Origin of the sequence: Blautia sp. AF19-13LB (assembly GCF_003479105.1) — a bacterium.
Taxonomy (GTDB): domain Bacteria; phylum Bacillota; class Clostridia; order Lachnospirales; family Lachnospiraceae; genus Fusicatenibacter; species Fusicatenibacter saccharivorans.
Genome location: NZ_QUGO01000001.1, coordinates 243,526 through 301,196, shown reverse-complemented (window position 1 = coordinate 301,196; position 57,671 = coordinate 243,526). Strand labels below are relative to the sequence as shown.

Genomic DNA, 57,671 nt, shown 5'->3' with positions numbered 1-57,671 from the left:
GATACAACTTCTCCGATTCCGGCTTTCGAAAGAGAAGGAAGACTCGTAAGACTCGAAGCCAGAACATCTTCCCGAAAACAAAATCCCAACAACAGCAGAATTCCTGCGAGAAACCAGAAGCTTTTCTTTGCTCTTTTCATTCTTTCCTCCTTTCAGACCGGCCCGCGGCAAGAAACAGGAAGGCTCCTGTCACGGCAATTCCAATGGGGACCGCTGCTGACGGATCGCGCAGACCTGTTTTTGGCGCGCTGTGCCAGATAGAGGGGCCTTCTTCCTGCGGCAGATCTTCTCCTTCGACAGAAAAAATCCATTTTACCCCGCTTTTCCGAAGTGCCCATTCATTTCCAAGTTCTGACGGCACACGGATTGAAAAACAGATTTCTTTCCGTTCATCTGGACTGCATATTCCAAGACTTTTTGCTGCCCATAGTCCCTCACTCTCTAAATCACCTTCATAAATCACGCTGTCTCCCTCTCGTATTTCCAGTTTCACCTTGGAAAGCAGTTCTTTTTCTGCTTCACTGAGTTCTTCCGGAAGTTCCGTCCGCAGAAAAAATTCTGCACGGCTTGCTGTCGTGTTCACCAGTGTGAACGTATCTTCCCATTCATCTCCCGGCATCAGCACTGGAAAGTTCCGAAAGAAATTGTCGGGTGCCAAGATCAGATTCCGCGCTGCTCCTTCGTACGAAACGGTGAGGAAGCTCTGCTGCGAAACCTCCGAAACGGTATTATCCGCCTCGTGGACACACTGTTCTATTTCCAGTTCTTCTCCCCACGGAGCTTCTGCCGTAAAATCCGGCGTCACATTCGCTGCCTGTACGGCCTCCGCCTGGATTTCAACGGACAGCACCTGTCCCTCCGCCTCACTGGTCCACGCAGATGGAATGGTGATTGTACGGAAAAAATCGACAGATTCCTGCTTTCCCAGCACTTTTGGATAATAATAATACTCTCCTGCTTTCAGCCAGACGTCCTCGATTCCCCCAAGGTCCTCTTCCCCCAGACGGTAATCCTGCGTTTCTTCCTCATCAAACACAGGCTTTACCCGGACATAGCATGGTTCAGCATAATTGGTGATCCGCGGAATTTTTGAAATCACCTGGGAAGGCAGTACAATGCCGTTTTCCGGTCCCTCATACTTCTTTTCTCCATCCCCGTCTTCCTCATATTCCCAGATTCCAATATTTACATCTCCGACAGCTATTTTGTTAATGGTCTCAACACTGCTCCGGTAATATGCATACGTTCCGCTGATTCCCATCAGAAGACTTGCCGCCGCACATCCGATCCTGACGCGTTTTCCTTTCATGTCTGACCACCTCTCTCATAAGCATCCCATGCCTCCCGATAGCCGTGAAATACCATATTCCCCTTCTGGATCTGCACCGATTCCTCATAGACCGAAACCTCAAGTTCTTTCTGTTCCATTTCTTTTGCAACGCGGATTCCGGTAAACAATTCCGTCGTGCTTTCGCCTTCTGAAACCGGTTTTTTGTAATAATAGTAGTCATCTTCTCCTTTTACCCAGTTTTCCGTATCAAGTCCCTCAATCGCTTCAATTGGTTCACTGAATATAAGTGCCGCTCGAATATAGCAGGCAACGGAACCTTCATTTCTGATTTTTACTCTCTTTACCACACTTTTCCCTGGCGGTACGGGCGTCGGTGTCGGAAATTCTTCATCGATAGTACTTGTATTATGTCCGAACACCATACGATTCCAGACACTCTCGTGATCTGTAAAATACGCCGAAGTTCCCGGCAGCAGCCAAATGGCTGCCGCCATCGTACACCCGGCCGCACCCGCAAGGAAAAACAGCCGTTTCGTCTTTTTCTTCATCTTTTGTCCCCCAGAAAACTGCTTAAATTCCAGGTGCTTCTGTCTGTTCCGGCTCCGACTGCGGTGCCGTTACCTGCCCCTTCTGCCCATTATTCTGATTTACATACTTCTCCCAGGCCTTTGCTGCCCGCTCGGCAGCCGTACTTCCCTCACCGGTATTCAGCGCCTGGATTGCATAATAATTGATCGGAATATCGACCTCTTTTTCATCCAGCTGCCCTTCCACGATATTAGCTGCTGTCACGCTCGTAAATAAAGGATCCGTCGCTTTGCCAGCTGCGAGCACTTCATTGTAGAGATATGTATATACCATCGAATTGTTCTGTTTTTTCTTGTACATCAGCACCCATTTTTTCGAAAGCTGATTCATCGAAAACAGTTCCGTATCGACGGCTGCCCCGCCGTTTAAACGGTTTCCGGATGTATCTGCAACGATCACTTTTGCGATTGGTATGGAAACATCCATATAAACGTAAGAATCATTTTTACCTTTATTTTTGATACGCGGGTCCTTCGGAATCACCTGGGTCGGCACGATATGATTGGTCTTTCCGTCCGGATCTGGTGCGTACGATGGTTCATTTCCTTCGATATCTACTTTTCCCACAACAAACTGGTTCGTCACAGAATCCTTATCCGTCAGATACGCCAGTGTTCCGCCCGCTGCCAGGGCTCCTGTCAGAAGCAGTGATGCTGCCCAGAATACGATTTTCCGCTGTTTTTTCATAGATCAATTCCTCCTGTTTTCCTAAATAATTTTGCTAATTCTTTTTATAACTTGTTTTCCTGCATGATTTTTCTACCGTGCCAAAGCTGCCGGATTGTAAAAAGCATCACCGCTCCCACGGCCAGAAAAAAGAGTGTTCCTCTCTGCCGGAGCCAGACGATACCAAAGCCAAGCCAGGGAAGAGCTACGATCACATTCCCGATCACCTGTTTTTCCAAAACGATGCCTGCATCTTCCTCCGCGTTGGCATCCCCCTTAGTACAGTATCCTTCCTCGCTCTTTTCCACGATCCGGTGTGTCACCACCATATTTCCTCTCCGGTAGGTAATCACATCCCCCGGATTCCATTCCTTCTTCCGTCCATCCACAACCACAACAGATCCCGTCGGGATCTCCGGTTCCATGGACCCGGACAGTACGACATAGGCGCAGAAATACTGCATCAGATACCATCCCGCCGCCAGAAAAAGGAAGGAAAGAAAGCCCTGCAGCCCCAGTTTTCCTTTTGCTTTCATTTGCTCCCTTCCGTCGATGCGGACATCCAGACTGTCATTTTTGCACGCAAAAAACAGAGGATAGCATTTACCCTCTGTCTCAGAATATCCCTGTTTCATTTTCTCTAAAGTTCTTGTAAAAGTGATTTAAACTTACCATAGTCCGGGCGAAAGCGCAAGCATTGTCTGCCCGTTTAATTCTAAATTTTTTCTAAAGCCTGAAACGCAGAAAATTTTCAGAACTTTTCCCGGATCTTTTTTTCTCCAAACGCAAGCCGCTTTTCCAGCTCCTGCCCATTTTCTGCCCCAAGGATTTTTCGCATTACACTCTCTTCTTCCCGGATTCCTTTTCCGTGAAGTACGCCGTATGCGCCGGCATCACTTCCCGCCGCAAGCACAACGTCCTTTTCAAATGCGAGCTGCAGACCTTTTTTCTGCGTCTCAAAAATCCACGCCAGCGTTTCAGCCGGATATCTGCCGTTCTCCAGAAGATTCGAAACCGTCACAATTGTCGGCACCCAGATTGTTGCATGCTCTGCCATACAGCAGATGCTCTCTTCATTCTGAAAGTTCCCGTGCTCAACCGAGTCCACGCCTGCCTCTGCCGCATCCATCACAGCCTGTGCGCCGTTCACATGCGCCATCACAGAAAGCCCCGCATCATGCGCCGCAGCTGTCATTGCAAAAACCTCTTCCCTGGAAAGCGGCTCACTGGTCACATGCCCCTTTGTCGCGAAATCCAGGATTCCCGTCGTCATGATCTTGATAAAATCTCCGCCCGCACGGCGTACTTCACGCACAAGCGCGCAATACTCTTTCCCGTCTGAAAATGCGCGTCCGACAATTTTTCCATAACGGCCCGCCCTGTGAATCGCAAAAACCGGTGTGCGGTATGTGATCCCGTACTCCGGCGCAAGGCTCCGTGCAAGAACACCCGCCCCGTACGGATCTCCGCCGTCACGCACATAGGAAATCCCTGCCTTCTGATACGCCGCCAGATGTTCCCGGATCAGATCCTCCCGCGGGCCGTTTTCATGCGCTGCCGCCGCCTTTTTGTAATCCACACCGTCCATAAAAATATGGGCATGGCATTCTGCTGTCACCATTTTTGTTTACCGCCTTATCTCCGATTCCACCACAGCTTCTCTGCGGCCCATTTTCCAGTTCTGCTCCGAGAGATACAGATGATATCCACAGCCGTTTTCTACTCGCCAGTCATAGTAACTCTTCTGTGGCACGCCGTACTGCTCAAGGATACTCATGATCGTGCCTCCGTGCACCACCATCGCCACGTTGCGGTAATGGCGGCGGATACACGTATCCACCATCTTGTCAAAGCCGGCGATGCAGCGGTCCTTGAACTGCTGCGGGCTCTCACCGCCCGGAAAGGCAAGCGTCGCCATGGAATCAATCCACTCCTGGTATTTCGGATTATCTTTTAATTCCTGATAATTTTTGTTCTCAAACTCACCAAAATTGCACTCTGCAAATTCCGGGATTTTGACCTGTTTGGCATACGGATACAGAATGTCTGCCGTTTCCAGACACCGTTTCAGCGGGCTGACGAACAGAAGCTCAACGGTATCCATCGTCCGCTGTTCCAGCTCTTTTTTCCCTTCCTCACACAGTGGTTCATCCGTCACGCCGATATACCGTCCTAATGTATTGCCATAGGTTTTTCCATGGCGGATCATTGCAATTTTAATCATGTTTTTCCTCACCTTTCAGCAGGATTCCGATTCCGCACACCACACGGGTTACCGAATCAGCCTTTGCTGCCAGCTCCGTACAGATGCGCCCCGTCTTTTCCCGCCATTTCCGGTCGAAGGGTTCGATCGGAACCACTCCGTAACCGAGTTCATTCGTAACAATGCAGATTTCCGGATTTTTCTGCAGCAGTTCTTCCAGTTCTGCTTCCGGTGCAGTCCCGGTCTCCTCTTCCAGAAGGAGCCATCTGCGGACCAGTTCCTGAAAATCATATACGCCGGAACATGCCGACAGCTCCTCTTTCGAAACTGCTGCCCCATCGGCCCATCCTGTTTCTTTTCCGGTCATCTTCTTTGCAAAGTCAAGCTTTCCCTGAAAAGCCCCTCCAATTACTAATTTCATTTCCAGTTCTCCATTCCAAGAGAAAGTACCACAAGAGACAGGAGCTGTGCCAGCTCACAGAGCGAAAGGAAATAGCCTGCGAGATCTCCTGTAATTCCTCCAAAATACTTACTGCTTTTCCATTTATAATAACAGAATACCAGTGCCGATACAACCAGTACATCCAGTGCCGCCCAGACGCAGAACGAAGCTGAGAGCGCCGTCACGGCAAAAATCGTCACAACAAGCACCGCCGCCGTTCTTTTTTTCTCTGCGCTCATGCCAAACGCTGCCGCTGTTCCTTTCGGATTGGCATTTGGAAAAAACGCGATCGAAAGACCGCTGAACGATCTCGAAACTGCGAAGCCAAATGCATACGCCGGAAAAATCTTCCAGACAAGTTCTCCGGCTGCGCCCGCGTACAGTACAAAATACAGACATCCCATAATAATCGCAAATGCTCCGGCGTGCGGGTCTTTTAAGATTTCCAGTCGGCGCTGTTTTTCTCTCCAGGAACTTAACGCATCCATCGTATCCAGATAGCCGTCGAGGTGAATGCCGCCCGTCACCAGAACCGGAACTGCCGTCAGCACTGCAGCCCGCAGCATGCTTCCCGCGCCAATCTGCTGCAGCAGCCAGAAAAGCACCGCCGAAACTGCACCGACAGCCAGTCCGACCCACGGAAAGAAACACAACGCATATTTCATGTTCTCTTTTTCCCAGTCTGCCGGCGGCATCGGGATTTTCGAGTACATGGCAAACGCCACTTTAAAATTATTCCATATCGTTTTCATCTTATTCTTTTTTTATTCTGACGGGAATCCCATACACAACCTCGGTCACACAGTCCGCCATCTCTGCCAGACGTACATTAATGTTTCCCAGGATCCGCTGGTATTCCATCGTCTCCTCCTCATATCGGTATCCGTCCGAAAAAATTTCATTCGTCACCAGAACCAGATTCCGCGCCTGATTGGCCAGACGGGAAACGCCCGCAAGAATTTCCTCCTCCGTCCGCGCTTTTCCCGCCCCGGATGGATCAAATATTTCATTTGCCGTGAGATTCGACATACATTCGAGCAGCACATCGCTTCCCGGTTCCAGCTCCACTTCTTTTAAATTCGTATAACACTCAATCGTCGAAAACTTCTTTGCCGCGCGCATCTTCCGGTGGCGTGCAATACGCGCCTGCCCTTCCGCACCGAACGGCTGCATCGTTGCGATATAAACCCTCCGTGTTCCGCCAAAATCCAGAATACACTGCTCCGCATACGCCGATTTTCCGCTGCCGCTGCCGCCTGTAACCAGATGTATCATCGTTTCACCTGCCTTTTTTAAGTCAGCGGCACATACGTTTCGATCTGTGCCTCGTCAAATGTCGCCATGCCGCGGTATACGGCATTTGCCTGATCCAGAATCGGGAAAAGCATGATGGCGCCCGTTCCCTCGCCCAGACACATATCGCAGTGCAGGAAGGCTTCTTTTCCAAGCTCTGCAAGCAGCAGATGCGCCGCCGGCTCCTTCGATACGTGCGAAGCGATCATATAGTCCTTTGCGAACGGTGCAATCCGTGCAGCAAGAAGCGCTGCCACACAGGAAATAAAGCCGTCCATCACAACCGGAACGCCATGTGCAGCCCCTGCAAGAAAGACACCCGCCATGCCGGCAATGTCAAAACCGCCGACCTTTGCCAGCACATCGATGGGATCGGACGGATCCGGCTGATTGATGGCAATTGCTTTTTCAATCGCTGCAATTTTCCGCGCAAGACCTTCACTCGAAAGCCCGGCGCCCCGTCCCGTCAGTTCCGGAACCGGCTGATTCAGGAAAACGGCTGCCATTGCACTGCTCGTCGTCGTATTTCCAATGCCCATCTCACCGGTTGCCATCAGCTGATAGCCCGCCGCAATTTTTTCTTCCGCCACGGCGATTCCTGTTTCAAGCGCACGAACGGCCTCTTCCCTTGTCATCGCCGGACCTTTTGCCATATTTTTTGTTCCATACGCAACTTTATACCGCGGAACCTTCGTATCGCGCGCCATTCCGATATCAATCGGAAACAGATCCGCATGCGCACCGCGGCAGAGAATGGCTGCTGTCGCCTTCTCCTGCAGAAAATTTTCCGCAACTGTCGCTGTCACTTCCTGACCGCTCTGCGTCACGTTTTCTTCCACAACGCCATTGTCCGCACAGAACGTCAGAAGTGCTCTTTTTTCAATCGAAATCTTCTCTTTTCCGGTGATTCCGGCAATCTGGATGAGCACGTCCTCCAGCTTTCCGAGGCTGTGGAGCGGCTTTGCAATGCCGTCCCAGTGAGCCTTGGCACGATCCATCGCCTCTTTCGAAAGCGGATGGATCTGTCCGATTGTTTCCTGTAATGTCATCTTTTGTTCGCCCCTTCTTTCGATATGACGTCCGATCAGCTCTGTTTTTTCACCCAGTTCACAAAGAAAATATGGGAATCTTCCCGCGCTGTTCCGCTGGAAGTTGTCCATTTATAGGTGTATGTATATGTCACACATTTTTCTTTATCCATATTCAGATTTTCAAATGCTTTCGGAGTCATGAAATATAGATAATCAAAATCATCTCTCGTATCGCCAAAGCCCGGGATCACACGTTTTGTGCCGTTCTTCAGATATGCATCCATGATCGACCGGGATTCATCCACTGCACCGTAGGCTCCATTATTTTTCAGCTGATTGATGATCGAACTGCTCTGCTCCGCAATTCCCGTCAGATAGTTTGTCAGACTTCCGTTCCGCGCCGGTTCAAACTGCTGCTGTTTATAAATCGCTGTGCGGAGCGAAATATTCTGTGCCGCCATCCGGTTCCGGATGACCATCGCAACTGCCGTCATACCGGTTTTTCTCTGGACACCCGCCTCCGCACTGCAGATAGCCGCAAAGAAATCACGGTCACTCACAGACGGATCCGTGTAATACTGATGCTCCATCGTATAATATTTTCCGCTTACGCTGTCCTTTGCACGCACATACTGGCTCGAGCCGAGAATGCACACTCCGTTTTCGTCAAAGCTGTAGTACCAGTTGCTGCTGTTCTTTTTCAGCAGAGCGTAATACGATTTTACCATCTTTCCGTCGCTTCCAAAGTAATACCAGCCCGTCTGCGGATCACCGCTTACCATCCGTTTCTGTGCATTGAGCCACTGGTTCTTTGCCATGCCTCCCCAGTCTTTAAAGTAATAGGAAGCGCCGTTAATAGTCCGCTCTCCCGTCACCATCACGCCGTTGGCATCGGCATAGTAACTGTTGTTTAAATGCGTAAAGAAGGTATTGCGGTACATCGCACCATTTTCCCGGAAGTAATACCACTGGTTCTCTTTCGAAAGCCAGCCCGTCACCATCTTTCCATCCGCATCGGCATAATACGTTTCACCGCCAAGCTGGAAAAAGGTACTACGGTACATGCCGCCCCAGCCCCGGAAATAATAATACGTACCATTGATTTTCTGCCAGCCGGTTACCATCTTTCCATCTGCATTCACACGATATGTATTGTTGTCATATTCAAAAAAGCGGTCAAAATACTGCTCTCCGGTTTCATCAAAATAGTAATATGTACTGCCCTGCTGCAGCCAGCCGACGGTCAGTTTTCCATCTGCAGCCGCATGGCAGACACTCGTTCCGTTTTTGATGAATGCATTCTGATACATGCCGCCCCAGTCCTTGAAATAGTACCAGTCACCGTCGATCTGTTTTTTTCCGACAGCCATCTTTCCGTTCTCATCGGCATAGTAAAGTGCACTTCCTGTCGGTGCTTTGAAAAAGGTGCTGCGGTACATGCCGCCCCAGCTTCGGAAATAATACCAGGTTCCATCCTGCAGCAGCCAGCCGGTCGTCATCTTTCCATCCGTATCAACATGATAAATATTATTTTTATGCGTCAGAAAGGTATTTCGTGCCATGCCGCCCCAGCTTCGGAAGTAATACCAGATCCCGTCAATCTGTTCGAACCCGGATGCCATTTTTCCATCCGCATCAACATAATACGTATTCTTGTCATACTCAAAAAAATGATTCCGGTACATCGCGCCCTGATCATCAAAATAATAATACACATCATCGATCAGTTTCCATCCGGTCGCCATTTTTCCGTCCGCATCAGAATAATACGGTACATTTTTCACGGTGTAAAAGGCATCCCGGTAAACACCGCCCCAGCTTTGGAAATAATACCAGGATCCATCAAGTTTTTTCCAGCCGACCGCCATTTTTCCGTCATTATTCAGGTAGTAACGGTTCTTGTCGTACTCTCTCCAGGCTCCTTTGACAATGGTACCATCCGGATCCTTAAAATACCAGATCCCGTTCTCATTCACCCATGGGTAATAGCTTCCAGCCTGCACGGATACCGCCGTCTCTTCGGGCTTTCCGCTCTGTACTTCTGCCGCCGGAAGATCCGAGGCGGCATTTTCCGCTGTCGAATCCGGCGTCTCCGTTTCTGTCATCTCCGGCGTATTTTCGTCTGTGGTTTCCGCCTCCGATGTTTCTTCTGTTTCTTCCTTTGTAACAGCAGAAGCCTCATTTACCAGACTCTGCTCTGTGCCTGCTCCAAATACGTTCGCAGCACTGACAGCGGTTGTCACGCAAGCTGCCGCCAGTACTCCCCTGATTACTTTATTTTTCATTATTTATTCTTCTCTCCCTGCAAAAACAGGCAAAGCCTGCTGTGTGCTCTGCCTGTTTTTAAATTCTGTTCCTGCTTTATCTTATTTCAAAAACGCCCGAACAGTCTCCGGCATCTGATCTACATCACACTCTGTCGTATGAAGCACCGGTGCAGTACGGATTTCTTCGATCGCACGCGGAATCTCGGTATTGGCAAGTGCAGACAGCTTGTCTACCTGCTCCAGTACCGGAAGGGTGTCATACTCCGGTGCAATCGCTGCAAGAACGCTGCTTGTAAATTTATACGGGCTTGCGGTAGATGCGATGACGGTCTTGGTTTCGTCATAGGTTTCCTCGCGGTATTTTCCGTATACAGCCGCTGCAACCGCGGTATGGGTATCAATCACATATCCGGTATCGCTGTACAGTTTTGCAATCGCGTCTGCTGTCTCCTGTTCGGATGCATAATTGCCGTAGAAGTCTGCCAGCTCTTTTTTCATCGCATCGGTGATCTCATATTTTCCGTCCTTTGCAAGATCCTGCATCAGCTCGCGGTCTGCTGCTTCGCTGTTTCCGGCGATGCGGTAGATCAGACGCTCCAGATTGCTCGAGATCAGGATATCCATGGACGGTGATGTTGTCAGAATAAAGTCTCTGTTTCTGTCGTAAACGCCGGTGCGGAAGAAGTCAAACAGAACTTTGTTCTCATTGGAAGCGCAGATCAGTTTTGCGATCGGCAGTCCCATCTGTTTTGCATAGAATGCAGCGAGAATATTTCCGAAGTTTCCGGTCGGAACGGTTACATTGATCTTTTCTCCGTCTGCAATCTCTCCGTTTTTCACCAGGTTTGCGTAAGCATATACGTAGTAGACGACCTGCGGAACGAGTCTTCCGATGTTGATCGAGTTTGCAGAGCTGAACTGGAAGCCTTTATCTGCCAGCTCTTTTCCAAGCTCTTTGTCGTTAAACATTTTCTTCACGCCGGTCTGTGCGTCGTCGAAGTTTCCGTGGATGGCTACAACGTGGGTGTTCTTGCCCTTCTGTGTTACCATCTGTTTTTCCTGAATCGGGCTTACGCCGTTCTTCGGGTAAAATACAATAATTCTGGTACCCGGCACATCTGCAAAGCCTGCCATTGCTGCTTTTCCGGTATCTCCCGATGTAGCAGTTAAGATGACGATCTCATTTTTCACGCCGTTTTTCTTTGCGGCGGTCGTCATCAGATGCGGCAGAATGGAAAGTGCCATGTCCTTGAACGCGATCGTTGCGCCGTGGAACAGCTCCAGATAGTAAACACCGTCTGCTTTTGTCAGCGGTGCAATTTCCTCTGTGTCAAATTTCGCATCGTATGCGTTTGCAATACAGTTTTTCAGTTCATCTTCTGTAAAGTCGGTAAGAAAACGGCTCATTACCTCGTATGCTACTTCCTGATAGCTCATAGCCGCAAGTTTTTCCATGGGAACATCCAGTGCTGGAATGGAGGTCGGTACAAATAATCCGCCGTCGTCGGACAGACCCTTTAAGATTGCCCGGGATGCAGTTACGGTTTCTCCATTGCCTCTGGTACTTTTGTATAATACTTCCATGCTCTTTCTCTCCTTCACTTTGACTCCCGGCAGAGCCTCTCTGACTCCTGGCCGGATACGTTTCAGATTAGTTTTACCTGTACGCTTCCTTTTATTATAATGGATGAAGTATGAAAAAACAACAAAAATATACAAAAAATGACTGTGCACAAAAATGCACAGCCATTTTCCACCATTCTGCCAAAATATTTTTTGTCAGAATGTATGATTTAATTTTCGTCGGACTCCTCCGTTTTTGCTTCGCCGTCTTCTAAAGCCGGAGCTTCCCTTTCTGTCTCCTCGAGTGCGAGTGCCTCTTCCTCTTTTTCCGCATTCTCTGCGATTCTATCTTCCGCCCAGGTCACAAACGCTGCCGCGTCTCCGATTTCAAAGCGTTTCTTATCGAGAAAGGTGCTTCTGCCTCCGATGGTGATGCGGATAAAGTTGTCAAACTCCGTCACCTTTGTCAGCTCTTCGAGCGGAATATCAGTGCTTCTGCCCTCTTTTTCGTATGTCATTGTGAGCACCTGCTCAGTAAAACGAAGGGTACGTTCTCCAAGGAGTCCTCTCTTTTTGCATTTTTTCATCTGTGAACGTGCCATCAGATTCGGCAGAAACGTACACAGAAGTGCCATCAGAATGGAGATTCCAAGATTGAAGAAGTCTCCCGGCATGATAAATCCCCGCGCTGCTGCACCGTAGATCATAAAAGCGATCGCAGCCACAACAGCAATCCCTGTAATGATCCGCAGTACCAGACGTACTTTTTTTATCTCGGTGCCGTAAATCTCCACAAACATTCCTTTGGTGTATTCAATTTTGTTTTTAAACAGCATATGCTCTCTCTTTTCTTATCGGTTGTTGATTGCAGTTACCAGCGCGTCGATGGAAGCGCGGATGATATCCGGATCTACGCCTGCGCCCCAGGAAAGGATTCCGTCCGGCTTTTTGATGCCGACGTAGGCAATTGCCTGTGCACTTGAGCTCTGCTCCAGCGCGTGCTCCGTATAGCTGACCAGATCATACTGCAGATTGTACTGCTGTTTCAGCGCGTTGCTGACAGCATTCAGACGGCCGTTTCCTTCTGCATATACAGTTGCATACTCACCGCCCTCGTAATTGGAGGTAACCTGTGCTTCAATTCTGCCCTCATCGAGCTGTTTAAAGTGAACGCCGTTGATGTTGTACGGTGTCGTTACGTTCTCGAAGGTATCTTTAAAGAGTTCAAAGATCTCATCCGGACGCAGCTCTTTATGCAGATGATCGGAAACGGATTTTGCGGTATAGCTCATAGCCTCGCGCATCTTCGCCGGCAGATTCAGGCCGTATTTCGTCTCCAGAATATAGCCGACACCGCCCTTTCCAGACTGGCTGTTGATGCGGATGACGTCTGCATCGTAGTTTCTTCCGATATCGGTCGGATCGATCGGCAGATACGGAACGGTCCAGGTATCCGGTGCTTTCTCCTCGATCCAGTGCATGCCTTTTGCGATCGCATCCTGATGGGAACCGGAGAAGGCTGCAAATACGAGAGATCCGCAGTACGGGCTTCTCGGGTTGATGCTCATACCGGTGAAGGATTCAAATGCATGGCAGAGTTTCGGCATATCGGAGAAGTCAAGCTCCGGATCGACGCCCTGCATGTACATGTTCATGCCGACCGTGATAATATCCACGTTTCCGGTTCTCTCGCCGTTTCCGAACAGCGTTCCCTCGATACGGTCTGCTCCGGCAAGGATACCCATCTCTGCATCGGAAACGCCGCAGCCGCGGTCATTGTGCGGATGAAGGGAAAGAACGACATTATCGCGGTATTTCAGGTTTTTGCTCATGTATTCCACCTGGCTTGCATAAACGTGCGGCATGGAAAGCTCCACGGTGCTCGGCAGGTTGATGATGGCTTTGCGGTCTGCAGTCGGCTGCCATACGTCGAGAACGGCGTTGCACACCTCAAGCGCATATTCCGGCTCGGTTCCGGTAAAGCTCTCCGGGCTGTACTCGAAGCGGTATTTCTCGCCGGCCTCTTCTGTCAGCTCTTTTAAGAGCTTTGCTCCCTCAACGGCGATTTTCAGGATGTCTTCTTTCGATTTTTTGAAGACCTGCTGACGCTGTGCATAGGAAGTGGAATTGTAAACGTGAACGATGGCATTCTTGCAGCCCTTTAATGCCTCGAAGGTCTTGCGGATGATATGCTCTCTCGCCTGGGTCAGAACCTGAACGGTTACGTCATCCGGGATCAGATCCTGCTCGATCAGGGTGCGGAGAAACTCATATTCGGTCTCGGATGCTGCCGGGAAGCCAACCTCGATCTCTTTGAAACCAACTTCCACAAGAAGTTTGAAGAACTCTACCTTCTGTTCCAGGCTCATCGGAATGACAAGCGCCTGGTTTCCGTCACGCAAGTCAACGCTGCACCATACCGGTGCTTTCTCGATGCTGTCTTTTTTTGCCCAGTCCATGCACGGAACCGGCGGCATATAGTACTGTTTCTGATACTTCTTTACATTCATCATGATTTTCTCCTCTCAGAAAGTGAAATATAATTTATTCTGCCGACATAAATTCGGGATGAAAGCATAAAAAAATCTCTCATCTTCTGTGTCGGCTTCTGACACAAGAGACGAAAGACTTGCTATCTTACGCGGTACCACTCCTGTTTTACAGAGATTTTCTCTGTACACTCTGCGGATACGGATGAAACATCTGCATATCCTGCCCCTCTAACGGTGGGTTTCCGTCTGCACCTACTCTTTTTATTCTAAATTTGGGAGCAGCGGCTCTGAGGTCAGTTCCACGGAATTCGTCTGCTGTTTCGCATCACCCAACAGCTTTCTGGATTCGGAAGCTCCATGTAGTATTCCTCTTCTTTGCCTTTTTCCTAACTTGGCTCTTATGTTACCATTTTTCTCCATCTCTGTCAAGCGCAAAACGCAGGATTCCGTAAAAATACACCCGCCGGAAAGGAGGCTCCGGCGGGTGCTCTAACGCATGATTTCGTTGTTTTATTTGTTGTACTCTTCTAGGTATTTCTGGTAATCCTCTACCTGTTTTCCGTGGTAGTGTTTTTCTACATGGCATTTATGCACGAATTTGAATCATCGCAAAAAGGGAGCCGGAAACGCCCCGGCAGACGGTTTTTCTTCTCGTCCGCCGGGGCGTCCCTGGCTTTCTTTCTTTGTTCACTTTTTCCTGTTTTTTCTATTTCTTTCTATCCCTGGCGCTTGCACGAGGAACGGCGCACCACAACCTCCCCCGAAACGAGAATCCGCTCTTTCGGCGCTTCCGGGTGCTCCTCCCGCCATAAAAATTCATGCACCATACGGCGGCCAAGCCACTTCGTATCGACATGAACGGTTGAGAAGAACGGATACAGCATCCGGTCCTCATCATCATCAAATCCGGTCAGTGCCACATCCTCCGGCACGCGCACGCCGATTTTCCGGAAGGATTCTGTCAGTCTTTTGGCGATCATATCGTTGCCGCAGACAATCGCTTCCGGCAGTGTATCGTAGCTCGCCACAATCTTGTCAAAATTTTCCGGGTAATAAAAATGATCGCTCTCCATATCCGGACGAACAAGATCTGCCTCGATCGGAATGCCCGCCTGCTCCATCGCCGCAAGGAAACCGATATACCGGTCATGCATCGATTCATACGTACTGCTGTGTTCGCTCAGAAAGCCGATACGCGTCATGCCCTGTCCGATCAGATGGGACGTCAGAACACTCACCGGCTGCACACCGTCCACACGCACGATATCGCCCATCGGCCGCTGTTCGATACCGCAGTAATGGTCGAGCTGAAAAATGCGGTACCCCAGATTTACCAGTTTCTGCATATATTCCGGCGGCAGCATTTTAATGCAGAAGATCGCATCGATATTTTCATTCAGGCCGAGCGGCAGAATGCCGTTCGCCTCCTCCCGCTCCGTCACGACCGCAACGCGCGTCTGACAGTTATTGAGGCTCGCCTCCTCGGAGATGCCGCTCACGACACGGTCCCAATAAACAGCGGCATCCCGCGTACGCAGAACCATAATATTGTAATGCTTCTCCTGCGGTGCCCGAACTTCTTCCACATATACATTTTCGCCCAGATAGCCATTTCTTTTCGCCATCCGAAGAACTCTCTCCCGCGTCACCGGAGCAACTTTCGGATCACCTTTCAATGCCATGGCGACCGTATTCCGGGACAGTCCCAGCTCCTTTGCCATGCTCTGTATCGTTACTTTCCCCATAACTTCCTCCCTGTTTTTTCTGCGCAATTCATTTTTCTTCCGCACACGTCTTTGTCCGTAAGAAAAAAAGTGCCGTAAAACGACACTCTTACCGATCGGGGCAACAGGATTTGAACCTGCGACCTCACGGCCCCCAGCCGTGCGCGCTACCAAGCTACGCCATACCCCGTAATCATGTTTTCATTATACCAGCGAACTTCTGAAAAATCAATGTTATTTTTCCCTCTCCCGTTTCATTACATTCATTTCTTTATTTCGTGTCATATTCTCTTTTATTTTACTATATTGTCACTTTTTCTTTCTGAATATGTAATTTTTCGACGTTTTCCACGTATCATAAGTGAAAGGGGAAAATCGTATGCCATACAAACTTTCACCTCTGGCATGCCCGTCTGCAAAGACTATGTAAAAACTGAATAAAAGGAGACATCGTAATGGAAACTGAAATTTACTTTCTACTACACTCTTTAGGAATTGGTGCAAAATACCGCGGATTTCGCTATCTCGCCTATGGTATCGCTTTATGCATGGAAGACGAAGATTATCTCCTTCGGGTCAGCAAAACGCTGTACCCAAAGATCGCGCAAACGTTTCAGGTATCGTCCTCCTGCGTCGAACGAGACATCCGCACCGCTATTTCCGTCTGCTGGACCCGCGGAAACCGTGATCTGCTCTTTTCGCTTTCTGTGCATCCGGTTCTGACAAAACCGACCAATTCCGAATTTTTTGATATTTTAAGTTCTTATATCAAATACTACCGTGCTTTTCCTGCCTGTCGTCAGGAGGCATAAAAAAAACGAATACAGAAAAGATAACACTTCCGCGCCCTATCATATTGGGGGATATGCATGGCGCGGAAGTGTTTTTTCTATGATAAAACGATAGAACGAAAAAAGGAGACTGCCCGCAAAGGCAGCCTCCCGATATGGATCATTTGACAGCAAACCGATTAGTTGTTGATCAGTTTGTCCTCGTTGCTCCAGCTGTACAGTTTTCTGACTTCTTCTCCGACTTTCTCTGACGGATGCTCTGCAGCTTTTCTTCTCATTGCACGGAAGTGAGCCTGTCCGCCTGCTGGGGACATATCCAGAAGGAAGTCTTTTGCGAAAGTACCATCCTGGATATCGGAAAGGATCTTCTTCATGGTCTTCTTGGTTTCTTCTGTGATGATCTTCGGTCCGGTGATGTAATCGCCGTACTCGGCTGTGTTGGAGATGGAGTATCTCATTCCGGAGAATCCCGACTGATAGATCAGGTCTACGATCAGTTTCATCTCATGGATGCACTCGAAGTATGCGTTTCTTGGGTCGTATCCAGCCTCGCACAGAGTCTCAAATCCAGCCTGCATCAGGGCGCATACACCGCCGCAGAGAACTGCCTGCTCACCGAACAGGTCTGTTTCGGTCTCAGTTCTGAAGGTTGTCTCCAGAAGACCAGCTCTTGCTCCGCCGATTCCAAGGCCGTAAGCCAGTGCTCTGTCCAGAGCTTTTCCGGTGTAATCCTGCTCAACAGCAACCAGGCAAGGAGTTCCTTTGCCAGCCTGATACTCGCTTCTTACTGTGTGGCCAGGTGCTTTCGGAGCGATCATAGCTACATCTACGTTCTTCGGAGGTACGATCTGTCCGAAGTGGATAGCGAAACCATGAGCGAACATCAGCATGTTGCCCTCTTCCAGGTTTGGCTCGATATCTTTTTTGTACATTGCAGCCTGTTTCTCATCGTTGATCAGGATCATGATGATATCAGCCTGTTTTGCAGCCTCAGCAGCGGTGTATACTTTGAATCCCTGTGCCTCTGCTTTTGCCCAGGATTTGCTGCCTTCATAAAGTCCAATAATAACATCACAGCCGGAATCTTTCAGGTTCAGTGCATGAGCATGTCCCTGGCTTCCGTAGCCGATAATTGCGATTTTTTTGCCTTCCAGTAAAGAGAGATTACAATCTTCCTGATAAAAAAGTCTTGCTGCCATTTTATTTTCCTCCATAATATATAGAATGTCTTGACCGGCGGCAGGTCGGTCAATTTATACAGCGAAAAGCATTTCTGCCTTTTGCTGTTTGTCAGGGAAATGAACTTTTCTATACAAAAATTTCATTCCTCTAGCAAACGTATGTAATGTGATCTGCGTTAATCGAGGTAACGCACATCGTGGGCTCCTCTGGAGAGTCCTGTCACTCCTGTTCTGGCCAGTTCCAGGATTTCGTATCCCTGTACCAGATTCAGGAACCCTTCGAGCTTTGACTGGTTTCCGGTCAGCTCTACAATCAGGCTTTCCTGTCCCACATCCACGATTCTTCCACGGAAGACATCGGAGATGGCGATGACATTGCGGCGTTCATTTTCATTCACACGGATTTTGACCAGCATCAGCTCTCGTCTGACACTCTCGTCCGGCTTCAGCTCTTTGATATCCCGCACATCGACAAGTTTTGCCAGCTGTTTTTTGATCTGCTCCAGAATCATTTCATCACTGCAGTACAGAACAACAGTCATTCTTGTGTATCGCGGGTCTGCTGTCACACCGGCGGTGATCGTCTCGATATTGTATCCGCGTCGGCTGAAAAGACCAGCTACTCTGCTTAAAAGTCCCGGCGTATTATCCACCAGCAGGGATAATGTTCTTTTCTGTTCCATAAACACCAACTTTCCTCCATCCGCAGGCGCCGCGGATTTTCAGCAATTTCTTACAACTTCCAACGCCTTATCCAATATATTAGCAACTTATCCTCACTTTGTCAACAAAAATTTTACCAAATTATTCTTTTGAGCAAAAATCTTTTGCCTCCTGTGGTTCCCATTTGCATACCTTCCGGTCATACGTAAGGATGCCGTTCGACTCCTCCTCGACATCGGTAAGCTGTGTGTAGACTGCTGCGGCAAGTCCCTGTTCTGTGAGTTCTCTTATCTTTTCTGCCAGTGCATTCATCGCTTTCTGGTACTGTGTCTGGTTCTGGTACGTGCGGTAGCCGAACGATTTTTCGGAGTAGAGATGCTCCTGTACCGGATACGTATAGCCGCCGTATTCAGAAAAAGCAAACGCGCGCTCCTCCGGTTTTACTTTTAACGGACGAAAGTAATTGTGAAGGCTCTTGATGTCCCCCGCTCCCTGATCGTACCAGCCGCTCGCGTGGTCGATCTGCCGCGTCGGATCGAGAGCGCGCACCATTTCTGTCATCTCCCTGGCATCAAACTGTCCCCATCCCTCGTTGAACAGAACCCAGAGCGACACGCACGGTGCATTGTAAAGCTGATGAACCGTCTCGCGGCACTCCCGCTTCCACCACTCTCTTCCCGTTTTTGAGGTCCGCGAAAAGAGCGGATAACAGTTATCCCTGAATTCCGTTGTCACAAACGGCAGTACGGTCGGAAGGTACAAAAGGAACGTCTGAATCGACCGGCCGCCGCCGTTGATCATATCCTGCCACACCAGCATACCGATATGGTCGCAGTGGGAATACCATCTTGCGCACTCAACTTTCAGGTGTTTCCGGATCATATTGAAACCGAGGCGTTTGGCCGTCTTAATGTCATAAACCATCGCCTCATCGGACGGCGGCGTGTAGAAGCTTTCCGGCCAATAACCCTGGTCGAGGACACCGTTCTGGAAATACGGCTTTCCGTTTAAGAGAAGACGCGTGATTCCTTTCTCATCTTTTCCAATGCCGAATTTGCGCATGCCGAAATAACTCTCGATGCGGTCTTCTCCCGCTTCAATGGAAACCCCATAGAGATGCGGATGTTCCGGGCTCCAGCCTGCAAAATTACCGAGAATCAGCTCCGCCTCGTTTTCTCTCGTCTCCCGGACGCAGATCACCTTCGCATCCGGCGCTTCGCTCTCCCGCACCGTAATTTTTTTCGTCAGTCCCGCATCCGGTCCGTTGAGGAAAACCCGTACTTTTACGCTCGCCGTATCATATTCCGGCGTGATCACGATGCGTTCCAGATACGTCTCCGGCACCCATTCCATCCAGACGCTCTGCCAGATGCCGCTCTGCGCGGTGTAAAACATGCCGCCCGGGGTAAGGCTCTGCTTTCCGCGGCCCTTCCAGTCCGTGTCCGTCTCATCGCGCACCTTGACGGCAAGCTCGTTCTCTCCCGTTTTGAGATACGGCGTAAGATCCACTGAAAAAGAAAGATACCCGCCGAGATGGCCTCCGGCACGCTTTCCGTTGCAGTAAATTACCGCATCCTGATCCACGGCGCCGAACTGCAGCAGCAGCCGTTTTCCGGCAGGAATTTTGGGAAGCTGAATCGTGCGGAAGTACCACAGATATTCTTTTGGAAGCAGCTGCCGCTTCACGCCGGACGCATCGCACTCCGGGGAAAACGGAACGAGAATTTTTCCGTCCCGCTGTTTTGGCATTTTCTGCGTTTCCGTGAACGCATACTCCCACCATCCGTTCAGATTTGTCCAGTTTTCCCGGCGCATCTGCGGACGCGGATATTCCGGAAACGGGAGCTCTTCTTCCGGATTTTTCCCAAATTCCGTAGAAAGGCGGAATTTTTTTCCTTCCTTTTTTCCAATCTGTAATGCTTTGACCGCATTTTTGAAGTCCATTCTTTTCCCTCTTTTTCTGATTTTTATGATTGATAAAAGCGTGCCCGGACAAAATCCCGGACACGCTTTTGGTGTACTGAAAATCAAAGCGGATATTCGCAATCCGGTTAGATAAACGCCAGCGTTTTCATCAGATACAGCCAGAACGTCAGCGTAAAGGCACTGCCGCACGTTGTGAGCATAACGGTGTTTGCCGTCAGACTTCCCTCATGACCCATATTTTTCGCCATGATAAAACTGCTCACCGTCGTTGCGGAACCCAGCATCACAAGGATTGCCACCAATTTTTCCTGACGGAAGCCAAGTATCACGGCGATCGGCAGAAAGACAGCTGCAAGACCGACCAGCTTAATCGCAGCTGCAGCAATCGACGGCCGGATATTCTTTGCCGCGCTCTTTGCCTCAAACGACGCACCCATCGCAATCAGGCCGAGCGGCGTTGCAAGTACCGCAATATTCTGCACCGTTTTCTGCAGAATCACCGGCTTTGGAATGCGAAGCACCGACCAGAGAAGTCCTGCAACGATCCCGAGGATAATCGGGTTTGTCACGATATTTTTCGCCGTCTTTTTCACAAAATCTGCCGTGATCTCCTCCCGTTCCGGACCGAATACCGCAAGAACGACAACCGCCATGATATTATACAGCGGCACACTGCTGATGATCATCAGCGGCGCCATGCCGGAATTTCCGTAGATATTCTGGATAAAGGCAATACCAAGGATCGCCGCACTGCTCCGGTACGCCGCCTGGATAAATTCGCCTCTTGCACTTCTCTCTTTTAAGAGATGGGAAAGTCCCCATACCGCAAGAATTGAGAGCAGTGTTGCAAAGAAGCAGAACAGAACGAATTTGATATCCCACACAGCGGAGAAATCAGAATCCGACAGGTCCTGGAACAGCAGCACCGGGAGTGCGATTTTAAACACAAATTTGTTCATTTTGCTTGTGAACGATTCGTCCAGAATACCAACCTTTCGAAAGAAAAGTCCCAAAATCATTGTCAGGAAGATCGGCATCGTCGCGTTCAGGCTGAAGATCAGATTACTCATACCAGTGTTTTTCCTGCCAGTACATTTTTATAATCTTCGTAGTTCTCTTCGAGAAGCTTCGGCGTATTCAGACCGTAGGGACATTTCTTCATGCAGGCGCCGCAGTGGAGACAACCTTCGATTTTCTTCATCATCGCCTGGCCGCGCTCGGTGAGCTGGTTGGCGGACGGGGAACGGCGCAGAAGCAGGCTCATGCGCGCGCAGGTGTTAATCTCAATGCCTGCCGGACATGGCATACAGTAACCGCAGCCGCGGCAGAAGTTGCCGGAGAGCTCTTTCTGGTCTTTCTCGATCATCGTCTTGATTTCATCCGTCATGGCAGGCGGACAGGCAATGTAGCTTAAGAACTCGTCCAGCTCTTTTTCTCTCTGGACGCCCCAGATCGGAAGCACGTTGTCGTACTGGTCTTCAAAAGCATATGCAGCCGCGGAGTTTGTGATCAGCCCGCCCGAAAGCGCTTTCATTGCGATAAAGCCGATATTTTTCTCTTTGCATCCCTGTACCAGTGCTTTCTCACGGTCCGTTGCCAGATAGCAGAACGGGAACTGCAGCGTCTCGTAAAGACCGGACTCGATGATCTCCTCTGCCACGCTCATGCGGTGGTTCGTGATACCGATGTGGCGGATTTTTCCCTGTGCTTTTGCTTCCAGCATCGCCTCATACAGGCCGGTTCCATCTCCCGGCTTAGGACAGAAGGACGGATTGTGGAACTGATAGATATCGATGTAATCCGTCTTCAAAAGGGAAAGGCTTGTCTCCAGATCCTTCCAGAAGCCCTCCACATCCTTTGCCATCGTCTTCGTAGAGATAAAGACCTTCTCACGCATTCCCTCAAACGCTGCGCCTAATTTTTCCTCGCTGTCGCTGTAGGCACGCGCGGTATCAAAAAAGCGGATGCCTCCGTCATACGCTTTGCGCAGCAGATAAACAGCGTCTTCTTTCGTGACACGCTGTACCGGCAGCGCGCCGAAGCCGTTCTTGTTTACACAGATTCCTGTACTTCCCAGTGTTACCATGGACATACTTGTGTTCCTCCTTTTTCGCTTTCATTGTTTCAACTCATAGTCGGTATTTCACGGAGTCTGACATGTCGAAAATAGTTCGACTGTGACTTGCCTCATGTCAGTGGAGAATACCGATTTCTCTCCGCCCGCCACTGCCGTTATGTTTCTTTTAGCAATTCATCCCACCGCTTCAGAAACGGGGGACTTCTTGTCTACTGGTGTTAAAATCCGTTATTTCTATAGTATCACACTTTCTGTCAGACGGCAAACGCGATTTAAAGAGGCAGGCACAAAGGGAAATACTTTCCTTTTATGTCTGCCTCTGAATATCATTTTTTATTTTACTTCTTTATAAAAGTTTACGCAGTCCGACGGATCATAATAGATTTTATTATCCGCAAGCAGCGTGGAAACACCGTTCTGTACTTCGATGATGCTGACCGCACAGTTGTACGGCACGCCGCCGTGCCAGAAGTCGTTCTTGTCTTCATAGACATTGCGTAGCAGCGCACGCATGCAGCAGCCGTGGGTGGCGATCAGGATCGTCTTGTCCTGGAACTCCGGTTTCGCAGTCAGCTCATGATAGAACGCTTCTGCCCGGTCGCAGACCTCCTGGATCGTCTCTCCGTCTCCCGCCGGGCGGAAGTGGAACGGATCTCTGTAAAAATCGTCGAAGTGTTCAGACGGAATCTCAAAATTGTTTGCCCGGCATCCAAGCCCTTCCCAGGAGCCAAAGGAAAGCTCCATCAGGCGGTCGTCGGTCGTAAGCGGCACATTTCTGCCCGCAAGGACGAGCTCTGCCGTGTGCTTTGCGCGGCGCAGTGGACTGGAAATTCCAAGGTCAAACGGGATATTTTTCAGTCCTTCCGCCGTCACTTTCGCCAGACGGACACCGTTCTCATTCAGCTCGGTGTCCGTCTGGCCCTGCAGTCTGCCTTCTACGTTCCACGCGGTTTCACCGTGGCGCATGATATAAAGTTTCATAAAAATCAGCCTCTCAGTTCGATGTTGAACTCATTCTGCAGTTTCTTGCAGATCTTCTCGACAAATTTCTGTACTTTTTCGAAGTCAAATGCTTCTTCCTTCGGTGCAAAGGTGACGGTGAACGCCATGCTCTTCTTGCCTTCCGGAATCTGGCCGCCCTCGTAAACATCGAACAGACGGATCTCTTTTACGTATTTGTTTGCCTCGCGGATACAGTTCTCTACATCGCCGCAGCTGATGTTTTTGTCCATGACAAATGCCAGGTCACGTTTCTCCTCCTGGAATTTGGAGATCGGCTGGAAGGTGCGTTTTTTGCCGTACCATCTGGAGAGCTCTTTTAAGTCAAGCTCCATGATGTAAGCGGAAGCACGCATGCTCAGCTCGTTCTGGATATCATATGCTGCTTTTCCGAAGTATCCGATTTCTGTACCCTCGCAGAGTACTTTCACTGCCTGATACGGATGCAGGAAGGATTTCTGAACCGGCTCGTAGGTGAACTCAATGTCCATGCTCTCGGCGATGGTGTTGGCGATGCCCTTCATAGTGAAGAAGCTCTCGTTGTTTCCGAAGGTTCCGACGCAGAGAACTTTTCTCTCATCCGGGTAGGATGTCAGCGGCAGGGACTCCGGAATGTAGATGCTTGCTACCTCGAACAGTCTTCCTTCAAGGGTGCCCTGTTTCTCATTTCTGGAAATGGCATTCAGCATGGAAGCTGCCAGTGTGGTACGCATCAGGGACAGATCCTGGTTGATCGGGTTGATGATCTCGATGGCATTTCTCTCTTTTGCATCTGCCGGCAGTTTCAAGAGATCCAGATCTGCAGGGGAGAAGAAGGAGTAATGCATGCACTCGTAGATACCCATGGTGCATAAGGTATTCTTCAGTGCCAGCTCGCCTTTCTGCTCTTCATTGTAGCCGCCCATCGTTACCTGTGCAGCGGAAAGGAAGGTATCTGTTACGTGGTCGTAGCCGTACATACGGATGACTTCCTCTGCCACATCCGGGTAACGCTCTACATCGTTTTCGCCCTCCGGCAGCATATCCTCACGGTAAGCCGGTACCTGAATGGTCAGCTCATCGCCGTTGATTTCCGGTGCAAAGTTCAGGTTTTTCATAATGCGGAGAATCTCTGCTTCCGGAACTTCGATACCGAGTACGCCGTTTACTTTGCTGACACTGACGGTCATCGGAGTCGGATCGATGGAGTTTCCGGTGTTCACATCGAAATGGGTACGGGAAACTTTACCGCAGCCAAGCTCTTCCATCAGATGCAGCGCACGTTTCATACCAAGTACGGTTGAATACTCGTCCACGCCTTTCTCATATCTTGCACTGGCATCCGTCGCTTTTCCAAGCGCACGGGCTGTCTTTCTGACGTTGTCGCGTGCGAATTTTGCGGACTCAAACATAACAGCCTCTGTCGTGTCGCGGATCTCGGAGTTTAAGCCTCCCATGACACCGGCAAGTGCAACCGGTTTTACGCCGTCGCAGATCACGAGGTTGTTCTCATTCATTGTGTATTCCTGCTCATCGAGGGTCACAATCTTTTCATTTTCTTTTGCTCTTCTGACACAGATTTCATTGCCTTCCAGATAAGAGCAGTCAAAAGCATGCATCGGCTGGCCGATCTCTTTTAAGACGTAGTTTGTGATATCAACCACGTTGGAGATCGCGGACATGCCGACGAGTGCCAGACGGCGTTTCATCCATGCCGGGGACTCTCCGATTTTTACGTCATATACGTAATGAGCGCTGTAACGCGGGCAGAGTTCCGGAGCTTCCACGCGGACAGAGAAGCCTTCTTTTTCCACATCCGTCTCGGTGTAATCGGTTGCCGGCATTTTTAAAGGTTTTTCCAGCATCGCCGATACTTCTCTTGCGATACCGAGGATACTCTGGCAGTCCGGTCTGTTTGCAGTCAGGGAGATATCAAAGATCCAGTCGTCAAGACCTGTCAGCTCTTTGACATCTGCGCCAAGCTCGGCATCTTCCGGCAGAACAAGCAGTCCGTTGTAGCCTGCGCCCGGGTACAGATCCTCGGTAAGGCCGAGCTCCACGCCGGAGCAGAGCATTCCGCAGGACTCATATCCTCTTAATTTTCCTTTTTTGATGGTCATAACACCCTCGATGGTCTTATGATCTTTTGCTGTTGCATAAACAGAAGCGCCAGGAAGGGCAACCGGGAATTTTCCGCCGGTGTGCACGTTGTCTGCGCCGCAGCAGATCTGCATGGTGCCGTGTTCTCCTGCATTTACCTGGCACACATGAAGATGGGTCTCCGGGATCGGCTCGCAGCCCTCCACCAGACCGACAACAACGTTGCTGATGTCTTTTCCCACCTGATAACGCTCTTCTACTTCAAAACCGCCGTCGAACAGTTTTTTCTCCAGTTCTTCCGGGGTAACATCGATATCTACATATTCTTTCAGCCAACTTAACGGTACTAACATATTAAACCTCCAAATTCAAACTGTTTCGTCTTTATTTCTCGTTAATCTGATTTAAAACCCGCAGATCGGAACCGAATAACAGTTTGATGTTGTTGATTCCGTATTTCAGCATGGCGATACGCTCCAGGCCGATGCCAAAAGCGAAGCCGCTGTACTCTTCTGAATCAATGCCGCAGTTCTCCAGCACGCGTTTGTTTACGATACCTGCTCCAAGGACCTCGATCCAGCCGGTTCCCTTGCAGAGGCTGCATCCTTTTCCGCCGCAGGCGAAGCAGCTGCAGTCTACCTCAACGGACGGCTCCGTGAACGGGAAGTAAGATGGACGAAGACGTGTTGTCGTTCCCTCGCCGTAGATCTTCTGTACGAGTACGTCGAGCATTCCTTTCAGGTCGCAGAGGGTGATGTTTTTGTCGACAACGAGTCCCTCCATCTGATGGAACATCGGAGAATGGGTTGCGTCGTCATCAGACCGAAAAACACGTCCCGGGGAAAGGATCTTGATCGGCGGCTTTTTGTTTTCCATGACATGAATCTGGCCTGCCGATGTCTGGGTACGAAGCAGGAATTCCGGGGAGAGATAGAAGGTATCCTGCATATCTCTTGCCGGGTGATCCTGTGGTGTATTCAGTGCAGTAAAGTTGTAGTAATCGGTCTCGATTTCTCTTCCCTCGTATACCTCAAAGCCCATGCCTGCAAAGATGTCGATGAGCTGTTTGCGGATCAGGGTAACCGGATGAAGGTTTCCGATCGCTGTCTCTTCTGCCGGAAGGGTCAGGTCGATTTTCTCGGACTCATATTTCTTCTGCAGCTCGCGCTCTTTCATCTCCTCTTCCACTTTCTGGAAGCGGCCAAGCGCCCACTCTTTTAACTCATTGACGGATTTACCGTAGTTTGCGCGCTCTTCCGGGGCAATGTTTTTCATTTCTTTCATCAGCCCGCTGATCTTACTTTTCTTTCCTTCCAGATACTCGCTCTTAAATTCATACAGTTCTTTGGAGCTTTTCAGCTCTTCCAGTCCATTTTCAATCTTCTGTTTTAATTCAGACAGATGGCCGGTTAATACACTTTTTTCCTGCATTTGACTCTCCTACTTTCTTTTTCTTGCTTGTTTGATGGTAAATGTGAAAAACAGTCAGATACCCCGCTGCAAACAGCGGAGCATCTGATTTTCGTGGCAGTCGCCAAATATCCATGCAAGCATGGCTGTCTGGCTCGTTGCTCACAAAAAAAGACCCCGCCCCACAAAGGGACGAGATCTGAAATTTCGCGGTACCACCCTGATTTCTGCAGATACTTCCTGCAGACACTCATAACCGGTGCTGTAACGTACACCAAACGTCTGTCCCTACTTGCATTTCCAGTATCCTGCTATACGTTCCGGACATCTGCTCCAATGCGAAATTTGAAATATTCCTGAACCTGAAGGAGCTTGCAGCCGATGACTCCCTCTCTCTGGCGGAAAAAATATTTCTCTGAACATCTTCACAGCATTTTTCCTGTTAGATTATTTATAAAACTTTCATAAACAATATTTATTGTACCGTCTTGACCCCCGGATGTCAAGCCATTATTTTCCCGCTTCTTTATTCGTCTCTTTATTTTCCATAAAATGCTCGATCGCCGCGTTCTGCAGTTTCCGCAGTTTATCCTCAAAATACGCGTTGATCTCCGCGCCGATCAGAAGGATCCACATGCAGAAATACATCCAGATCATGATAAACACGATCATCGTCAGACTGCCGTACATATTGGACGCCGCAAGCGCGATGTCGAGGTACATGGAAAATGCAAGGGAAAAAATAGACCAGGCAAGGGATGAGATCAGTGCGCCCGGGCACTGGCTCTTAAAGCTCGCCTTCCGGTTTGGAATACATTTATACAGTACAAGAAACAGAAGAGCCAGCACGCCTGTCGTGATCAGGGTACGCATTCCCATGATAGAGGATGTCACACGCGCCACCATCGGCAGATGTTCCGTCAGCTTATTCTGAATGCGGGTTCCGAAGACCAGAAGCACCAGACTGGTGAGGAATGCAACGACAAATATCAAGGTATATGCCATGCCCCGCAGCCGGTTGATGATGTAATTACGTGTCTCTGTTACGTGATAAATGCTGTTCAGCCCATTTGTCAGCGCCGCAATGCCCTTTCCCGCCGACCACAGCGTTGTGATGATCGTAATCGGCATATAAGCAACGGACTGATAAAAGATCTCATTTACAATACCGCCCACGTAGCTCTGAAACTCCGTGGGCAGCATATTGATCAGAACGCTGTAAACATCGTCGCGCGTCAGCGGCGTATATTTTACAAGCGTAACAACCAGAAGAACAAACGGAATAAAGGAAAGAAGAATGAAATACGCACTCTGCGCTGCATAAGCACCGACATGGTCCTCATTCAGGCGCTTCATAAAACCGCGGATTGTTTTTATCATCTGGCAAAACCGCCTTTTCTTTGTTTTCGTGAATCTATCCCATTCTTGCACATATATCGTACTTCAGGATAGCCTACAAAGCATATCATACTTTTCTTTCCTTCGCAAGGGATTTAATTCCATTTCCGGTAATACCATGCGTAACCGCGTGCCGGAACCGGAACGCCGCGCAGAACACGTTTCTCGCCGGTAAACAGATCCTTCCAGGTGAACTCACCCATATCGATCCAGGCCGTGCGGTCTTCATTGCTGAAGTTAAAGAGACCCGTTACCATCTCATTGCCGGATTTTCTGCAGACACAGAGAAGCGCCGTATCATACGTTTCCTCGGTCCAGACATCCGCCTCACCCTCAAACGGACGGTATTTGAATTTCAGCTCCTCCATCTTTTTCATCGAAGCAAAAATCTGATTCTGAACCGTTCCTTTTTTCTCCTTCTGGGGCTCCAGATCCCAGCGGAAGTGGCCGCGGTGCAGATAACGGCTGTCGGCTGCGCGGTCAGAATCTTCACTCTCTTTGTAGGAATAATCGTTAACCTGGCCGATCTCATCGCCGCTGTAGATAACCGGAATACCAGACTGGATGAAAAGGTATGCGTTCAGCATCTCAATTCTCTGGATCGCCTGTTCGGTCTTCGCCTCATTCTGCTCAAAGCCTGCCGCCTCAAGTCCACACAGGGAAGCGGTTGTTCCGCAGAGACGCGCATCCTGCAGCACCGGATCGTCGTTATAGAGCTCTCCTCTTGCGTCGCTTCCCTCCACATAACCGCGGAAATAGTCATTCAGATATTTCTTATGCGGTGCCTCGGCGATGCCGAACTGTTTCAGCCATTCGTAATCGAGGCCCCAGCCGATATCATCGTGGCATCTCAGATAGTTCAGGAAGACATAGTCCTTCGGCAGTCTCGTCACAATATCCATCTGATGTTTCAGCAGGCGGGTATCCGCCGTTGCAACCGTGTGCCAGGTGGATGCCATCGTCGTTACGTTGTACAGCATATGGCATTCCGGTTTCTCGAGTGTTCCGAAGTACGGAACAACCTTTTCCGGCTCCATGACAACCTCGCCGAGCAGCAGAACGCCCGGGCAGACGATCTCGGTGATCATACGCATCATGCGGACAATGGTATGTACCTGCGGCAGGTTACGGCAGGTGGTGCCGAGCTGTTTCCAGATGTATGGAACGGCATCAATGCGGACGATATCGATTCCCTGGTTGACGAGATAGAGCATATTGTTTACCATCTCGTTAAAGACAACCGGGTTCGCATAGTTCAGATCCCACTGGTATGGATAGAACGTCGTCATGACAAATTTATGGCAGTCCTCTCTCCAGGTAAAGTTGCCCGGTGCCGTTGTCGGGAATACCTGCGGACAGGTCTTTTCATATTCGGACGGAATATCGTAGTTGTCGAAGAAAAAGTAACGGTCCTGGTACTCTTTTTCACCGGCAAGTGCACGTTTTGCCCATTCATGATCCTCGGAAGTGTGGTTCATAACGAAATCCATACAAAGGCTCATGCCCTGGTCATGGCATTTTTCAGAGAGGGCAGCCAGATCTTCCATCGTTCCAAGGGACGGCTGTACCGTGCGGTAATCGGCAACCGCATAGCCGCCGTCGCTTTTTCCCTTCGGCGTTGCAAGGAACGGCATCAGATGCAGGTAGTTGACGTTGCACTCTTTTAAATAATCCAGTTTTTTCTCAAGGCCGCTGATGTTATCTGCGAATGCGTCGATGTACAGCATCATACCGAGCATTTTCTGGCTCTTGTACCAGTCTTTCTGTTTTTCTCTTTTCCGATCCAGCGCTTTCCATTTTTTATTCCGCTCTTTGTACCACTGCTCCATGGCTGCACAGAGTTCCTCAAAGCGTCCCTGGCCGTTTGGATACAGCTCACAGTAGAGCCATTTCAGCTCGTCGTAGTGTTTTTCGAGTCTTCTCTGATATTCCACTGTCATGTTGTTTATTCTCCTTTATCTTATTCTTTATTTTGTCACATCATTCCGGTAACGGTAATTCTGTGTTACGTTTCTTCTCTTGCAGTATACCGTTGTGTGAATTATATGTCAACCGTTTACATACCATATTTTTCAACAAATTTCCGGCTTCTTCTTTGTCTTTTTTGCTATTTTTCTGTCTATCGTTTACCGCAGGGCAGAAAAAACTCCGCGGTTTCTTTTTTCCGCAGAGTTTTCTTTTCGTTTTTGTTTCACGCCGAATCGCGCACCACAAGGCTCACCGGCATGGTCGTCACATTCGGCACCATCTCTCCCTTTCTTCTCCGGTCGATATACGCAATGGAAAGCTCCGACATTTCCTCAATCGGCTGATGGATCGTCGTGATGGAAGGCGTGGTAATCCCGGCGATCACAGTGTCATCAAACCCGACAACTTTAATATCCTCCGGCACCCGTTTTCCCATGGCGTAAAGGCGCTGGAGTACCTGTGCGGCAATCAGGTCACTGCTTGCAAAAATGCCGTCCGTCTCCGGGTGCTCCAGAAGGCCCTTTTCAATATAGGATTCATAGTGCATGGAGCCGTAGCTTAAGCGGTCACTCAAAAGAACTTCCCCTTCAATCCCCCGCTCCCGGCAGACGCGCAGGAATCCATCCGCACGCCGGTCCGCCGGCATATCTCTTCCGACGATTCCGCCGAAATGAAGCAGATGGCAGCAGCCGCAGTCCGCAAGATGCGATGCTGCAAGCGCTCCTCCCTGCTCGTTGTCACACTGGATTGTAATGGCCTCCGTATTTTCCTCTCGCTCGAAATTGACGATCGGAATTTTCAGATCATGAAACTTTTCAATCTGCACATCGCGGCTTGCCATCACAACGCCGGTTACACGGTTGGAGATGAACATATCGAGATATTCGGTTTCTTTCTCCGGCTGATCTTTCGAGTTGCAGAGCAGAATCTTGTAGCCCCGCTTTGCCGCCGCGCTCTCGAGTGCACTGATCATTTTACTGAAAAACGGGTGCGAGATGTGCGGAACGATAACCCCGATCGTATTGGAATGCGCTTTTGCCAGGGAACGCGCCAGCTCATTCGGCTGGTAATTCATCTCCTGCATCGCCTGCGTTACTTTTTTTCTTGTCTCTTCACTGATGTATCCGCGGTTGTTGATCACGCGGGAAACCGTCGTCGCCGTAACGCCGGCGCGTGCCGCTATGTCCTTGATTGTCGCCATGTTTCTCTCCTCGTCATTTTCTAACTGTTTTTCACTTTCGCCCATTATAGCACAAAAAATCTGTTTTCGGTGATTTTTTTAAAAAAGGGAACGGCAGTCGCCGATTTCGATGTTCTGGTAAAAATAGCGGAGAATCTCCTCATACGATTTTCCCTGCTCTGCCAGATGTTTCGCACCGTTCTGTGACATGCCGACGCCGTGGCCGTAGCCGCCGCCGTAAAATGTAAAGGAGACAGCCGTTTCCCCTTCTTTTTCCGGAACCACGATAAAGCAGGCACTCGGAAGCAGCTCCATCTCACAGCTTACAGTTCCGTCATTTTTCTGAATCGGCCAGCCTTTCGCCGAGAGGAACTTTCGGATCTGATACTCTCCCTCGATTTCCATGGATCCTTTTTCTCCCTCGATACGGACGGTTTCTGCCGCACCTCCCTCTGACCGCCGCCGCACCTCAATCCCCGTGATCTCCCCGATTTTCTGATCCGCTGCCCGTTCTGACAGCACATCCGCCGGAATCGTCACCTGCCAGCGGTACCAGCCGTCCTCCACTTCCAGACTTGTGCTGTCCCTTTTGGTGATAAACGATGCAAACGCCTCCTCCGTCTCCGGTTCCTGCTTCTCCCCGCCTACCGTCACGCTCTTCAGATATTCTGCCGTCTCCGCCGTATTCCACACTTCATCCGTACTCGTCTTCCCGCAGGAGGTTGAGAAAAAATACGCCTGAATTGGTTCCCCGCCGCAGGTAATGATTTTTCCTTCTGTCTCCGCCACCGCAGCGTCTGTCTCCGGCTGCGCTTCCATATTGTGGTAGACCTGGCTTTCCACGCTGTCGTCTACATCCGCGTGGTAGTTCTCCCACGTTTTTTCACGAATCCTGGCACACGCATACGTTCTCGCACAGACCGCCTGTGCTTTTAATGCCTCCTTTTCATAGGAGGACGGCATCTCACTCGGCACGACATACCGAAGATACATTTCCAGATCAAGTTCATTTACAACGAGAAGTCCCTCTTCGCTTTTATAGATGACAAAACTTCCCGGATAAACCGTCTCGTCCTCCGGCTTTCCCGTAAGGGAAACCGCCGTTCCCGCCGTCTCATCGGCCGGCACCACATGCACAACTTCCCCGCATTCCTGTTCCGTCACACAGATCGTCTCCTGCGGGGAAGCTATGTATGCGCCGTCGTTCATGGAAAGGCTTGCGTTTCCACGCAGGGACACCTGTTTCTGTGCGTATCCCAGCTTTCCGCAGTCTGTCAGAAGGACACGGATCTGCACCGGTCCGGCTGCCGTTGTTTCTTTTTGTTCTTCCTTTTTACTGTTCAGAAAAGCCGCGTTTTCCTGTTCCATGTTCTGTATCGTCTCCTCCTGCTTTTTGCCTTCCATCGTCTCCGTCCTGCTTTCTGCTGTCGCTGTCTCTTCCGGCGCATCCAGACGGCGCTTCACAACAAACAATAACAGCAGCAGGAGAATCCCCACTCCTAACAGTATCAATTCCAATTTATCATTTTTTCTCTTCATATCTCATTCTATGCACACGGCTTTTTGTCTGATTCCTTTTCTTTTTGCGATTTTTCCTTGACAAATACCGCCCTATGGTATATAGTACGGTTGTGTATAAATTTCATATCAACATCCAGAGTGCATCAAAAGAAGATCCGTCTTTTGGTGAGAGAGGGAATTCAGGTGAGATTCCTGGGCGATCCGGTCACTGTAATCAGGGAGTGAAGCATAACAAATCCATTGTATGTCCGCAACATATGAGAAGGAATGTGGAACGATGATCTGTAAGTCAGGAAACCTGCTCTGTATGCATAGGGTTGATGCTTCCGATGAAAGCTTCCATTCAAAGACTATTATGGGATATGGAATGTCTGAAAATTTTCGATTAGATTTTTAGAAACCTTCGAGCGAGATTTATGCATTGCATTAAACGGCCGGGTAAACCGTTTCAGATTCTGGTTTCGCCTGTTCTTAGTCAGGCGCCATCCTCCGCTTAAAGGTGTCTGCTATTCCGCTTGCAGGTTGATTCAGATGGCGAAGCGGTTACCCACCTCTGAAAAGAATATGACATAACTGGTAAGATTCTGTTGGATTCGAAAACAGGGTCTTTTCTTTTTCTGTTTTTTCAGAATTCGTTTTCTGCATATTTTCCCATAAAAAGGCTCCCCGCCTGCGCTCCTGTTTTCACAGGACGCTGCAGGAAGGGAGCTTTTTTATGCTGTTTCTATAGCAAGACCCGAAAATAATGCAAAAAAGGCAGTGCTGCAGAGCGCGAATTGCAAGGAACAGATTTGAAGGCGTACCGGGGTACGACGAAAATCTGTGACGCAGTAATTCACGCTCTGCGGTGCTGAATTTTTTGCATTATTTTCGAGGATTGCTATAAAATAGGATCTTAGAAAATGAATTTGTATACGGTTGTGGTGTCGTAAGTATCGCCTGCCTCGAGGATCGGTTTCTCCTCACCCTCCTGGTTGATGGCATTCGGCACATACTGAGATTCCAGGCAGAAGCCGTTGCGTTTGTCATAGAATACCCCATTCTTTCCGGTAACCGGAGCAATGAAATTTCCGGCGTAGAACTGAACGCATGGCAGATCCGTGAAGGCTTCCATGGTGATGCCGCTCTCTTTGCAGGATGCGACTGCCATCAGCTCAATGCTTCCCTCGACAGCCTTGTCCAGGATAAAGTTGTGGTCGTAGCCGCCGGTCAGTTTGAGCTGTTCGAAATCTGCTTCGATCTCTGCTCCGATTGCTTTCTCGCTGGTGAAATCCATCGGGGTTCCCTGTACCGGTGCATGCTCGCCGGTCGGGATGGATGCAGAATCGATCACCGGGCTGAACTGCTCCGCTTTTAAGACAAGTGTCTGGTTCTCAATAGATCCGGCATCGTGGCCTGCCAGGTTGAAGTAGCTGTGGTTTGTCATGTTGACAACGGTATCCTGATCGCAGCTTCCCTCATAGTGGATTTCTACGGCGTTCTCATCGGTCAGGGTATACGTAACGGACACTTCAAAGTTTCCCGGGAATCCCTGGTCTCCGTCCGGGCTCATCAGAACGAAGGTAACGGCGCTGTCATCCGCCTCTTCTACGTTCCAGAGGCGGTAATCGTATCCGTCCGGGCCGCTGTGCAGGTTGTTGTTGTTCTCATTTTTTGCCAGCTGGTATGTTTTTCCGTGCAGTTCAAATGCTGCTCCCGCGATACGGTTTCCGTTTCTTCCGATGGTGGCTCCAAAATGGCTTCCGTCGGTCTCATAGCCGGTTACGGAGTCAAATCCAAGGACAACGTCTCTCTTCTTTCCATCCTTATCCGGAACGAGAACCGATACCAGATGTGCGCCGTAATCGGTTACACTGATTTCCATTCCGTTTTTATTGGAGAGCGTGTAGAGCAATGCTTCTTTTCCGTCTTTTGTTGTTCCAAAACCCTGTTTTTTCATGTTCCTTCTCCTTTTGGTTGTATGTAACGTATAAAAGAGAACCATTTTCATGATTCTCTTTTTTCTCTTTTGTAACCCCGGAATGCCGTTTCCCATACTTTGACTCCTAGCAACGCAAGCTAGGTGGGTAGCCGCAGTCACCATTTCTGCCTTCCACTGACGTCTGTTTCCAGGGTGGCCTGACATCCACATGACAATAATAAGCCTCCCGTTTAAAGTAAATGTAGGTTCAAAATAATGAGATCATCGAACATTCCAGGAAGTTACATTTTTCTTCTTTTCTTTTCACAATTCGGATTATACGCTATTTTGGTTCGCTTTTCAAGTATTATTGCACAATTACTCAAAAATATTCGAACAGCTTTTGTATTAAATGATAATACACACCATTCCGCCCCGGCTGTCGTTGACAATTTTCTGCATGGAATCCTGGAGTTTTGCCTGGCCATCCTCGGTGATCTGGGCGATTTTGCTGCGGATGCCGTCGTCAACGAGCTGCTCGACGGATTTGCCGAAAATGTTGGTATTCCAGATTCCCTCCGGGCTCTTTGCGCTCTCTTTGATATAGGCGATCAGATCCTCCGCCTGCTGCTCACTTCCGACGATCGGCGCAATCTCCGTCTCGATGTTGGCCTTGATCATATGAATCGACGGGCTCACCGATTTAATTTTCACGCCGTATTTGTTTCCCTGATGGATCACGGCTGGCTCCTCCAGCTGAATCTCCTCCCTCCCCGGAATCACGACGCCGTAGCCGCATCCGCGCACCGCATGAATCGCGTCCTCTACCTTGCGGTACTCTTCCCGCTGTGCCGACAGCTCGCGGATCGTCTGCACCAGATCATACTCGCCTTTGATCTCCACGCCGGCAAGTACACTCAGCATTTCATAATAATACTGCTCTTTCACCTCAATCCGCACCTTCACCGTACCGCTCGCAAGATCCATCGACTGCAGCAGTGTCTGGCTGACATACTGACTGGCAATCGCTGTTTTTCCGCCCACTGCATCCTTCAGGCGCGTCTTTTCCCTGCACATCTCACGGATCTTCTGCAGCAGCTCTGCCTTCAGCGGATGGTCATCGGCAAGAAGCTCCACCCATTTTGGAATATAAAATTCCATCTGCTGAAGCGGGAACTCATACAGCACCTTTTCGAGCATATGCAGAATATCTTCTTTGCGGAGCTGGTCGCAGTTCACCGCCATCGCTGCCACGCCGAATTTTGTTTCAAGCTCCTTTACCTGCCGCTGTGTCTCCTCCCGGTACGGTTTTTTCGCATTCACAAGAATCAGGAAGGGCTTTCCCTGCTTTTTGAGCTCCGCAACGGTCCGTTCCTCCGCCTGCAGAAAATTCTCCCGCGGCAGCTCGCCGAACGATCCGTCGCACGTCACCATAAGACCGATCGTGGAATGTTCTGCGATCACCTTCTTCGTACCGATCTCCGCCGCCTCCCGGAACGGAATCGCCTGCTCGGACCACGGTGTTTTCACCATCCGCTCCTTCTCATTTTCCAGATTTCCCGCCGCGTCCGGCACCAGAAAGCCGACGCAGTCGATCAGTCGCAGCCGGATCGGATCGCCCTCCCCAAGCTGCAGCTCCACGGCGTCTTTCGGCACAAATTTCGGCTCCACCGTTGTGATCGTCTTTCCCTCCCCGCTTAAAGGCAGGGCATCCCGTACCTCCGCCTGTTCCTTTTCCGAAAGATACGGCAGTGCCAGCACCTCCAGGAAACGGCGGATCAGGGTGGACTTTCCCGTCCGTACAGGCCCCACCACTCCGATCAGGAACTGGCCCTTCGTTCGTTTCTGAATATCGCGGTATACTGAATATGCATCCATGCGCTATTGTCCCCCTTTTGATCTTTGTTGCTATGTACTGTTATATTCTATGAGCCGGCCCCCTCTCCTATCACCAAAACTGCACTGCCGCGCACGCAAAAAAGGCACCGCCGCCCTTTTTTCGGACGCACAGTGCCTTTTTTCTGTCACTTTCTTATCTTCAGCCTATGATCAGCTGTTTTTTCTCATGGCAGCCTCTACCACATGGCCGACCAGAACAGATGTGGTAACGGATCCTACGCCGCCTGGAACCGGTGTGATTGCCTCAACGATCGGCTCAGCTTTTGCGTATGCAACGTCTCCGCAGAGTTTTCCTTCTTCGTTTACGTTGATTCCGACATCAATAACGGTCTGGCCTGCACACAGGTAAGTATCATCTACAACACCTGCACGGCCTGCTGCTACGATCACGATATCTGCCTCTTTAACTACAGACGGCATGTCTTTCGTTCTGGTATGGCAGATGGTTACGGTTGCGTTTTTCTTTAACAGCATCATGGCTGCCGGTTTTCCTACAACGAGGCTGCGGCCTACGACAACGGCTTTTTTACCGGTGCAGTCGATGCCGTAGTGGTCGAGGATCTCCATGCAGGCCTGCGGAGTACATGGCGGGAAGCCCTGTTTTGTTCCGGCGAATACGCCTACCATGGAACCGTCTGTGATACCGTCTACGTCCTTCTCCGGGGAGAGTGCTTTGATGACTGCTGCCTCATCGAGATGTTTCGGAAGCGGACGGAAAATCAGAACGCCGTGGATGGAATCGTCTTTGTTTACTTTATCGATGGTAGCCATCAGCTCTTCCTGGGTAACGTCTGCCGGGAGAAGGAATTTCTCGTATGCAACGCCTAAGGTCTCACAGCGTTTGGTTGCTCCTCTTTCGTAGGAAAGGTCATCCTCTCTCTCTCCGACACGGATGATTCCGAGAGTCGGTTTTACTCCTTTTGCTTCCAGCTCTGCTACATTTGCTTTGATCTTCTCATTTAATGCTGCTGTTACTTCTTTTCCTAATAACTGTTTTGCCATTTTTTTATCCTCCGCTTTTCTTTTCGGTCAAAGAGAACTCCTTTTGCAACCCGCTTGCTGCCGGGAAGTTTCTCTGGCCGTTTGTTTTCAGGCTTTCAGTCTTCCCAGTACGTTCCGGAAAATCTCGTCTGCTTTTACGGTATAGACCGCAAGCATTTCATCACATTTTCGATTTAGTTCTTCTGCATATTCCCGGTTTTTCATAGATTTCGTGTTGATATATACATTCAGGGAAGCACCCTCTAAGGCTGCTTTGCAGAATGCTGCGCCAACACCTGCGTCACTGATCGCAAGTGCAGAACCTTTTGCTGCAAATTCTACGATCAGGTCGATTGCTTCGCAGCATTTTTCCATAATTTCCATTGGAACAGAGCAGGCATCCTTCAGCACAATCTCCATGACTCTTGCTTTTTCTGCCTTCTCCTCCTCTGTCTCGCGCGGCATGCCGTATGCTTTGGAGAGCGGTTCGAACACTTCTGCATCGCGCTCGATCAGGTGAAGCAGTTCGTCCTGAAGCGTGGTTGCTTTCGCCATCAGCTCTTTCATTTCCTCTTCGACATCCGCATATTTCTTTTTACCTACTGTCAGCGCACCAACCATGTTGCCAAGCGCTGTGCCGACAGCGCCAACCAGTGCAGAAGCTCCGCCGCCGCCCGGAACCGGTGCTTTGGAACCGAGCACGTCTACAAACTCATTGCAAGGTACTGTTGAAAATCCCATGTTATTTTCCTCCGCTTATTTTTTTCGATCCAGAAGCCATCCTGATGGCCTCAAACCATAACTATTTTGCAGCCAGAGCCTTCAGCATATCAATTGTGACATCTCCCACAACCGCCATATCCTCTCCCTGCGTAAATGCAGCCGGGAAATTGTCCGAAAAGAGGATCTGCGCGGACGGCGGAAACTCATCATCTCCTGCCCATAAAATCAGTCGTACAAAAAGCCCTTTCATAAACTCCAGCTCATATCCGACATCACCGGATGAAATCGCCTGAGCGCCGACACGTTCCATGATCTCACGGAATGCATCCAGCTTTCCGCCAAAGCCAAACGCAAGACGGAACAGGCATCTTCCCTGGAACTGTTTAAAATAAACTTCTCCCCACGGAATCTCCCGGTACGTCAAAAATTTTCCGGTAGACGGAGCAGCTCCGCCCTCTGTCAGATAACGCAATACCAAAATTTTTGCATTCGGTTTTTTCTCGAGTGGATACCAGCCAATTATCGGCGAAACGCTTCCATCATCTCCAATATGAAATACGTTGTACTCCGGCCACGAAATCCGGTAGGAAACACCCATCAGGGAAACGGTAAACTCCTGTTTTTCCGCATCATACGGAACGTCGCACCGGCTGGAAATCTCTCTTGGATCTGCATTCTGATACACTTCCAGATAATGCTCATACGGAATACGCTCTTTGCTGTCTTTTTCGTAATTTAAGTCTACTGCCATGTAAATCCAATTCCTCTCAAAAAGGTTCGCCACAATTCAAAGCAAAACCACATGTGTTTCACCTTGAATCGTAACAGAAAGTTCTGCTTCCGTTTTATGCTTCCACAGACGGGAACATCGTCGTGTCTGTGTGCGGCAGGAAGCACGCCGCTACAAATTCATCCATATAGGTTGGTACCGTAGAGAGTTCCAGATATGTCATGTTCCGGGCAACCTCATACGTTTTCTTCTCTGCTGCTGTCGATAAAAGCATTGAATACGCACCGGTCAGGGAAGAGTTACCAATGTAATGGAATTTTTCCAGCGGAATATCCGGGAACATACCGATGGTAACGGCATTTTTCATGTTGATGCCGCTTCCGATACCGCCCGCTACGTAAACCTCCTCGATCATGGAAACATCCATATCCAGATAGTTCAGCATCGTACGGATCGCTGAGAAAATCGCGCCCTTGGCGCGGATAAAGTTGTCGATATCGACCTCGGTAATCTCAACATCGCGGACACTTCCAGCCTCCTCCTCGAACGCAATGACATAGCTTCCCATGCCATATTTGTCGTGGCGGATCCGTTTTCCCTCACGGATAAATTTACCCTTCGGATTGACCATCTTCGCGCGGAACAGCGCCGCAATCACATCGATGATACCGGAACCGCAAAGGCCGATCGGTTTCGTACCCTCATCTCCGATAACATGGTACGAAGGTTCCATCGTCTCCGGATCAATCGTACATTTTTCAATCGCACCGTCGGTCGCACGCATGCCACAGCTGATATCGCCGCCCTCAAAGGCCGGTCCGGCCGAGCAGGCACAGCTTACCATAAAGTCAGAGTTTCCAAATGCAAGCTCGCCATTGGTACCAAGGTCAATAAAAAGACTCATCTCCGGCCGGTTCCAGATCATGCTGACCAACGCGCCGGCAGTAATATCTCCGCCCACATAGCTTCCGATGTTCGGTGCCAGAATGATATGGGCGTCCGGATGAATCGCAAGATTGACATCCGATGCAAACAGTGAGTTTGTCTTAAAGAAGGCCGGAATATACGGCTCCATCCGAAGCGGATCTGCATTGATGCCCATCATCAGATGCTCCATGGTAGTGTTTCCGGCAATCGCCGCACGGTAAATCTGCTGACTGCTGATTTTCGCTGCACGGCACATGTTGGAGATCATCGGGTTTAAGGTTTCTTTGATGATTGCATTCTGCAGTCTTTCATGGCCTCCCGGTTTCTGGGATTCAATGATACGGTTGATAACATCCGCACCATACCGGATCTGTCCGTTTCCGGAAGAGGCTTTTGCCAGGATTTCTCCGCTCAGCATATCCACGATCAGTGCAGAAACTGTCGTTGTTCCAATGTCGACAACGAGACCGCCGACAACTGCTTTTGCTTCCATTGGAAGCATATCGTATAAAAAGACGTCATTTGGCGTAACCCGGACGACACACTGTGCCTGAAAATGGGATTCCCGAAGGACATCCGGCATTTTTTTCAGTACAGAGTACGGAATCCGTACCCGGTCAAGCCCCGTCGCTGCCTGTACAGCCCAGGTTACTCTCTCGTTATCCGGCATCGTATCATCCAGAGTAGGCTCTTCCATTGAGATTGTAATCACCTGCATGCTGTTTTTCAGCTCCAGACCGGCGTCTGTAATTTTCTTTTTCGTATCTTCAAAAATTGCAATTTCACTCGGTGAACTAAGGTCTGCCACTTTCATGCGGCTCCGGTAAGCGGATGCAATGTCCGGCACTTCCACTTCAACATCGCCTTTGACGGTGCTGACGCACGCCAGTCTCCAGCCATTCTGATATTCTTCCTCAGAAATATGGCGGGTTATTTTGGAATCCAGCTCACCGCTCACAAGACGAACGCGGCATTTACCGCACGATGCGTTTCCGGAACACGGTGCATCGATCGGCACATTGCTCTTCTGCGCTACTTCAAGAAGGCGCTCACCCTCGGTTGCGTAGGTGACTACCGGTTCTCCCTCTTCAAATCGAAAGGTTACTTTTGCCATAATCTGTAAATCCCCCAGTCGTATATATTCTCCGCTGTTTTTTTATTTTTCCGCTTTTAGATAGAAAAACCCCTGATGGTGCCTCAGGTTTTCGCAAACGCTACGGCACCATCAGGGGAAAACCTGCGAGATTTAAAGATTAAAGCTCCAGATAAGAATCTGCGTACAGAGTGTTGCCTTTGAATACGTCACAGGATTTAATGGTCTCCATCAGTCTCAGGTCATTCGGGTTAACGATGGCGCTGGTCAGACCCTGCATCATAGCCATAGCTACAAGTGCGGAATCCATGATCGGACGGATGTTTTTCGGCATACCGTTGGAGTTGTTGGAAAGTCCGCCGGTAGAATTCAGTCCCATATCACTGAACATCTTGATGCACTCAAGAACTTCCATCTGTTTGTCCTGCATTCCTTTTACAACCAGAAACAGCGGGTCAAACCACAGATCGGTCGGCTCCATACCATGCTCCATACCTCTTTCCAGAAGGGTCTGGCAGTACATCATACGCTCGTCGTTGTCTTTTGCAATTCCTTCGCCGTTGCAAAGTGCAATAACGATTGCATCGTTTGCAGCCGCAAGGTCAACGTACTCGATTCTTCCTGCAGCATCTGCAGAGTTTACGATCGGTTTTCCTTTGGAACGGTTGTATACAGAGATACCAGCCTCAATTGCTTTTTTGTTGGATGTATCCAGAGCCAGCGGAACATTGTCAAAATTGCTCTGCAGCAGCTCAACAGCCCATTTCATGATGTCTTCTCCATCATTCTCAGCCGGTCCGATGTTTACATCAAGGTAAACGGCACCAGCATCCAGCTGCTGTTTTGCTCTCTTTAAAATTGGCTCTTCATCTCTTGCTGCGAATGCTTTGTTTACAGTAGGAGCTGTAACGGAAAGTCTTTCGCCGATGGTTACAAATTTTGCCATATCTCTTCTCCTTTTCTTTTGGGAATCCCCCATAATTATTTTTTTCACGGAAGGAACTCCGCTTGTCTGGAGTTCCTCCCGGAATTTTTATGTATTACAGTTCTCCGTTTGCCTGCAGATCTTTCATGAATTTCACAAGCTGAACTGCCTCAAGCGGAGCAACGATTACTTCCCATCCAGGAAGTTTGGACTCAATGTCGCCCTTTAATACGGCTACTTTACCAGGAATGATAACTTTTCTGGATTTTACTTTATCTTCTACATTCTCTTTGAAGAATTTGGAGATAGAGTTACCGGAGAATTTACCTGCTGCCCAGGATGTCAGTACAGAAAGTCCGCCGGCGTCGTTGATTACAAGGTTTACCGGAACTCCGGATCTCTCGAGCTCTCCGGATACCAGGAAATAGGTCAGAGCAAAGTCTACTGTGGTCAGGCAGATCGAATTTTCATCTGCGCCGTTCAGCGGGTAGATGCCCGGCTCTACTTTCATCGGTTTCTGCGGATCGGTAAATACGTTCTGGCGAAGTCCGAATACCGGAAGTGCCTCTGCGTATCCCATTTCCTCAAGAACAATAATGGAACCGTATTTCATGGTGAACAGGGAAAGCAGTGCCTGCTGCATATATCTGTCGCCCTGTGCAATTTTTGCCAGATTTACAATAGACGGATAACCAAAGGTACGGTCTGTATCCTTTAAGGATGCACGTCTTACCTGTACGGTAGTAGCAAAGGTCTCTTTGATGGTCGCTTCTGTGGTATCAAGAACAAGGTTCTTGTTGCCGAGTTTCTCGATTGCTTCTACGGTGTCGTGAAGCTCATCAATGTTTGCGCCACTTACGCCGAGAACAACGCCTGCCTCTGTGGCAAGTTTGCTCATCTCTTCATAATTGGATGCATTTGCACCATTCAGGATCGGTTTGCCTGCTTTGCATACTTCCAGAGCAGCTTTTGCAGCTTCTGCGTCCTCACAGCCAAGTACCAGAACTTTTCCGGTTGCTGCTGCTTTCGTTACAAGAGATACGTATTTGTCTACGCCATTTCCGGCATAGTTTACATACAGCATCTCTGCGCACATACGCTCACCGATACGGTCGTAATCAACTTTTTTGTCTTCTTCCAGTTTTGCGTCGATCTCTTCGTCAGACATGCAGCTGCAGAGAGATACTGCATAACGGGTTTTGCTTACAAATGTTTTCTCATGACGATAGAGAACCGTCTCTCCGCCAAGGGTGTACTCACTGTCGCCGGTTCCGACTTTGATGGTCTTCATTGGCGGTGCGGTAGCTTCGGAAAGCTGTGCCATAGCGTCGTCAGACATATATGGGCACGCTGAAATATCCATAGCGCCCTGTGCAACCTTCATGGAGAATGCCATACAGGTCGGACATCCGCACTCTTTACAGTTTTTCTTTGGGGTCATTTTAAAAATCTGAATACCTGATAATGCCATAATTCTTTATCCTCCTAATCTCTTCCTTACGTACTGATTACATCAGTTCCTGAATCATTTTGGAAATGGTTGCAACAGACTGTGGATGTTTGAGGATAACTGCATCAGAACCAGAAGCCAGAGATGCGGCTGCTGTCTGAATCTCCATAGAGATTCCTCGTACTTCCTGATTTCCCCATTCCGGAGATTCCTCTTCTGTTGCCATTGCCTCTTTTACATTCCATGTCTCAGAAGCGATTGGAGTAATAATTGGCATCTGCAGCATTTTATCGTCCTGGGATAATGCTGCTGCTTTGATACGGTCCAGTGTAGATACTACGTACTCATATCCGTATCCGACTGCTGCAGAACCTACGTTCATAACAATGCTGTCCGCGCTGACACCAAGCTGGGTCATAACAACATTCAGCTGTTTTGCAAGGTTGATATCTACAGCGGACTCAGCGCCGACTTTCTGGCTGTATGCCAGACCTGCGGCTGCACCAACTGCCTTGTAATCTTCTTCTCTTGCGGACATAACAAGAACGTTTCTTCCCTGAAGGACCTCTGCTACTTTTGTGAGCAGTTCGGAATCCTTCTCAACGTTTTTACATCCTTCTACAACAAGCGGCACGTCAACGGCATCAGCAACCTCTTTGACTGTCTCAATGAGTTCTTCTACCGATTTGTTCAGACCGTTCGGGTCTCCGCCTGCCAGACGAAGGCAGAGGAAATCTGCACCTTCCATAGCTGCTGCTTTTTTTGCAATCTCGCCCATGGTAGCTGCACCTTCATAGTATGCTTTTACGCTTTCCGGTTCTCCTTCCATACCAAGGTCTGTGATTTCAACGCCGACCTTCGGTCCGTTTTTGATTTCACCGTCGAAAGCATAGAATGGTAATACGTTTTCTCCGCCAAGAGTTACGGTTTTGTCTCCGCTGCCGATTACAACGGATTTAATTGCTGCATTAAACTTTTGTGGTTTGCGATTAAACGGCATAAAAAAAGCCTCCTTAAAAATAAATTCCATACAGGCATATCTCCATGATTCCGCTTCATGGACACACCTGTTATTATTTTAACGTTTTTTCCCGGAGAATGCAAGATTTACCAGGATATTTTCCAAGATTTTCTGACAAAAAGTATCCGTTTTCTCTTCGTCAGCCGTTTTTTTCCAGAAAATCACTTTACAGCTGCCGGCATGTGCCGGAAAGGGCTTCCTCCTCCGCTTTGGAATCCCCTCCCAAGCCATGCCGGTCTGCTTATTCTTTCACAGGATAAGCCTGTAAAATACGAATTACATCATTGGATCCATGCCAAGTGCCGGATGACCTTTCTCGGTCAGGAATGCAACCAGTGTCTCCGGATCTTCTGCGATGGTCTCGTCACCGATCATATCGGTAAAGTTGTCGATACCGTACAGCTCTTTTGCTGTTTCATTCAGTTTCTCTGCAACCTGCTCTTTCAGCTCTTTCGGCATCCATACGATACGGGCAACGCCGCCTTCTGCTTTCATAAATTTCTTGGAAGCGATAAAGTGTTTGCCGTGTCCCATGAATCCAGGAGTCTGAACACCGCCGCCTGTCATGGAAGCCAGCTCGGAGAAGGTCATTCCCAGAGGAGTCATGCCTGCGTACTCACGGTTTGCGATGCAGACACCGTTGGAGAACGGCTCGATACCACAGATACACTCGAAGCATCCGCAGGATGTCATTGGTTTTTCCATGATAGAGTACAAAGATACATCATCAAGAGCGCCCTGGGAAAGTTTACGAACAGCCTCGTTAACATCCTCGTACTCACCGATTCTCTCATCGATTACTTTTTCTTTTGTGATAACCTGGCAAGGTCCGTTCGGATCCAGCTCGTTGGTAGCTTTTGCATCCAGCCATGAAACAGCACCGCAAAGTCCGAGACGCTCTGGTGTAACAACACATACATGGCTCGGGGAGAATGCCTGGCACATGATACAGCTGTAGTATACCGGTACGGATTCATCTGTCATGGTAGACAGACGCTCATCACGTTTGTCGAATACCGGAATTGCAATTTCGTGACGGATCTTGGTACAGTCTTCCGGATTGGTGTAGATCTTAACCTGACATTTGTCAACAACAGCCTCGAACTCGTTCTTCACCTGTGCGTACAGAACTTCTCCGAAGTGTTTTGCACGGAAGCCTGCGTTGAAAGCTTCTTTGCTGACACGGATACGGATCATATCACGCTGTCCGGTATGCATCACACCTTCGATGCAGTTCAGGTAGCTGTGGAATTTACGCTCAAATACAGGCTCGAAATCCGGCTGCATGCTCTTTCCGGCAACCTCAACAACGTATGCAATGCTGTGCTTGGAACCTACCTCGAACTCGTCGATGTCCGGTCCGATCAGCTCGATCTTGTGATCTTCTACTTCGGAAGCATCTTTTGTCTGAACCAGCTCGCAGCAGTCTACACGGGAACCGTCAAACTCAACCTGCATATCACCGCGGCGGATGATTTCGCCCTCAAATGCAGATGCGAATGCAACCGGGATATCGATGTTTGTAATTTTAATCTTGATGTCGCGGGCTTCCAGAGAAGTTGCGTTGAATTTGGAAACGTCCTTCTGGATAATGAGACTCTTTGGAATAGCCGGAACGTCTTTGTCATCGTTTGTGATAACCGGGAAACCAAGTGCAATCGCACCAGCGCCGCATGCAACGATCACATCATCCAGAGGAGCAAAAGCATTTACGAATGCCGGTACACGGTCTTTGGTGTAGGTCATCAGTGCGCCTGCATCGCCTGCAGTTACGTTACCGAAGATCAGGGCTGCACGGATTGCTACGGATACAACGTGGATTACAGATGTTACGTCTTTTCCAAGCGGGATGACACGTACGTTTGCGCCGGTCTTGTATCCTAATTCCTGACACTGATCAATGATTCCGCCAACCAGTGTTACAAGAATACCCTGTGCCTGATAGCTCTTAACCAGATCCACGCCTTCCTGTGCGGTCGGAGCGCTTCCAAGGATAACAGCTACGCCCGGGATATCGCCTGTTACAAGCGGCACACCAAGCTCACGGATGATGGCATCGCTTAAATGGCCGTAGCACGGCTCATCATATGGTTTTGCACCGTCGATGTATTTAATTGCCTCGATGAACTCTGCGCAGAGTGCAGTTGCAACACCGGACATAAATACATCATTCAGCTGATTTTCTCTTGTCATCAGAGATTTTACCACGCCAAGAGCCTCTTTCATCTCTTTTAAGTTGGTAACCTTTACTCCTGTTACAGCATAGTAACACGGAAGTGCGTAAGCAGTGTCCGGGAAGCTGACTGCTTTTTCCTCTCCGTTTGCTGCGATTGCGGCATCAATGGCAGCTTCGGTAAGACCGTATACTGCATCATTTCCGCCAAATACTCTCTCGAATAATGTCATGTGTTTTTCCTCCTATCACACTTTTTCCATGCCAGGCATGTTTGACTTATCGATTTTTGTTTTTATTTTCCGTATCTCTTCTACTGCAGCCGCGCTGTAATCATATGGAGACGAACCTTCCCTGTCCGCTTCCATAATTTCCGGGTTGTAGTGGACCATGCCCAGAAGATCCTCCGGGGGGATACGGTCCTGTATGAATGCCTCATCTTTTTCGTCGCGTACTTTGTTTGCCACGACATGAACCTGATGAACGCCAAGCTCTTCGGCCAGACGTTTGACATTCTTATAGGTCTGAATACTTCTTGCACCCGGCTCGATGACTACGATGAACATATCCATGCCCTCCGTCGTTCCTCTTCCCAGATGCTCAAGGCCTGCTTCCATGTCGAGGATGACAACATCCCCTCTGTGAAGGACCAGGCTGTTGATGATTCTCCGCAGCATCACATGCTCCGGGCAGACACAGCCGCTTCCGGCCGTCTCCACGGTGCCAAGCGTCAGGAGTTTGACTCCATTGTACTCTTTGCTGTATTTATCGGGGATATCACTTACTCTCGGATTTATCTTGTAAAACCGGTTGTCTGCACTTGCCTCGGTGCGCTCTTCGATCAGTTTTCTCATTTTGGTAATCGGAATGATCGAATCGAGGATTTCTTCCGGAAATCCAAGCGCAAGGCCCAGATTGGCATCCGGATCGACATCTGCAGCCAGAACCGGATGGCCTTCTTCTGCATAAAGTCTTGCAAGGGTCGCTGCGATGGTTGTTTTTCCTACGCCACCCTTTCCAGTTACTGCTATTTTCATTTTACACCTTTTCACTTCAAAAAGGGCGGTCTCTTTTTACGTCAGGGACCGCCCTGTCCTTTTTATACGCCGAGTGCGGCACGTTTCTCTTCGATTCGTGCGAGCATTGCATCGCCCAGCTTGTCGATGTCTTTTTCTACTGTGTAAGCTGCCTCAACCCAGTCGCGGACACCGTTGGTCAGAAGTCCTGTTACCTCAGTGGATCCGGATACATACGGCTCTACGCCAAGGTAAGTATCGATACCGGTTGCTACAACATAGTTTCCGATGGAGACTGCTTTCTCAGACATCCACTCCGGAGCACATCCGACAACCGGAAGCTGGGAAATATTGACATTACCGATTTTAGCAAGTTCTGCTACAAGAACCATCATACGGGAGATATCAACGCAGGATCCCATGTGGAGTACCGGCGGGATATCAGCCAGCTCGCAGACACGTTTCAGACCTGCACCGCAGAGATCTTTAGCACGTTTGTCCATCAGACCTGCTCTTGCTGCTGCCTGTGCAGAGCATCCGGAAGCAACGATGATAACGTCGTGCGCGATCAGCTTCTTCATCAGCTCGATGTGAGCGGTGTCCGGACGGACTTTCGGGTTGTTGCATCCTACCATGGCAACTGCACCGCGGATAACGCCGGATGCCACACACTGCCACAGCGGCATCAGAGTTCCGGTCTGGTCAACCTGGGAATTGGTTACTTTATCCAGAGTCTTGATGATGGACTCAAAAGAGTATCCAACGGTTGCTTTCTGCTTCATATGCGGGATATGTACCAGCTCCGGTTTCCGGTTTTTAAAGTTTTCAATTGCCATTTTTACGATGGCTTTTGCATTCTCACCTGCTGTTTTTGCGTTGAAACGAATGTATTCTGCATCCGGCATCTGCGCAATCGGGCTGGTGGTAACGAATTTAGTATGGAAACATTTGCTTAAAGGTCCAAGGGCCGGGAAAATACACTGTACGTCAACAACGATGGCCTCGCAGGCACCGGTCAGTACCACGTTTTCCTGCTGCAGGAAGTTACCTGCCATCGGCACGCCGCGGCGCATTGCTACTTCATTGGAAGTACAGCAGACACCTGCCACGTTGATTCCCTTTGCTCCCATTTCTTTTGCATATGCGATCATCTCCGGATCGTCTGCGTATTCGCAGATCATCTCGGAAAGTGACGGATCATGGCCATGAACGATGATATTTACTTCATCTTCTTTCATAACACCAAGGTTTGCCTCGGTTTCGATCGGCTTTGGAGTTCCGAACAGTACGTCAGAGAACTCGGTACCCATCATGGAGCCGCCCCATCCATCGGAAAGTCCGGAACGAAGGGACTGGCGAACGAGTGCTTCCGGAAGGGAAGAACATCCCATATGAGTCATATGAAGAGAACATGCAACCTCACGGTCAATCGCACGCGGTGCGATTTCTTCTCTCTCCCAGATTTCCTGTGTGTGCTGCGGAGCACGTTTCAGGAATCTCTGTGTTCCAAACGGTTTACCATACTCTAAAAGAGCCAGCTCGGACATCTCATGTGCCAGATCGTAAATATCTTTTCCTTCTGTCTCTACGCCCCACTCTTTTGCGATACGGATCAGTTTCTCCGGATCTTTTACTTTGTAGTTTCCGTTTGGATCAGCCTCATGCAGTGTGTGGCAGATCTCACGGCCATGATCGGAATGTGTTGCGGAACCGCCTGCTGTAAAGCGCAGGAAGTTACGTCCTACAATACCGTGTACATCGCATCCGCAGATTCCTCTCGGTGCCTTTGGTGTAATACGGCAAGGTCCCATCGTACAGATACGGCAGCAGGTTCCCTGCTCACCGAATTTACAGTGCGGGGTCTGGTTTTTTACACGAAACTGCCATGCGTCAGCGCCAACCTTTGCACCATTTTCCAGGAGCTCATTCGTGGCCTGTTCGAATTCTTCTACGCTTGTTAATTTGAATTCGCTCATCTTGTCCTCCTCAAGATTGTATTTTAATATTTTTATGGTAAAAACATCCTCCCATGGGGGATATTTTACTTTTGAAATATCCCTCCGTCTGCAGCGTGTACAAAGCGGAGGGCAGATTCTCTGTTTTTATAAATCAAGGTTTTCTACGATTTTCTTTAATGCCGCGCGTACCGGAGAGTCTTCCGGCAGACGTACGGTTGGTTTTCCGTCACAGTCATATTCATAAACCTGATCATCGTGCGGAACAACGCCAAGGAGAGTTAATCCCTGTTTTTCAATCTCCTCACGGGTTCCCTCATTTAACACGCCATTCGGCGCACGGTTTACGATCAGTCCTACCTGCTTCGGCTTCATATCGCATTCTTTGATCAGCTCCGCGATTCTCGCAGCGGCCTGTACTCCTCTTCTTGAGCAGTCACTGACCAAAATAGCTGTATCCATTCCCGGAAGTATACCACGGCTGATATGCTCCATGCCTGCCTCGTTATCCACAACCATGAAGGGGTAATTCGGATACAGCTTTGCAAGCTGATTCTGCAGAAGTCCATTGACGAAGCAGTAGCAGCCTTTTCCCTGTGTTCTTCCCATCACAAGCAGGTCAAAATCATCTTCTTCAGTCAGAGCGCCTGCAAATTTAAATTCCGCATAATCTGCCTTGCTCATACCTGCCGGAATCGGGTTTTTGGATGCCATCTCTGCACGGGCAATCTCCTCCCGGATATCTCCAAGGGTAGCTTCTACTTCTACACCGAGTACCTCATTCAGGTTTGAGTTTGCGTCCGCATCAACTGCAAGAACAGGACCTTTTCCTGACTCGCAGAGATACTGGATCAGCAAGCCGCATAATGTTGTTTTTCCAACGCCGCCTTTTCCGGCGACAGCTATTACGTGTGCCATAAAAATCGGATGCCTCCCAAATTCAAGTAATTAATTCATTAAACCAGTGTGCAAAGGCCGGATCTGTCGATGATTTCAGATACGTCTTTCCATTTATTCAGTGCATACAGATGAATTCCATTGACACCAAGTGCACGGTATGCATCAATCTGTTTTACGGTATATTCGATACCCTCTTCTTTGAACTCTGCAACTTTCTTGTCGTAGAATACGTCGAACGGTTTGCCCTCTGCATCTTTTGCTGCAAATGGGTTCGGGAACAGCCAGTGTCTGGAGATCATTCTGGAAAGCTCTCTGTCCATAACACAGCCGTTTCTGGAAAGTGCCATGTTGATGGTAGCTGCCTGATCCAGGATCGGCATAACTCCAACGTCTACCGGCATGGTGATTCCTGCTTTACGGATTGCATCGAGCCAGTATTTGAACTGCTCCATATCCCAGCAGAGCTGTGTCATGATGTAGTCAGCTCCGTTGTCCTGTTTCTGTTTCAGAACTGCGATATCAGACTCCAGACTTCTGCAGGAGATGTGGCCTTCCGGTGAACCTGCAACAGCGATTTCAAATTTGTCGCCGTAGGTATCACGTACGAATTTTACAAGATCCGTAGCGTAGTCAAAGTCACCGCAGGTTGTGGTCTCGCCAAGCGGAATATCACCGCGCAGTGCCAGCATGTGGTCTACGCCGTCAGCCAGATACTGATCCAGCTGTTCTTTAATTCCTTCTTTTGTGTTTTTGATAACGGTGAAATGAGTAACCGGTGTAGTTCCGGCATTTTTGATCATCTGACATACTTCACGGTTTGCTCCGACGTTGCCGCCGCCTGCTCCGTATGTACAGGAAATGTAAGACGGGTTATATTTCATCAGGTGGTCGATGGTACCCGGCAGATTCTGCAGTCCCTTCTCTGTCTTTGGCGGGAACAGCTCAAAAGACAGAAGGGTCTTGTTTTTCATCTCTTCTGAAAGTTTCATAATTCAATTTACCTCCGCTTTAATATAATATATTCCTATTCTAAGTCCCGGTTCGCTTGTTCTGTTTGTTCCGATTTGCAGAGCCCGGGGGCCTAAAACCGCTTTTATAGAATAACTGGTTCCGTCAACCAATTATCATTCACAGTCCAGCTCTACGATGCTGTTTGCAAGATCTACCATTTTGATCTTACCCTGCAGTCTGATCTCCTCACCCATGATGTCACGGATCAGAACGTATTCTCCATCGACATCGATGCGGCTCACATTTTTACAGACAACTGTGTTTTCCGGATTTTTGTATACCGTTGCAAGGCACATAGCTTACGCCTCCTCTACTTAACTTCTTTCAAATGCTCTTTTACAAGTGTCAGTGCAAGGGACAGGCGCATATTGCCTTTCTGGAAATCGGATACTCCCTCCCTGATCTGTTTTGCGGCGTCCGCCATTCCGGCTTTTTCCAGTTTGTCGGCCATCTCGTCGAGTTCTGCTGCGTGATGTTCATTGTGCTGCAGCATATAGGTTAAAAGGGCAAGATTCTCGTCCTTGCATTTTTCTTCGGAACCGCATGCATTGCAGGCATGTCCGCAGTCTTCTCCCTCGTGATGATGGTCATGGTGATGATGGTGCTCGTCGTGAGCTCCGTGCGGAATGGGATTTCCATTCTCGTCATATAATAAATGCATAATATGGCCTCCTCTGTCCCCGTTTTTCTGCTCTGCCGTCCGTTTCGTCCGCTTTTGTTTTCCTGAAACGTCCTGCAGATTGTACAGGGAATGATAAATAAATATCAATTCAAATTTATTATACTCTATTTCATGCACAAAATCAATACGGCCTCCACAAAATTTCTGTACAATTCGCCGTACAGGCCGTCCTGGCATCCTTCTTTTTTCTTGCATGGCTTGTTATTTTTTTTCATTTCCCGATTGTGTTAAACTTTTTTAATATATTTGGTCTGATTTCTTTAAATTTTCATGTTATACTAAACATAATTATGAGAGAAATACGGCAAAATCTTTTTTTTGATTCAAGATACGGAGGGTTTTTATGGCACTTTCTATTCCAACCATTACATTGAACGACGGCAGAGCGATGCCGCTTCTGGGGCTTGGCACTTACAAATCGACAGAAAAAGAGGCAGAAAAAGCAATTGTCACCGCGGCAAAATACGGCTACCGTCTGATCGATACCGCCTCCTCCTATAAAAATGAGGACAGCATCGGCCGCGGGATCCGCGCAAGCGGGATTCCGCGGGAAAACTTTTTTATTACCACAAAGGTATGGAATACCGCGCAGCGGGTCGGTGATATCGAAGGTGCCTTCAACCGCAGCCTCGACCGTCTCCGTCTCGACTACGTTGATCTTTACCTGATTCACTGGCCGGTGCCGGGCTGCTACCCGGAGACGTGGCGCGCACTCGAAAAAATCCGCGAATCCGGGCGTGCAAAATCGATCGGCGTCAGCAACTTCGAGGAGCCGCACCTTACCGCCCTCTTTGAATTTTCCGGCGTCATCCCGGCCGTCAACCAGATCGAATGCCATCCGCTCTGGAACCGGAAACCGCTCATCGCTTTCTGCCGTTCACATGGAATCGCCGTTCAAGCGTATGCGCCGCTCGCAAGAGGTCTTTATCTGAACCGTGAGATTATGCAGCAGCTGGCAGAAAAGTATGTACGCACTGAAGCACAGATCGGCCTCCGCTACCTCGTCCAGCAGGGCATCAGTGTCATCCCGAAATCGACACAGCCGGACCGCATTTTTGCCAACGCGGATGTCTTCGACTTCGAACTTTCTGAAGCCGACATGGCGCTCATCGACACGATGGACGAACAGCTCCGCTCTGCTTCCATACCGGATGACCTGCTGTAACTGCGGATTCACAGCAAAAGCAGCACAGAAAATCTGTTTCTTTCCGTTTCAGATTTCTGTGCTGCTTTTTCTGTTTCTCTTTATTTCGAGGATACCATCCAGTCTGCTGCAGGTGCAGATCCAGTCCCCCATTGCTTCGGCTTCTTCTAAATCATGCGTGACCAGAAGCATCGTTTTTTCTTTTCCTTTTCTGCGGATATAGTTCATCGTTTTCTTTTTCGTCCCCGCATCCAGTCCCCGGAACGGCTCATCCAAAAGGAGGAAATCTGCGTCCATGCGCATGGCCCGCAGAACCGCCACCCGCTGGCGCATGCCGCCCGACAGTTCCGATACAGCCTGGTTTTCACAGCCCGAAAGGCCGAGTTCCTCCATCTCCTCCACAAGATGACGGGAGCTTCTTTTTTCTTTTCCAAACATGCGGCGCCTTACCGCGAGCTGGATATTGGCTGCAGCTGTCAGTTCTTCTGCCAGCCGCGGTTCCTGAAAAACCATACTTTTTCTTAAGGCTTCCAGTCCCCCGATTTTTCCGCCGTCCGCCTGCTCCAGGCCTGCCAGAATCCGCAGCAGGGTTGTCTTTCCAGCCCCGGAAGGAGCCATCAGACAGGTCACTGCTCCTTTTTTCAGTTCCATCGTAAGATTCGAAAAAATAACGTGTTCTCCATACGCTTTTTTCAGATGGCAGATTTCAATCGTATCTTCTCTCATTTCATCACCAGCATCCTTTTTTCTGCAAGATCCATTCCTTTTAAAACAGCTTTTTCGAGACAGAAGCTGACGTACACGATCGCTGCCGTCCAGGCAAAGAGTCCCGGTGTGTCGAGATATATTTTTGCCTGATACAGATGCTCTCCGATGGATCGGTTCGGAATGCCGATTACTTCTGCTGCCGTTCCGGCCTTCCAGCAAAGGCCGAGGGAAAGTGAACATCCCGTCCGGATATATGGGTACAGCTGCGGCAGGATCACCCAGCGCAGCCGCACCGGCCGCGGAACCTGAAAAACGTCTGTCATCTCCAAAAGCGCTGTGTCCAGTTCCCGTAGGCCGTTCCGCGTGTTTGTATACAGGATCGGAAATACCATCAGAAACGAAATCACAACCGAAAGATTCTTCGAAGAAACCCAGATCAGGATCAGAATCACAAAAGAAACGACCGGCACTGCTTTCACTGCTGCAACCAGCGGCGTCAGGAGTTCTTCTGCAATGGAAAACCGACCGGCAAGTGCAGCTCCTGCAATTCCCGCCGCCGCACCAAGAAGGAATCCGGCTCCGATGCGTGCTCCGGAAAACAGCAGGGACTGCCAGAAGACCTGTTCTGTTACAAGCGTAAAAAGGCGTTTCAAAACAGCAGCAGGAGATGCCAGAAGGATCTCCTGCCCGACAAAAACGCTTACCGCCTGCCAGATCATAAGCCAGAACACGATCGGCCAGAGCTTCGTTTTTCTCTGTTTCTCTTTTTTGTTTTTATTCGGAATAATAGAAGTCATCTCCTGGAAGTTCTCCTCCGACTGCCTCCGGGTTCTGGTCTTTGAGTACACCGAGATAACCGGAAAGCTTCTCTTTCATCTCATCACCGGTGATGCAGACAATGTTGCATGCCGGAAGCGCTTTCTTTGCGACTGCCTCCGGAACAATGTCATAATCCCCGATCAGTTTTGCCGCCTCATCCGTGTTTTCGGTTACGTAGGATACGGATGCCTGGTAAGCTTCCATGAAGTCTGCAACTGCTTCCGGATGCTCCTTGGCAAAGGCAGTGCGCACAACGGTAACACCTGTCACCAGTGTGCTCGCCGTTCCTTCGGACTCCTGGATTTTGTTCCATTCTTCGGTCAGGTCAAGTGCGGTGCGCAGCGTTTCTTTTTTCGTCTGTGCCGTCGTTACAAACGGCTGCGGCAGCATGGCGATTCCATCGGCATCTTCTGCAAGTGCTGCCACGCACTCGGCGTGTTCGCTCTTCCACTCGATCGTTACGTCCTCACCCGGTACGAGGCCGTTCTTTTCGAGGATATAATTCAAAGCATACTCCGGAGTTGCACCTTTGCCGCCCGCATAAATGGTTCTGCCTTTCAGATCCGCAATGGAATGTACGGTATCGCCGTCCTCGACGATATAAAGGACACCGAGCGTATTGACTGCGAGCACCTGCACGCCGCCGTTTGTCTTGTTGTAGAGTACGCTTGCAAGGTTCGCCGGAACCGCGGCGATATCCACCTCTCCCTGTACCAGTTTTGCGCTGACCTCATCCGGGGCAGCGGCAAGTTCAAACGTGTCCGCAGGTGACTCTTTGCTGTCGTTATCGCTCATCATTTTTACCATTCCCATGCTGGTCGGTCCTTTTAATGCAAGCACATGGACCAGTGTCTCATCTTCTGTTTCCGATGCCGCTGTGCTGCTCTCTGTCTGCGTACTTTCTGATACTGTACTTTCTGATCCTGTGCTTTTTGTCCCGCTGCTCTCCGTCTTTGTCTCTGTCTGGCCGCATCCTGCAAACAAAAGTACCATTGCAAGAATCGCTGCCGCAAAGCCCATCTTTCTTTTCTTTTTCACTTTTTTCTCCACCTTGCTGTTCTTTTTAGTCTACCAGCTTGTCCAGTTCTTTTACATATTCTGTCTGGCTGGAAATCTTGTGTTTTGCCTGCGCCGCATATTTGTTGACTGCCGCCTGTGACTTTTTGATCGACTGCATCGTGCCGGCTCCTGCCACGCATCCGCCCGGACAGGCCATGCCTTCGAGAAGATAACCGTTGTACTTTCCGGCCTTCGCCATTGTCAGCAGTTTCCGGCATTCCTTCAGACCTTCTGCATTTGCCATCTTGATTTCGCGGTCCGGGTATTTTTCACGGATTACATTTTCCACAGATTTTGCAACGCCGCCGGAGACAGCAAAGTTTCTTCCGTCCACCGATGCATCGCTGACGCCGTCCGGATCTTCCTCAAGTGCACTCACATCTACCTGGCGCGCATCGAAAATGCCCGACATCTCTTCAAACGTCAGAACGAAGTCCACCTCACTGCGGACAGACCGGCGCATGGCCTCCAGTTTTTTCGCCGCACACGGTCCGACAAAGACAACCTTCGCATTCGGATTGTGTTTCTTGATCAGACGCGCCGTCAGCGTCATCGGGGTCAGTGCCATCGAGATACAGTTTGCGTAATCCGGGAACAGTTTCTTCGCCATTACAGACCAGGCCGGACAGCAGGATGTCGCCATAAACGGCAGTTTCTCCGGAACTTCGTTCACAAAATCCTCTGCCTCCTGTGCCGCACAGAGATCCGCTCCGATCGCAACTTCAAAGACATCCGCAAAACCGAGCTTTTTCATCGCCGCACGCAGTTTTCCAGGCGTTACTTTCGGTCCGAACTGGCCGACAAACGCCGGTGCCAGCGCTGCATAGACGCGCTCTCCCGACTGGATCGCACGGATTACCTGGAAGATCTGGGATTTGTCCGAAATAGCGCCGAACGGGCAGTTGACGAGACACTGGCCGCAGGATACACATTTCTCGTAATCGATATCTGCTTTTCCGTTCTCATCTGAACCGATGGCATCCATTCCGCAGGCTCTCGCACACGGACGCTCCTGAATGATAATAGCCTGGTATCCGCATACCTTGGCACACTGACCACATTTGACGCATTTATCCTGATCAATATAGGATCGTCCATTGGTGCGGTCCAGCGTAATGGCCTTTTTCGGACAGACTTCCACGCACGGATGTGCAAGACACCCCTGACATCCCTCCGTGATCAGAACCCGTTTTTCATGACAGGCGTTGCATGCAAATTTGATGACATTAATGAGCGGCGGTGTATAATATGTCTCCGCCTGGTCCGCCAGTTTGATATTGTCCGAGATCGGGGCGTGCTCTGCCGCGCTTCTGCACGGAAGTCCCATTGCAAGGCGAAGCCGCTCTCCTACAATCGCCCGCTCCAGAAACACATCATTTCTAAAATTTCCGACCTCACCGGGAATTACACGGTAAGGAATTTCCTCGATCGTCTTTTCCACCGGGGAGTCCACGTCATACGCCATTTTTGCAACTTCCGTAAAAATGGCATGGCGGATTTCCTGAATTCTTGTTTCTACTCCTCTCATTCTTTCTTCCTCCTGCCGTATTTTCCTCCGCATCTTTTCAGTTAAAATTATTCCGCTTTCTATTACTATACTTGATTTCGAAAGTATTGTCATCTTTTTCCCGTATTTTTACCGAAAAAATTTTGGTCTGCACAAAAAAAGAACCTGCCGCCTCTGTATCATTTCACAGAAGTGACAGGTTTCTTATTTTTACCGCTCCCAGAGATCCGGGGCGAGTTCATCTTTTTTCATACGCTGCATCAGTTCATCCACAGCCTGTTTCGGGTTTTTGTTT

At 49.4% G+C, this 57,671-nt stretch carries 51 protein-coding genes, 1 tRNA gene, 1 other RNA gene, 1 riboswitch and 2 other annotated features (2 of these 56 only partly in view); of the genes, 2 read left to right on the top strand and 51 right to left on the bottom strand.

Going from position 1 to position 57,671, the window contains the following annotated elements; translation table 11 throughout:
• The 17 genes from DWX32_RS01495 to DWX32_RS01415 all read right to left on the bottom strand — a co-directional run.
• Positions 1 to 140, bottom strand: partial view of a SpaA isopeptide-forming pilin-related protein gene (locus DWX32_RS01495; protein ID WP_117509023.1) — the beginning only. It extends 2,503 nt beyond the left edge of the window; only the first 140 of its 2,643 coding nucleotides appear in the window; the start codon lies at positions 138 to 140; the stop codon falls past the left edge of the window.
• The gene (locus DWX32_RS01490; RefSeq protein ID WP_117509024.1) at positions 137 to 1,309 is read right to left on the bottom strand and encodes a hypothetical protein; all 1,173 of its coding nucleotides are present in this window, start codon (positions 1,307 to 1,309) and stop codon (positions 137 to 139) included. Before DWX32_RS01490 ends, DWX32_RS01495 begins: the two co-directional genes overlap by 4 nt.
• Complete coding sequence (locus DWX32_RS01485; RefSeq protein WP_022462298.1) at positions 1,306 to 1,839, bottom strand: hypothetical protein; 534 nt, start codon at positions 1,837 to 1,839, stop codon at positions 1,306 to 1,308. The genes DWX32_RS01490 and DWX32_RS01485 overlap by 4 nt, the downstream gene beginning before the upstream one ends.
• Before the next feature lie 22 nt (positions 1,840 to 1,861).
• Positions 1,862 to 2,566, bottom strand: coding sequence for a SipW-dependent-type signal peptide-containing protein (locus tag DWX32_RS01480; RefSeq protein WP_117760344.1), 705 nt, complete (start codon positions 2,564 to 2,566; stop codon positions 1,862 to 1,864).
• Between the two features lie 44 nt (positions 2,567 to 2,610).
• Positions 2,611 to 3,180, bottom strand: a complete 570-nt coding sequence (locus tag DWX32_RS01475; RefSeq protein WP_117760345.1) for a signal peptidase I — start codon at positions 3,178 to 3,180, stop codon at positions 2,611 to 2,613.
• Positions 3,181 to 3,296: 116 nt separating this feature from the next.
• A complete protein-coding gene (locus DWX32_RS01470) occupies positions 3,297 to 4,166 on the bottom strand; it encodes an amidohydrolase family protein (protein ID WP_207741833.1) in 870 nt (289 codons plus the stop codon).
• Positions 4,167 to 4,172: 6 nt separating this feature from the next.
• A complete protein-coding gene (locus DWX32_RS01465) occupies positions 4,173 to 4,769 on the bottom strand; it encodes a histidine phosphatase family protein (protein WP_022462294.1) in 597 nt (198 codons plus the stop codon).
• A complete protein-coding gene (locus DWX32_RS01460) occupies positions 4,762 to 5,169 on the bottom strand; it encodes a bifunctional adenosylcobinamide kinase/adenosylcobinamide-phosphate guanylyltransferase (protein ID WP_022462293.1) in 408 nt (135 codons plus the stop codon). Before DWX32_RS01460 ends, DWX32_RS01465 begins: the two co-directional genes overlap by 8 nt.
• Positions 5,166 to 5,942, bottom strand: coding sequence for an adenosylcobinamide-GDP ribazoletransferase (locus DWX32_RS01455; RefSeq protein WP_055226435.1), 777 nt, complete (start codon positions 5,940 to 5,942; stop codon positions 5,166 to 5,168). The genes DWX32_RS01460 and DWX32_RS01455 overlap by 4 nt, the downstream gene beginning before the upstream one ends.
• A 1-nt stretch (position 5,943) precedes the next feature.
• Positions 5,944 to 6,465 carry a bifunctional adenosylcobinamide kinase/adenosylcobinamide-phosphate guanylyltransferase gene (locus DWX32_RS01450; protein WP_117509027.1) on the bottom strand — a complete coding sequence of 174 codons (522 nt, stop codon included), beginning with the start codon at positions 6,463 to 6,465 and terminating at the stop codon, positions 5,944 to 5,946.
• Between the two features lie 17 nt (positions 6,466 to 6,482).
• Positions 6,483 to 7,532, bottom strand: a complete 1,050-nt coding sequence (gene cobT, locus DWX32_RS01445; RefSeq protein WP_117804056.1) for a nicotinate-nucleotide--dimethylbenzimidazole phosphoribosyltransferase — start codon at positions 7,530 to 7,532, stop codon at positions 6,483 to 6,485.
• Between the two features lie 35 nt (positions 7,533 to 7,567).
• Positions 7,568 to 9,799 carry a cell wall hydrolase gene (locus DWX32_RS01440; RefSeq protein ID WP_117804055.1) on the bottom strand — a complete coding sequence of 744 codons (2,232 nt, stop codon included), beginning with the start codon at positions 9,797 to 9,799 and terminating at the stop codon, positions 7,568 to 7,570.
• Positions 9,800 to 9,880: 81 nt separating this feature from the next.
• Positions 9,881 to 11,365, bottom strand: a complete 1,485-nt coding sequence (gene thrC / locus DWX32_RS01435) for a threonine synthase (protein ID WP_055266623.1) — start codon at positions 11,363 to 11,365, stop codon at positions 9,881 to 9,883.
• A 209-nt stretch (positions 11,366 to 11,574) separates the two neighbouring features.
• Positions 11,575 to 12,180 (bottom strand): hypothetical protein, encoded by a 606-nt coding sequence (locus DWX32_RS01430; protein ID WP_117804054.1) that lies wholly within the window; start codon positions 12,178 to 12,180, stop codon positions 11,575 to 11,577.
• A gap of 15 nt (positions 12,181 to 12,195) precedes the next feature.
• The gene (locus DWX32_RS01425) at positions 12,196 to 13,857 is read right to left on the bottom strand and encodes a 2-isopropylmalate synthase (protein WP_199671261.1); all 1,662 of its coding nucleotides are present in this window, start codon (positions 13,855 to 13,857) and stop codon (positions 12,196 to 12,198) included.
• Between the two features lie 100 nt (positions 13,858 to 13,957).
• Positions 13,958 to 14,221, bottom strand: a binding site (T-box leader).
• A gap of 331 nt (positions 14,222 to 14,552) precedes the next feature.
• Complete coding sequence (locus DWX32_RS01420) at positions 14,553 to 15,581, bottom strand: LacI family DNA-binding transcriptional regulator (RefSeq protein ID WP_118659140.1); 1,029 nt, start codon at positions 15,579 to 15,581, stop codon at positions 14,553 to 14,555.
• A 95-nt stretch (positions 15,582 to 15,676) separates the two neighbouring features.
• Positions 15,677 to 15,750 (bottom strand) — tRNA-Pro (locus DWX32_RS01415).
• A 265-nt stretch (positions 15,751 to 16,015) separates the two neighbouring features.
• Between DWX32_RS01415 and DWX32_RS01410 the strand changes: the two genes are divergently transcribed.
• Positions 16,016 to 16,372, top strand: a complete 357-nt coding sequence (locus DWX32_RS01410; RefSeq protein ID WP_022462283.1) for a sporulation initiation factor Spo0A C-terminal domain-containing protein — start codon at positions 16,016 to 16,018, stop codon at positions 16,370 to 16,372.
• A 158-nt stretch (positions 16,373 to 16,530) separates the two neighbouring features.
• Here DWX32_RS01410 and ilvC read toward each other — a convergent pair whose 3' ends face one another.
• The 29 genes from ilvC to DWX32_RS01260 all read right to left on the bottom strand — a co-directional run bounded on the left by ilvC (position 16,531) and on the right by DWX32_RS01260 (position 52,118).
• Positions 16,531 to 17,550, bottom strand: a complete 1,020-nt coding sequence (ilvC, locus tag DWX32_RS01405) for a ketol-acid reductoisomerase (RefSeq protein WP_022462282.1) — start codon at positions 17,548 to 17,550, stop codon at positions 16,531 to 16,533.
• A gap of 158 nt (positions 17,551 to 17,708) precedes the next feature.
• Positions 17,709 to 18,215, bottom strand: coding sequence for an acetolactate synthase small subunit (gene ilvN / locus DWX32_RS01400; protein WP_022462281.1), 507 nt, complete (start codon positions 18,213 to 18,215; stop codon positions 17,709 to 17,711).
• A 121-nt stretch (positions 18,216 to 18,336) separates the two neighbouring features.
• Complete coding sequence (locus DWX32_RS01395; RefSeq protein WP_117804051.1) at positions 18,337 to 20,139, bottom strand: glycoside hydrolase family 2 protein; 1,803 nt, start codon at positions 20,137 to 20,139, stop codon at positions 18,337 to 18,339.
• 107 nt (positions 20,140 to 20,246) lie between these two features.
• A complete protein-coding gene (locus DWX32_RS01390; RefSeq protein ID WP_117804050.1) occupies positions 20,247 to 21,191 on the bottom strand; it encodes an AEC family transporter in 945 nt (314 codons plus the stop codon).
• Positions 21,188 to 22,213: an aldo/keto reductase gene (locus DWX32_RS01385; protein ID WP_118659139.1), complete on the bottom strand. Its 1,026-nt coding sequence runs from the start codon at positions 22,211 to 22,213 to the stop codon at positions 21,188 to 21,190. The genes DWX32_RS01390 and DWX32_RS01385 overlap by 4 nt, the downstream gene beginning before the upstream one ends.
• A 318-nt stretch (positions 22,214 to 22,531) precedes the next feature.
• A complete protein-coding gene (locus DWX32_RS01380) occupies positions 22,532 to 23,179 on the bottom strand; it encodes a histidine phosphatase family protein (protein ID WP_117509036.1) in 648 nt (215 codons plus the stop codon).
• A 5-nt stretch (positions 23,180 to 23,184) separates the two neighbouring features.
• On the bottom strand, positions 23,185 to 25,629 hold the full coding sequence (gene pheT / locus DWX32_RS01375; protein ID WP_117812880.1) for a phenylalanine--tRNA ligase subunit beta: 2,445 nt from the start codon (positions 25,627 to 25,629) through the stop codon (positions 23,185 to 23,187).
• A gap of 31 nt (positions 25,630 to 25,660) precedes the next feature.
• Entirely contained in the window at positions 25,661 to 26,707 is a 1,047-nt protein-coding gene (gene pheS, locus DWX32_RS01370) for a phenylalanine--tRNA ligase subunit alpha (RefSeq protein ID WP_022461828.1), read from the bottom strand.
• 164 nt (positions 26,708 to 26,871) lie between these two features.
• Positions 26,872 to 27,124 (bottom strand) — a binding site (T-box leader).
• A gap of 72 nt (positions 27,125 to 27,196) precedes the next feature.
• Complete coding sequence (locus tag DWX32_RS01365; protein WP_055226442.1) at positions 27,197 to 28,066, bottom strand: YihY/virulence factor BrkB family protein; 870 nt, start codon at positions 28,064 to 28,066, stop codon at positions 27,197 to 27,199.
• A gap of 113 nt (positions 28,067 to 28,179) precedes the next feature.
• Positions 28,180 to 30,024, bottom strand: coding sequence for an alpha-amylase family protein (locus DWX32_RS01360; RefSeq protein WP_118600604.1), 1,845 nt, complete (start codon positions 30,022 to 30,024; stop codon positions 28,180 to 28,182).
• A 251-nt stretch (positions 30,025 to 30,275) separates the two neighbouring features.
• A complete protein-coding gene (locus tag DWX32_RS01350) occupies positions 30,276 to 31,253 on the bottom strand; it encodes a LacI family DNA-binding transcriptional regulator (protein WP_022461831.1) in 978 nt (325 codons plus the stop codon).
• A 78-nt stretch (positions 31,254 to 31,331) separates the two neighbouring features.
• Positions 31,332 to 32,771, bottom strand: coding sequence for a SpoIID/LytB domain-containing protein (locus DWX32_RS01345; RefSeq protein ID WP_117800944.1), 1,440 nt, complete (start codon positions 32,769 to 32,771; stop codon positions 31,332 to 31,334).
• 101 nt (positions 32,772 to 32,872) lie between these two features.
• Positions 32,873 to 33,073: riboswitch (cobalamin riboswitch) on the top strand.
• Positions 33,074 to 33,648: 575 nt separating this feature from the next.
• The gene (locus DWX32_RS01340; protein ID WP_055218365.1) at positions 33,649 to 34,692 is read right to left on the bottom strand and encodes an aldose epimerase family protein; all 1,044 of its coding nucleotides are present in this window, start codon (positions 34,690 to 34,692) and stop codon (positions 33,649 to 33,651) included.
• 70 nt (positions 34,693 to 34,762) lie between these two features.
• Positions 34,763 to 34,957: non-coding RNA, 6S RNA (gene ssrS / locus DWX32_RS01335), on the bottom strand.
• A 104-nt stretch (positions 34,958 to 35,061) separates the two neighbouring features.
• Positions 35,062 to 36,531, bottom strand: a complete 1,470-nt coding sequence (gene spoIVA, locus DWX32_RS01330; RefSeq protein ID WP_022461834.1) for a stage IV sporulation protein A — start codon at positions 36,529 to 36,531, stop codon at positions 35,062 to 35,064.
• A gap of 171 nt (positions 36,532 to 36,702) precedes the next feature.
• Complete coding sequence (locus DWX32_RS01325) at positions 36,703 to 37,554, bottom strand: bifunctional 5,10-methylenetetrahydrofolate dehydrogenase/5,10-methenyltetrahydrofolate cyclohydrolase (RefSeq protein ID WP_117509041.1); 852 nt, start codon at positions 37,552 to 37,554, stop codon at positions 36,703 to 36,705.
• An 87-nt stretch (positions 37,555 to 37,641) separates the two neighbouring features.
• Positions 37,642 to 38,274, bottom strand: a complete 633-nt coding sequence (locus DWX32_RS01320) for a cyclodeaminase/cyclohydrolase family protein (protein ID WP_117509042.1) — start codon at positions 38,272 to 38,274, stop codon at positions 37,642 to 37,644.
• A gap of 61 nt (positions 38,275 to 38,335) precedes the next feature.
• Complete coding sequence (locus DWX32_RS01315; protein ID WP_117509043.1) at positions 38,336 to 39,007, bottom strand: DUF3786 domain-containing protein; 672 nt, start codon at positions 39,005 to 39,007, stop codon at positions 38,336 to 38,338.
• Positions 39,008 to 39,101: 94 nt separating this feature from the next.
• The gene (gene acsV / locus DWX32_RS01310) at positions 39,102 to 41,027 is read right to left on the bottom strand and encodes a corrinoid activation/regeneration protein AcsV (protein ID WP_117509044.1); all 1,926 of its coding nucleotides are present in this window, start codon (positions 41,025 to 41,027) and stop codon (positions 39,102 to 39,104) included.
• Between the two features lie 139 nt (positions 41,028 to 41,166).
• Complete coding sequence (gene acsE, locus DWX32_RS01305; protein ID WP_022462424.1) at positions 41,167 to 41,952, bottom strand: carbon monoxide dehydrogenase/acetyl-CoA synthase methytransferase subunit; 786 nt, start codon at positions 41,950 to 41,952, stop codon at positions 41,167 to 41,169.
• Between the two features lie 94 nt (positions 41,953 to 42,046).
• Entirely contained in the window at positions 42,047 to 43,402 is a 1,356-nt protein-coding gene (gene acsC, locus DWX32_RS01300; protein WP_117509045.1) for an acetyl-CoA decarbonylase/synthase complex subunit gamma, read from the bottom strand.
• 37 nt (positions 43,403 to 43,439) lie between these two features.
• Complete coding sequence (acsD, locus tag DWX32_RS01295) at positions 43,440 to 44,381, bottom strand: acetyl-CoA decarbonylase/synthase complex subunit delta (protein WP_117509163.1); 942 nt, start codon at positions 44,379 to 44,381, stop codon at positions 43,440 to 43,442.
• Between the two features lie 297 nt (positions 44,382 to 44,678).
• Positions 44,679 to 46,808, bottom strand: coding sequence for an acetyl-CoA decarbonylase/synthase complex subunit alpha/beta (gene acsB / locus DWX32_RS01290; protein ID WP_117509046.1), 2,130 nt, complete (start codon positions 46,806 to 46,808; stop codon positions 44,679 to 44,681).
• 15 nt (positions 46,809 to 46,823) lie between these two features.
• Positions 46,824 to 47,612, bottom strand: a complete 789-nt coding sequence (locus DWX32_RS01285) for an ATP-binding protein (protein WP_117509047.1) — start codon at positions 47,610 to 47,612, stop codon at positions 46,824 to 46,826.
• 62 nt (positions 47,613 to 47,674) lie between these two features.
• Complete coding sequence (gene cooS / locus DWX32_RS01280; RefSeq protein WP_117760360.1) at positions 47,675 to 49,567, bottom strand: anaerobic carbon-monoxide dehydrogenase catalytic subunit; 1,893 nt, start codon at positions 49,565 to 49,567, stop codon at positions 47,675 to 47,677.
• A gap of 126 nt (positions 49,568 to 49,693) precedes the next feature.
• Positions 49,694 to 50,464, bottom strand: coding sequence for an ATP-binding protein (locus DWX32_RS01275; RefSeq protein WP_022462430.1), 771 nt, complete (start codon positions 50,462 to 50,464; stop codon positions 49,694 to 49,696).
• Between the two features lie 38 nt (positions 50,465 to 50,502).
• Positions 50,503 to 51,435, bottom strand: a complete 933-nt coding sequence (locus DWX32_RS01270; protein WP_022462431.1) for a methylenetetrahydrofolate reductase — start codon at positions 51,433 to 51,435, stop codon at positions 50,503 to 50,505.
• Positions 51,436 to 51,570: 135 nt separating this feature from the next.
• Positions 51,571 to 51,753, bottom strand: a complete 183-nt coding sequence (locus tag DWX32_RS01265; protein ID WP_022462432.1) for a CooT family nickel-binding protein — start codon at positions 51,751 to 51,753, stop codon at positions 51,571 to 51,573.
• Positions 51,754 to 51,767: 14 nt separating this feature from the next.
• Positions 51,768 to 52,118, bottom strand: coding sequence for a hypothetical protein (locus DWX32_RS01260; protein ID WP_055218122.1), 351 nt, complete (start codon positions 52,116 to 52,118; stop codon positions 51,768 to 51,770).
• 364 nt (positions 52,119 to 52,482) lie between these two features.
• On the opposite strand from DWX32_RS01260, the gene DWX32_RS01255 reads away from it, so the two are divergent.
• The gene (locus DWX32_RS01255; RefSeq protein WP_117509050.1) at positions 52,483 to 53,304 is read left to right on the top strand and encodes an aldo/keto reductase; all 822 of its coding nucleotides are present in this window, start codon (positions 52,483 to 52,485) and stop codon (positions 53,302 to 53,304) included.
• A 48-nt stretch (positions 53,305 to 53,352) separates the two neighbouring features.
• On the opposite strand, the gene DWX32_RS01250 is transcribed toward DWX32_RS01255, so the two are convergent.
• The 5 genes from DWX32_RS01250 to DWX32_RS01230 all read right to left on the bottom strand — a co-directional run.
• Positions 53,353 to 54,009 (bottom strand): ATP-binding cassette domain-containing protein, encoded by a 657-nt coding sequence (locus DWX32_RS01250; protein ID WP_070100780.1) that lies wholly within the window; start codon positions 54,007 to 54,009, stop codon positions 53,353 to 53,355.
• The gene (locus DWX32_RS01245; RefSeq protein WP_118639896.1) at positions 54,006 to 54,788 is read right to left on the bottom strand and encodes an ABC transporter permease; all 783 of its coding nucleotides are present in this window, start codon (positions 54,786 to 54,788) and stop codon (positions 54,006 to 54,008) included. The genes DWX32_RS01250 and DWX32_RS01245 overlap by 4 nt, the downstream gene beginning before the upstream one ends.
• Positions 54,766 to 55,848 (bottom strand): ABC transporter substrate-binding protein, encoded by a 1,083-nt coding sequence (locus DWX32_RS01240; RefSeq protein WP_242998333.1) that lies wholly within the window; start codon positions 55,846 to 55,848, stop codon positions 54,766 to 54,768. The genes DWX32_RS01245 and DWX32_RS01240 overlap by 23 nt, the downstream gene beginning before the upstream one ends.
• A 25-nt stretch (positions 55,849 to 55,873) precedes the next feature.
• Positions 55,874 to 57,397: a 4Fe-4S dicluster domain-containing protein gene (locus tag DWX32_RS01235; protein ID WP_022461521.1), complete on the bottom strand. Its 1,524-nt coding sequence runs from the start codon at positions 57,395 to 57,397 to the stop codon at positions 55,874 to 55,876.
• A 189-nt stretch (positions 57,398 to 57,586) separates the two neighbouring features.
• On the bottom strand, positions 57,587 to 57,671 hold the end of the coding sequence (locus DWX32_RS01230) for an NAD(P)H-dependent glycerol-3-phosphate dehydrogenase (protein WP_118659137.1). 929 nt of this gene lie beyond the right edge of the window; the window shows 85 of its 1,014 coding nt (coding positions 930-1,014); its start codon lies beyond the right edge, outside the window — the gene reads right to left on this strand; its stop codon occupies positions 57,587 to 57,589.

Coding starts and splice junctions, on each gene's coding strand:
- DWX32_RS01260 (WP_055218122.1), bottom strand. CDS start 52,118: ATGCATTTATTATATGACGAGAATGGAAATCCCATTCCGCACGGAGCT.
- acsV (WP_117509044.1), bottom strand. CDS start 41,027: ATGGCAAAAGTAACCTTTCGATTTGAAGAGGGAGAACCGGTAGTCACC.
- spoIVA (WP_022461834.1), bottom strand. CDS start 36,531: ATGGATGCATATTCAGTATACCGCGATATTCAGAAACGAACGAAGGGC.
- DWX32_RS01340 (WP_055218365.1), bottom strand. CDS start 34,692: ATGAAAAAACAGGGTTTTGGAACAACAAAAGACGGAAAAGAAGCATTG.
- DWX32_RS01485 (WP_022462298.1), bottom strand. CDS start 1,839: ATGAAGAAAAAGACGAAACGGCTGTTTTTCCTTGCGGGTGCGGCCGGG.
- DWX32_RS01385 (WP_118659139.1), bottom strand. CDS start 22,213: ATGTCCATGGTAACACTGGGAAGTACAGGAATCTGTGTAAACAAGAAC.
- DWX32_RS01235 (WP_022461521.1), bottom strand. CDS start 57,397: ATGAGAGGAGTAGAAACAAGAATTCAGGAAATCCGCCATGCCATTTTT.
- acsD (WP_117509163.1), bottom strand. CDS start 44,381: ATGCCGTTTAATCGCAAACCACAAAAGTTTAATGCAGCAATTAAATCC.
- DWX32_RS01285 (WP_117509047.1), bottom strand. CDS start 47,612: ATGAAAATAGCAGTAACTGGAAAGGGTGGCGTAGGAAAAACAACCATC.
- DWX32_RS01350 (WP_022461831.1), bottom strand. CDS start 31,253: ATGGCGACAATCAAGGACATAGCGGCACGCGCCGGCGTTACGGCGACG.
- DWX32_RS01430 (WP_117804054.1), bottom strand. CDS start 12,180: ATGCTGTTTAAAAACAAAATTGAATACACCAAAGGAATGTTTGTGGAG.
- DWX32_RS01345 (WP_117800944.1), bottom strand. CDS start 32,771: ATGAAGAGAAAAAATGATAAATTGGAATTGATACTGTTAGGAGTGGGG.
- DWX32_RS01425 (WP_199671261.1), bottom strand. CDS start 13,857: ATGATGAATGTAAAGAAGTATCAGAAACAGTACTATATGCCGCCGGTT.
- DWX32_RS01320 (WP_117509042.1), bottom strand. CDS start 38,274: ATGGGATTTTCAACAGTACCTTGCAATGAGTTTGTAGACGTGCTCGGT.
- DWX32_RS01455 (WP_055226435.1), bottom strand. CDS start 5,942: ATGAAAACGATATGGAATAATTTTAAAGTGGCGTTTGCCATGTACTCG.
- pheS (WP_022461828.1), bottom strand. CDS start 26,707: ATGCAGGAAAAAAGTGTATTAACCGGCCATCTGTCTGAATTAAAACAG.
- cobT (WP_117804056.1), bottom strand. CDS start 7,532: ATGACATTACAGGAAACAATCGGACAGATCCATCCGCTTTCGAAAGAG.
- DWX32_RS01460 (WP_022462293.1), bottom strand. CDS start 5,169: ATGAAATTAGTAATTGGAGGGGCTTTTCAGGGAAAGCTTGACTTTGCA.
- DWX32_RS01365 (WP_055226442.1), bottom strand. CDS start 28,066: ATGATAAAAACAATCCGCGGTTTTATGAAGCGCCTGAATGAGGACCAT.
- DWX32_RS01380 (WP_117509036.1), bottom strand. CDS start 23,179: ATGAAACTTTATATCATGCGCCACGGTGAAACCGCGTGGAACGTAGAA.
- DWX32_RS01325 (WP_117509041.1), bottom strand. CDS start 37,554: ATGGCAAAACAGTTATTAGGAAAAGAAGTAACAGCAGCATTAAATGAG.
- DWX32_RS01275 (WP_022462430.1), bottom strand. CDS start 50,464: ATGGCACACGTAATAGCTGTCGCCGGAAAAGGCGGCGTTGGAAAAACA.
- DWX32_RS01390 (WP_117804050.1), bottom strand. CDS start 21,191: ATGAGTAATCTGATCTTCAGCCTGAACGCGACGATGCCGATCTTCCTG.
- cooS (WP_117760360.1), bottom strand. CDS start 49,567: ATGAGCGAATTCAAATTAACAAGCGTAGAAGAATTCGAACAGGCCACG.
- acsE (WP_022462424.1), bottom strand. CDS start 41,952: ATGGCAAAATTTGTAACCATCGGCGAAAGACTTTCCGTTACAGCTCCT.
- pheT (WP_117812880.1), bottom strand. CDS start 25,629: ATGTTAGTACCGTTAAGTTGGCTGAAAGAATATGTAGATATCGATGTT.
- DWX32_RS01450 (WP_117509027.1), bottom strand. CDS start 6,465: ATGATACATCTGGTTACAGGCGGCAGCGGCAGCGGAAAATCGGCGTAT.
- acsC (WP_117509045.1), bottom strand. CDS start 43,402: ATGGCATTATCAGGTATTCAGATTTTTAAAATGACCCCAAAGAAAAAC.
- DWX32_RS01360 (WP_118600604.1), bottom strand. CDS start 30,024: ATGACAGTGGAATATCAGAGAAGACTCGAAAAACACTACGACGAGCTG.
- DWX32_RS01490 (WP_117509024.1), bottom strand. CDS start 1,309: ATGAAAGGAAAACGCGTCAGGATCGGATGTGCGGCGGCAAGTCTTCTG.
- DWX32_RS01395 (WP_117804051.1), bottom strand. CDS start 20,139: ATGGACTTCAAAAATGCGGTCAAAGCATTACAGATTGGAAAAAAGGAA.
- DWX32_RS01475 (WP_117760345.1), bottom strand. CDS start 3,180: ATGAAACAGGGATATTCTGAGACAGAGGGTAAATGCTATCCTCTGTTT.
- DWX32_RS01440 (WP_117804055.1), bottom strand. CDS start 9,799: ATGAAAAATAAAGTAATCAGGGGAGTACTGGCGGCAGCTTGCGTGACA.
- DWX32_RS01470 (WP_207741833.1), bottom strand. CDS start 4,166: ATGGTGACAGCAGAATGCCATGCCCATATTTTTATGGACGGTGTGGAT.
- ilvC (WP_022462282.1), bottom strand. CDS start 17,550: ATGGCAGCAAGACTTTTTTATCAGGAAGATTGTAATCTCTCTTTACTG.
- DWX32_RS01255 (WP_117509050.1), top strand. CDS start 52,483: ATGGCACTTTCTATTCCAACCATTACATTGAACGACGGCAGAGCGATG.
- DWX32_RS01465 (WP_022462294.1), bottom strand. CDS start 4,769: ATGATTAAAATTGCAATGATCCGCCATGGAAAAACCTATGGCAATACA.
- thrC (WP_055266623.1), bottom strand. CDS start 11,365: ATGGAAGTATTATACAAAAGTACCAGAGGCAATGGAGAAACCGTAACT.
- DWX32_RS01265 (WP_022462432.1), bottom strand. CDS start 51,753: ATGTGCCTTGCAACGGTATACAAAAATCCGGAAAACACAGTTGTCTGT.
- DWX32_RS01245 (WP_118639896.1), bottom strand. CDS start 54,788: ATGACTTCTATTATTCCGAATAAAAACAAAAAAGAGAAACAGAGAAAA.
- DWX32_RS01315 (WP_117509043.1), bottom strand. CDS start 39,007: ATGGCAGTAGACTTAAATTACGAAAAAGACAGCAAAGAGCGTATTCCG.
- ilvN (WP_022462281.1), bottom strand. CDS start 18,215: ATGGAACAGAAAAGAACATTATCCCTGCTGGTGGATAATACGCCGGGA.
- acsB (WP_117509046.1), bottom strand. CDS start 46,808: ATGACATTATTCGAGAGAGTATTTGGCGGAAATGATGCAGTATACGGT.
- DWX32_RS01250 (WP_070100780.1), bottom strand. CDS start 54,009: ATGAGAGAAGATACGATTGAAATCTGCCATCTGAAAAAAGCGTATGGA.
- DWX32_RS01480 (WP_117760344.1), bottom strand. CDS start 2,566: ATGAAAAAACAGCGGAAAATCGTATTCTGGGCAGCATCACTGCTTCTG.
- DWX32_RS01270 (WP_022462431.1), bottom strand. CDS start 51,435: ATGAAACTTTCAGAAGAGATGAAAAACAAGACCCTTCTGTCTTTTGAG.
- DWX32_RS01410 (WP_022462283.1), top strand. CDS start 16,016: ATGGAAACTGAAATTTACTTTCTACTACACTCTTTAGGAATTGGTGCA.
- DWX32_RS01420 (WP_118659140.1), bottom strand. CDS start 15,581: ATGGGGAAAGTAACGATACAGAGCATGGCAAAGGAGCTGGGACTGTCC.